At 65.1% G+C, this 56,181-nt stretch carries 53 protein-coding genes and 1 pseudogene (1 of these 54 cut by a window edge); 23 read left to right on the plus strand and 31 right to left on the minus strand.

Features of this window, described 5'->3' with window-relative positions; all coding sequences use genetic code 11:
* Window positions 1-279: 279 nt before the first annotated feature.
* Both def and fmt read left to right on the plus strand, forming a co-directional pair.
* Entirely contained in the window at window positions 280-822 is a 543-nt protein-coding gene (gene def / locus ACP7DD_RS04620) for a peptide deformylase (protein ID WP_426173528.1), read from the plus strand.
* Window positions 823-845: 23 nt separating this feature from the next.
* Window positions 846-1,802, plus strand: a complete 957-nt coding sequence (fmt, locus tag ACP7DD_RS04625; protein WP_426173529.1) for a methionyl-tRNA formyltransferase — start codon at window positions 846-848, stop codon at window positions 1,800-1,802.
* 185 nt (window positions 1,803-1,987) lie between these two features.
* Here the strand turns inward: fmt and ACP7DD_RS04630 are convergent, their stop codons facing one another.
* On the minus strand, window positions 1,988-2,218 hold the full coding sequence (locus tag ACP7DD_RS04630; RefSeq protein WP_426173530.1) for a BrnA antitoxin family protein: 231 nt from the start codon (window positions 2,216-2,218) through the stop codon (window positions 1,988-1,990).
* A gap of 283 nt (window positions 2,219-2,501) precedes the next feature.
* Between ACP7DD_RS04630 and metH the strand changes: the two genes are divergently transcribed.
* Window positions 2,502-6,266 carry a methionine synthase gene (gene metH / locus ACP7DD_RS04635; protein ID WP_426173532.1) on the plus strand — a complete coding sequence of 1,255 codons (3,765 nt, stop codon included), beginning with the start codon at window positions 2,502-2,504 and terminating at the stop codon, window positions 6,264-6,266.
* Between the two features lie 89 nt (window positions 6,267-6,355).
* Here metH and yiaA read toward each other — a convergent pair.
* The 9 genes and pseudogenes from yiaA to rsmB form a co-directional block, all read right to left on the minus strand.
* Window positions 6,356-6,757 (minus strand): annotated as a pseudogene (gene yiaA, locus ACP7DD_RS04640) (inner membrane protein YiaA); the annotation flags it as partial.
* 47 nt (window positions 6,758-6,804) lie between these two features.
* Window positions 6,805-8,082 (minus strand): EAL and HDOD domain-containing protein, encoded by a 1,278-nt coding sequence (locus ACP7DD_RS04645; RefSeq protein WP_426173533.1) that lies wholly within the window; start codon window positions 8,080-8,082, stop codon window positions 6,805-6,807.
* Window positions 8,083-8,181: 99 nt separating this feature from the next.
* A complete protein-coding gene (locus ACP7DD_RS04650; RefSeq protein WP_426173534.1) occupies window positions 8,182-8,949 on the minus strand; it encodes a class II glutamine amidotransferase in 768 nt (255 codons plus the stop codon).
* 62 nt (window positions 8,950-9,011) lie between these two features.
* Entirely contained in the window at window positions 9,012-9,269 is a 258-nt protein-coding gene (locus ACP7DD_RS04655; RefSeq protein WP_133115224.1) for a BTH_I0359 family protein, read from the minus strand.
* Window positions 9,270-9,351: 82 nt separating this feature from the next.
* Window positions 9,352-9,738 carry a GTPase gene (locus tag ACP7DD_RS04660; RefSeq protein WP_426173535.1) on the minus strand — a complete coding sequence of 129 codons (387 nt, stop codon included), beginning with the start codon at window positions 9,736-9,738 and terminating at the stop codon, window positions 9,352-9,354.
* Window positions 9,735-10,457 carry a response regulator gene (locus tag ACP7DD_RS04665; RefSeq protein WP_426173536.1) on the minus strand — a complete coding sequence of 241 codons (723 nt, stop codon included), beginning with the start codon at window positions 10,455-10,457 and terminating at the stop codon, window positions 9,735-9,737. Before ACP7DD_RS04665 ends, ACP7DD_RS04660 begins: the two co-directional genes overlap by 4 nt.
* A 100-nt stretch (window positions 10,458-10,557) precedes the next feature.
* Window positions 10,558-12,846: an ATP-binding protein gene (locus tag ACP7DD_RS04670; RefSeq protein ID WP_426173537.1), complete on the minus strand. Its 2,289-nt coding sequence runs from the start codon at window positions 12,844-12,846 to the stop codon at window positions 10,558-10,560.
* A 1-nt stretch (window position 12,847) separates the two neighbouring features.
* Window positions 12,848-13,411 (minus strand): DUF4390 domain-containing protein, encoded by a 564-nt coding sequence (locus tag ACP7DD_RS04675; RefSeq protein ID WP_426173538.1) that lies wholly within the window; start codon window positions 13,409-13,411, stop codon window positions 12,848-12,850.
* Between the two features lie 45 nt (window positions 13,412-13,456).
* Window positions 13,457-14,875: a 16S rRNA (cytosine(967)-C(5))-methyltransferase RsmB gene (gene rsmB, locus ACP7DD_RS04680; protein ID WP_426173540.1), complete on the minus strand. Its 1,419-nt coding sequence runs from the start codon at window positions 14,873-14,875 to the stop codon at window positions 13,457-13,459.
* Between the two features lie 255 nt (window positions 14,876-15,130).
* Between rsmB and argS the strand changes: the two genes are divergently transcribed.
* The 7 genes from argS to ACP7DD_RS04715 are packed head-to-tail and all read left to right on the plus strand — an operon-like array spanning window position 15,131 to window position 21,187.
* Window positions 15,131-16,840, plus strand: a complete 1,710-nt coding sequence (gene argS / locus ACP7DD_RS04685; protein WP_426173541.1) for an arginine--tRNA ligase — start codon at window positions 15,131-15,133, stop codon at window positions 16,838-16,840.
* Between the two features lie 32 nt (window positions 16,841-16,872).
* Entirely contained in the window at window positions 16,873-17,541 is a 669-nt protein-coding gene (locus ACP7DD_RS04690) for an SPOR domain-containing protein (RefSeq protein ID WP_426173542.1), read from the plus strand.
* A gap of 11 nt (window positions 17,542-17,552) precedes the next feature.
* Window positions 17,553-18,221, plus strand: coding sequence for a thiol:disulfide interchange protein DsbA/DsbL (locus ACP7DD_RS04695; RefSeq protein ID WP_426173543.1), 669 nt, complete (start codon window positions 17,553-17,555; stop codon window positions 18,219-18,221).
* Window positions 18,222-18,243: 22 nt separating this feature from the next.
* On the plus strand, window positions 18,244-19,014 hold the full coding sequence (locus tag ACP7DD_RS04700; RefSeq protein WP_426173544.1) for an SDR family oxidoreductase: 771 nt from the start codon (window positions 18,244-18,246) through the stop codon (window positions 19,012-19,014).
* A complete protein-coding gene (locus ACP7DD_RS04705; protein WP_426173545.1) occupies window positions 19,011-19,775 on the plus strand; it encodes a biotin--[acetyl-CoA-carboxylase] ligase in 765 nt (254 codons plus the stop codon). Before ACP7DD_RS04700 ends, ACP7DD_RS04705 begins: the two co-directional genes overlap by 4 nt.
* Window positions 19,775-20,512, plus strand: a complete 738-nt coding sequence (locus ACP7DD_RS04710; RefSeq protein ID WP_426173546.1) for a type III pantothenate kinase — start codon at window positions 19,775-19,777, stop codon at window positions 20,510-20,512. Before ACP7DD_RS04705 ends, ACP7DD_RS04710 begins: the two co-directional genes overlap by 1 nt.
* Before the next feature lie 3 nt (window positions 20,513-20,515).
* Window positions 20,516-21,187, plus strand: a complete 672-nt coding sequence (locus ACP7DD_RS04715) for an SPOR domain-containing protein (protein ID WP_426173547.1) — start codon at window positions 20,516-20,518, stop codon at window positions 21,185-21,187.
* An 82-nt stretch (window positions 21,188-21,269) separates the two neighbouring features.
* Here ACP7DD_RS04715 and ACP7DD_RS04720 read toward each other — a convergent pair whose 3' ends face one another.
* From ACP7DD_RS04720 to ACP7DD_RS04745, 6 genes are all read right to left on the minus strand, one after another.
* The gene (locus tag ACP7DD_RS04720; protein ID WP_426173548.1) at window positions 21,270-22,250 is read right to left on the minus strand and encodes a septal ring lytic transglycosylase RlpA family protein; all 981 of its coding nucleotides are present in this window, start codon (window positions 22,248-22,250) and stop codon (window positions 21,270-21,272) included.
* 26 nt (window positions 22,251-22,276) lie between these two features.
* Window positions 22,277-23,389, minus strand: coding sequence for a rod shape-determining protein RodA (rodA, locus tag ACP7DD_RS04725; protein WP_426173549.1), 1,113 nt, complete (start codon window positions 23,387-23,389; stop codon window positions 22,277-22,279).
* 3 nt (window positions 23,390-23,392) lie between these two features.
* Window positions 23,393-25,354, minus strand: coding sequence for a penicillin-binding protein 2 (gene mrdA / locus ACP7DD_RS04730; RefSeq protein WP_426173550.1), 1,962 nt, complete (start codon window positions 25,352-25,354; stop codon window positions 23,393-23,395).
* Window positions 25,354-25,866, minus strand: coding sequence for a rod shape-determining protein MreD (gene mreD / locus ACP7DD_RS04735; RefSeq protein ID WP_426173551.1), 513 nt, complete (start codon window positions 25,864-25,866; stop codon window positions 25,354-25,356). Before mreD ends, mrdA begins: the two co-directional genes overlap by 1 nt.
* A complete protein-coding gene (mreC, locus tag ACP7DD_RS04740; protein WP_426173552.1) occupies window positions 25,863-26,927 on the minus strand; it encodes a rod shape-determining protein MreC in 1,065 nt (354 codons plus the stop codon). Before mreC ends, mreD begins: the two co-directional genes overlap by 4 nt.
* A gap of 85 nt (window positions 26,928-27,012) precedes the next feature.
* Window positions 27,013-28,056, minus strand: a complete 1,044-nt coding sequence (locus ACP7DD_RS04745; RefSeq protein ID WP_133115206.1) for a rod shape-determining protein MreB — start codon at window positions 28,054-28,056, stop codon at window positions 27,013-27,015.
* Window positions 28,057-28,375: 319 nt separating this feature from the next.
* Between ACP7DD_RS04745 and gatC the strand changes: the two genes are divergently transcribed.
* From gatC to gatB, 3 genes are read left to right on the plus strand one after another with little or no spacing between them, the layout of a single operon-like run.
* Entirely contained in the window at window positions 28,376-28,678 is a 303-nt protein-coding gene (gene gatC, locus ACP7DD_RS04750) for an Asp-tRNA(Asn)/Glu-tRNA(Gln) amidotransferase subunit GatC (RefSeq protein WP_426173553.1), read from the plus strand.
* 43 nt (window positions 28,679-28,721) lie between these two features.
* The gene (gatA, locus tag ACP7DD_RS04755; protein WP_426173554.1) at window positions 28,722-30,194 is read left to right on the plus strand and encodes an Asp-tRNA(Asn)/Glu-tRNA(Gln) amidotransferase subunit GatA; all 1,473 of its coding nucleotides are present in this window, start codon (window positions 28,722-28,724) and stop codon (window positions 30,192-30,194) included.
* Window positions 30,195-30,212: 18 nt separating this feature from the next.
* Complete coding sequence (gene gatB / locus ACP7DD_RS04760) at window positions 30,213-31,673, plus strand: Asp-tRNA(Asn)/Glu-tRNA(Gln) amidotransferase subunit GatB (protein WP_426173555.1); 1,461 nt, start codon at window positions 30,213-30,215, stop codon at window positions 31,671-31,673.
* Between the two features lie 138 nt (window positions 31,674-31,811).
* Here gatB and ACP7DD_RS04765 read toward each other — a convergent pair whose 3' ends face one another.
* The 3 genes from ACP7DD_RS04765 to pyrE all read right to left on the minus strand — a co-directional run bounded on the left by ACP7DD_RS04765 (window position 31,812) and on the right by pyrE (window position 35,670).
* The gene (locus ACP7DD_RS04765) at window positions 31,812-34,031 is read right to left on the minus strand and encodes a putative bifunctional diguanylate cyclase/phosphodiesterase (RefSeq protein ID WP_426173556.1); all 2,220 of its coding nucleotides are present in this window, start codon (window positions 34,029-34,031) and stop codon (window positions 31,812-31,814) included.
* Between the two features lie 8 nt (window positions 34,032-34,039).
* The gene (locus tag ACP7DD_RS04770) at window positions 34,040-34,879 is read right to left on the minus strand and encodes a substrate-binding domain-containing protein (protein ID WP_426173557.1); all 840 of its coding nucleotides are present in this window, start codon (window positions 34,877-34,879) and stop codon (window positions 34,040-34,042) included.
* A 128-nt stretch (window positions 34,880-35,007) separates the two neighbouring features.
* Entirely contained in the window at window positions 35,008-35,670 is a 663-nt protein-coding gene (gene pyrE, locus ACP7DD_RS04775; RefSeq protein ID WP_426173558.1) for an orotate phosphoribosyltransferase, read from the minus strand.
* 89 nt (window positions 35,671-35,759) lie between these two features.
* Between pyrE and ACP7DD_RS04780 the strand changes: the two genes are divergently transcribed.
* Window positions 35,760-36,530, plus strand: coding sequence for an exodeoxyribonuclease III (locus ACP7DD_RS04780; RefSeq protein WP_426173559.1), 771 nt, complete (start codon window positions 35,760-35,762; stop codon window positions 36,528-36,530).
* On the opposite strand, the gene ACP7DD_RS04785 is transcribed toward ACP7DD_RS04780, so the two are convergent.
* The 12 genes from ACP7DD_RS04785 to ACP7DD_RS04840 form a co-directional block, all read right to left on the minus strand.
* On the minus strand, window positions 36,518-37,441 hold the full coding sequence (locus ACP7DD_RS04785) for a pseudouridine synthase (RefSeq protein WP_426173560.1): 924 nt from the start codon (window positions 37,439-37,441) through the stop codon (window positions 36,518-36,520). The two genes, ACP7DD_RS04780 and ACP7DD_RS04785, sit on opposite strands and share 13 nt — an antisense overlap.
* Before the next feature lie 2 nt (window positions 37,442-37,443).
* Entirely contained in the window at window positions 37,444-38,358 is a 915-nt protein-coding gene (locus ACP7DD_RS04790; protein WP_426173561.1) for a M48 family metallopeptidase, read from the minus strand.
* Between the two features lie 68 nt (window positions 38,359-38,426).
* Window positions 38,427-39,047: a methionine biosynthesis protein MetW gene (metW, locus tag ACP7DD_RS04795; protein WP_426173562.1), complete on the minus strand. Its 621-nt coding sequence runs from the start codon at window positions 39,045-39,047 to the stop codon at window positions 38,427-38,429.
* The gene (metX, locus tag ACP7DD_RS04800; protein ID WP_426173563.1) at window positions 39,044-40,207 is read right to left on the minus strand and encodes a homoserine O-succinyltransferase MetX; all 1,164 of its coding nucleotides are present in this window, start codon (window positions 40,205-40,207) and stop codon (window positions 39,044-39,046) included. Before metX ends, metW begins: the two co-directional genes overlap by 4 nt.
* 78 nt (window positions 40,208-40,285) lie before the next feature.
* Window positions 40,286-42,031 carry a phosphoenolpyruvate--protein phosphotransferase gene (ptsP, locus tag ACP7DD_RS04805; RefSeq protein WP_426173564.1) on the minus strand — a complete coding sequence of 582 codons (1,746 nt, stop codon included), beginning with the start codon at window positions 42,029-42,031 and terminating at the stop codon, window positions 40,286-40,288.
* Window positions 42,032-42,072: 41 nt separating this feature from the next.
* Window positions 42,073-42,342, minus strand: a complete 270-nt coding sequence (locus tag ACP7DD_RS04810) for an HPr family phosphocarrier protein (protein ID WP_426173565.1) — start codon at window positions 42,340-42,342, stop codon at window positions 42,073-42,075.
* A gap of 65 nt (window positions 42,343-42,407) precedes the next feature.
* Complete coding sequence (locus ACP7DD_RS04815; protein ID WP_426173566.1) at window positions 42,408-42,815, minus strand: PTS sugar transporter subunit IIA; 408 nt, start codon at window positions 42,813-42,815, stop codon at window positions 42,408-42,410.
* A gap of 1 nt (window position 42,816) precedes the next feature.
* Window positions 42,817-43,776: a glutathione synthase gene (gene gshB / locus ACP7DD_RS04820; protein ID WP_426173567.1), complete on the minus strand. Its 960-nt coding sequence runs from the start codon at window positions 43,774-43,776 to the stop codon at window positions 42,817-42,819.
* 164 nt (window positions 43,777-43,940) lie between these two features.
* Window positions 43,941-45,242, minus strand: coding sequence for a glutamate--cysteine ligase (gene gshA / locus ACP7DD_RS04825; protein ID WP_426173568.1), 1,302 nt, complete (start codon window positions 45,240-45,242; stop codon window positions 43,941-43,943).
* Window positions 45,243-45,382: 140 nt separating this feature from the next.
* Window positions 45,383-46,981: an ammonium transporter gene (locus ACP7DD_RS04830; protein WP_426173569.1), complete on the minus strand. Its 1,599-nt coding sequence runs from the start codon at window positions 46,979-46,981 to the stop codon at window positions 45,383-45,385.
* A gap of 11 nt (window positions 46,982-46,992) precedes the next feature.
* Window positions 46,993-47,331: a P-II family nitrogen regulator gene (locus tag ACP7DD_RS04835; RefSeq protein ID WP_099788297.1), complete on the minus strand. Its 339-nt coding sequence runs from the start codon at window positions 47,329-47,331 to the stop codon at window positions 46,993-46,995.
* Window positions 47,332-47,341: 10 nt separating this feature from the next.
* A complete protein-coding gene (locus tag ACP7DD_RS04840; RefSeq protein ID WP_426173570.1) occupies window positions 47,342-48,088 on the minus strand; it encodes a TorF family putative porin in 747 nt (248 codons plus the stop codon).
* A gap of 266 nt (window positions 48,089-48,354) precedes the next feature.
* Here ACP7DD_RS04840 and ACP7DD_RS04845 point away from each other — a divergent pair, with 266 nt between their 5' ends.
* From ACP7DD_RS04845 to ACP7DD_RS04885, 9 genes are all read left to right on the plus strand, one after another.
* Entirely contained in the window at window positions 48,355-48,639 is a 285-nt protein-coding gene (locus ACP7DD_RS04845) for an accessory factor UbiK family protein (RefSeq protein ID WP_426173571.1), read from the plus strand.
* Window positions 48,640-48,774: 135 nt separating this feature from the next.
* The gene (locus tag ACP7DD_RS04850; protein ID WP_426173572.1) at window positions 48,775-49,239 is read left to right on the plus strand and encodes a nuclear transport factor 2 family protein; all 465 of its coding nucleotides are present in this window, start codon (window positions 48,775-48,777) and stop codon (window positions 49,237-49,239) included.
* Between the two features lie 101 nt (window positions 49,240-49,340).
* Window positions 49,341-50,858, plus strand: coding sequence for a YifB family Mg chelatase-like AAA ATPase (locus tag ACP7DD_RS04855; RefSeq protein ID WP_426173573.1), 1,518 nt, complete (start codon window positions 49,341-49,343; stop codon window positions 50,856-50,858).
* A gap of 256 nt (window positions 50,859-51,114) precedes the next feature.
* Window positions 51,115-51,915, plus strand: coding sequence for a hypothetical protein (locus ACP7DD_RS04860; protein WP_426173574.1), 801 nt, complete (start codon window positions 51,115-51,117; stop codon window positions 51,913-51,915).
* Window positions 51,916-52,102: 187 nt separating this feature from the next.
* Complete coding sequence (locus ACP7DD_RS04865) at window positions 52,103-52,618, plus strand: hypothetical protein (RefSeq protein ID WP_426173575.1); 516 nt, start codon at window positions 52,103-52,105, stop codon at window positions 52,616-52,618.
* 65 nt (window positions 52,619-52,683) lie between these two features.
* Window positions 52,684-53,421, plus strand: a complete 738-nt coding sequence (locus ACP7DD_RS04870; protein ID WP_426173576.1) for an ABC transporter ATP-binding protein — start codon at window positions 52,684-52,686, stop codon at window positions 53,419-53,421.
* Window positions 53,418-54,980, plus strand: a complete 1,563-nt coding sequence (locus ACP7DD_RS04875) for a putative ABC transporter permease subunit (protein ID WP_426173577.1) — start codon at window positions 53,418-53,420, stop codon at window positions 54,978-54,980. The genes ACP7DD_RS04870 and ACP7DD_RS04875 overlap by 4 nt, the downstream gene beginning before the upstream one ends.
* Before the next feature lie 80 nt (window positions 54,981-55,060).
* Window positions 55,061-55,405 carry a DUF1840 domain-containing protein gene (locus ACP7DD_RS04880; protein WP_426173578.1) on the plus strand — a complete coding sequence of 115 codons (345 nt, stop codon included), beginning with the start codon at window positions 55,061-55,063 and terminating at the stop codon, window positions 55,403-55,405.
* Window positions 55,405-56,181: the 5' portion of a lysophospholipase gene (locus tag ACP7DD_RS04885; protein ID WP_426173579.1), read on the plus strand. Its footprint extends 81 nt past the window's final position; 777 of the gene's 858 nt are visible here — the first part of the coding sequence; it begins with the start codon at window positions 55,405-55,407; the stop codon falls past the right edge of the window. The genes ACP7DD_RS04880 and ACP7DD_RS04885 overlap by 1 nt, the downstream gene beginning before the upstream one ends.

A 56,181-nucleotide genomic window follows, 5' to 3' on the forward strand; every position in this document is an offset into this window, starting at 1 on the left:
CGGCCTGAAGTACGCCTGAAAGCGGCATTGCTGGCGCACACATCTCCCGTCCATCACGGCGCGGAAGTCGATGCAAGCCAGCGTCCTCCACCCGCCAGACGGATGAAAAGGTTGCCGAACTGGATCAAATTCTGCACATAAATCCTTGAACTGGCAAGACAAACCACGTCGGGTTACCCCACCCATCTGTTGCGTTTTTGTTGATTTGGGGCATTATTTTACGGACTTGCGTCAAACCCGCGTTTTATCGTTAATCAAATATTACTGAGTTGTCCCTCAATGGCCTTACTGAACATCCTGCGCTACCCCGATCCCCGCCTGCACAAGGTGGCCAAGCCTGTCACCGAATTTGGCGAGCGCCTGCGTACGCTGGTCGACGACATGGCCGAAACCATGTACGACGCGCCCGGCGTGGGCCTGGCCGCCAGCCAGGTCGACGTCCACGAGCAGCTGATCCTGGTCGACACGTCCGACACCAAGGACGACCTGAAGGTATTCATCAATCCCGAGATCACCTGGTCGAGCGATGAGAAGCAGGTCTACGACGAAGGCTGCCTGTCGGTGCCTGGCATCTACGACGGCGTCGAACGGCCGTCGCGCGTCAAGGTGCGCGCGCTCGGCCTCGACGGCAAGCCGTTCGAGCTCGAAGCCGACGGCCTGCTGGCCGTGTGCATCCAGCACGAGATGGACCACCTGCTCGGCAAGGTGTTCGTCGAATACCTGTCGCCGCTCAAGCGCAACCGCATCAAGGCCAAGATGGTCAAGGAAGTGCGCGGACTCGAGCGCGACGCGGCGCTGAAGGCCGCCGGCCGCCGCTACTGACCTGTGCTGTTTCGAAGGAATCGATGAAAGTCATATTTGCCGGCACGCCGGAATTCGCAGCGCTCGCGTTGGCCAGCCTGCACGCGGCCGGATTCGACATTCCACTCGTGCTGACCCAGCCCGACCGCCCCGCCGGCCGCGGCCTGCAGCTGCATGCGTCAGCCGTCAAGGAGTATGCGCTGGCGCACGGCATCGAAGTGCTGCAGCCGCTGTCGCTGCGGATCGACAGTGCCGATCCGGTGCGCGCCGAGCAGGCCCGCGCCGCCCATGAACGCCTGCTGGCCACCGATTACGATGTGATGGTGGTGGCCGCCTACGGCCTGATCCTGCCGCGCAGCACGCTCGACATCAAACCCTGCATCAACATCCACGGCTCGCTGTTGCCGCGCTGGCGCGGCGCCGCGCCGATCCACCGCGCGATCGAAGCGGGCGACGAAGAAACCGGCGTCACCATCATGCAGATGGAAGAAGGGCTCGATACCGGCCCGATGTTGATGATCGAGCGCGTCGCCATCGATGCGGCCGACACCACCGCCACGCTGCACGACACCCTCGCCGCCCTGGGCGCTCGGTTGATTGTTGCCACACTGCGCAAGATGGACGCCGGCCCGCTCGAAGCTGTGGTCCAGCCGGAAGTTGGCGTCACCTACGCGGCCAAGATAAGCAAGGAAGAAGCGCGCCTCGACTTCAGCGATTCGGCGCAAGTGTTGGGCCGCAGGATCCGCGCCTTCAACCCGTTTCCTGGCGCGCAGGCGCTGGTGAACGGCGTGACGATCAAGATCTGGGGCGCCGAGGCGATCGGCGCCGACTCGCGCGCGCTACCGGGCCAGGTGCTGGCCGCCGACGCCACCCACGGCATCGTGGTCGCCTGCAAGAGCGGCACCTTGCGCCTGACCGAACTGCAAAAGCCCGGCGGCAAGCGCCTGCCCGCGGCGGAGTTCCTCAAAGGTTTCCCGCTCGCCGAGCAGTGCTTCGACTAATCGTTGGGCGCCAGCGCCGACTACTGCACCTACACCGGGGTCAGTGCCGACATTCGGACACGACCTCGACCCTAACGCCGGGGTCAGTGCCGACAATTGGACACGACCTCGACGCTAGGGGCGCCGCTACAGACGGGCCCGTGTCCGAATGTCGGCACTGACCCCGGGGGTAAAAACAAGCCCGATTAGCGGTTGGCCGCGCCGTCGTCGCGATGGTCGGCCATGTACTGGCGCAGGATCTGGTTGATGCGCGTCTGGTAGCCAGGACCGTTACCCTTGAACCAATCGAGCATGTCGGTATCGAGGCGGATCGTGACAATCTGCTTGAGCGCGACGACGTTGCTCTTCGTCGCCGGTGCCGCTGCGGTCTCGACGGCGCTTGGCGCGTCCCACTCTTGTGCATATTCTTTGTTCATTGACTGTCCATTCTTACATGTGATGAGAGTCAGGCGGCACCCGCGGCAGCCCGGTAAGGTAGGAGTTTGTAACGTCCTTGTAACGACAAGATTGCGGAAAAGTTGCTAATTGTATCGTTATGTAACAACTGTCAAATTGAAACACAATGATACAAACACTGAATGACGATTTGCGCCCAGTGCAACCGGCCTGGCCGTAAACCAAACTAGCCCGATGACGTATAATTTTAGACCGCCCGCCCGCGCCCGCGGATCCGCCGCTTCGCCCATAGAAAGAACCACGATGACCATCGCCGCCAATGCCTCCCAGACCGATATCCAACTGCGCCAGATCCTGGCGCGCCGGATCATGATCCTGGACGGCGCGATGGGCACCATCATCCAGCAGTACAAGCTGGGCGAGCAGGAATACCGCGGCGAGCGCTTCGCCGATTTCGCCGCGCCCGTCGGCAGCGGCGCGCGCGAGCTCTTCGTCAAGGGCAACAACGAACTGCTGACGTTGACGCAGCCGCACATCATCCAGGAAATCCACGAGCGCTACCTCGCCGCCGGCGCCGACCTGCTCGAGACGAACACCTTCGGCGCCACCTCGATCGCCCAGGACGACTACCACATGGGCCACCTGGCCTACGAGATGAACGTCGCCGCCGCCAGGCTGGCGCGCGCCGCCTGCGACAAATTCAGCAGCGCCGACAAGCCGCGCTTCGTCGCCGGTGCGCTCGGGCCGACGCCGAAGACGGCGTCGATTTCGCCCGACGTCAACGACCCGGCCGCGCGCAACGTCAGCTTCGACCAGCTCGTCGCGGCCTACCACGAACAGGTGCGCGGGCTGGTCGACGGCGGCGCCGACGTGCTGCTCGTCGAGACCATCTTCGACACCCTCAACTGCAAGGCCGCGCTGTTTGCCATCGACCTGTATTACGAAGACAATCCGGCCGTGGTGCGCCTGCCGCTGATGATCTCCGGCACCGTCACCGACGCGTCAGGGCGCATCCTGTCCGGCCAGACCGTGCCGGCATTCTGGAACTCGGTGCGCCACGCCAAGCCACTGACCATCGGCCTCAATTGCGCGCTGGGCGCGGCCTTGATGCGCCCTTACGCCGAAGAGCTGGCGCAGATCGCCGACACCTTTGTCTGCATCTACCCGAACGCCGGCCTGCCCAACCCGATGAGCGATACGGGCTTTGACGAACTGCCGGCCGACACCTCGTCGCTGCTGCGCGAATTCGCCGACGCCGGTTTTGTCAACATCGCCGGCGGCTGCTGCGGCACCACGCCCGAGCACATCGCCGCGATTGCCGCCATGCTGGCCGATACCGCGCCGCGCGCGCTGCCGCAGTTGCCCACCGCGCTGCGCCTGTCGGGACTCGAGCCGTTCACGGTCGATGCCGATTCGCTGTTCGTCAACGTCGGCGAGCGCACCAACGTCACCGGCTCGAAGGCGTTCGCCCGCATGATTCTCAACGAGCAGTTCGACGAGGCGCTGTCGGTGGCGCGCCAGCAGGTCGAGAACGGCGCCCAGGTCATCGACATCAACATGGACGAAGCGATGCTCGACTCGGTCGCGGCGATGACGCGCTTTCTCAACCTGATCGCCTCCGAGCCGGACATCTCGCGCGTGCCGATCATGATCGACTCGTCGAAATGGTCGGTGATCGAGGCGGGCCTGAAGTGCGTGCAGGGAAAGGCGATCGTCAACTCGATCTCGATGAAGGAAGGCGAGGAAGAATTCATCCGCCAGGCGCGCTTGTGCCGCCGCTACGGCGCCGCCGTCATCGTCATGGCGTTCGATGAAAAGGGCCAGGCCGACACCTTCGAGCGCAAGACCGAGATCTGCAGGCGCGCCTACGATGTGCTGACGCAGCAAGTGGGCTTTCCGCCCGAGGACATCATCTTCGACCCGAACATCTTCGCCATCGCCACCGGCATCGAAGAGCACAACAACTACGCGGTCGACTTCATCAACGCGACCCGCTGGATCAAGGAAAATCTGCCGCATGCAAGCGTGTCGGGCGGCGTGTCGAACGTCTCGTTCTCGTTCCGCGGCAACGACCCGGCGCGCGAAGCGATCCACACCGTGTTCCTGTATCACGCGATCAAGGCCGGCTTGACGATGGGGATCGTCAACGCCGGCATGATGGGCGTGTACGACGATATCGCGCCGGAGCTGCGTGAGCGCGTCGAGGACGTGGTGCTGAACCGGCGTGACGACGCCACCGAGCGCATGATCGAAATCGCCGGCACGCTCAAGGCCGGCGACAGGCAGGACGCCCAGACGCTCGAGTGGCGCGAAGGAACGGTGCAAAAGCGCCTGTCGCACGCGCTGGTGCACGGCATCACCCAGTGGATCGTTGAAGACACCGAAGAGGCGCGCCAGGAGCTGCTGGCCTCCGGCGGCCGGCCGATTCACGTCATCGAAGGACCGCTGATGGACGGCATGAACGTCGTCGGCGACCTGTTCGGCCAGGGCAAAATGTTCCTGCCGCAGGTGGTCAAGTCGGCGCGCGTGATGAAGCAGGCCGTCGCGCACCTGATTCCGTACATCGAAGAAGAAAAACAGCTCGAGGAAAAGCGCACCGGCATCGTCGCCAAGCCGAAGGGCAAAATCGTCATCGCCACAGTCAAGGGCGACGTCCACGACATCGGCAAGAACATCGTATCGGTTGTCCTGCAATGCAATAACTTTGAAGTGGTGAACATGGGCGTGATGGTGCCCTGCTCCGAGATCCTGGCACGGGCCAAGGTCGAAAACGCCGACATGGTCGGCCTGTCGGGCCTGATCACGCCGTCGCTCGAAGAGATGGCGCATGTGGCGCGCGAAATGCAGCGTGACCCGCACTTCCGCATGCTGAAGATTCCGCTGCTGATCGGCGGCGCCACCACGTCGCGCGCCCACACCGCCGTCAAGATCGCCCACAACTACGACGGCCCGGTGGTGTACGTGCCGGACGCTTCGCGCTCGGTATCGGTGGCGCAGTCGCTGCTCACGCCCGAATCGCGCGACCAGTACATCGACGACATCGCCCAGGACTACGTGCGCATCCGCGAGCAGCACGCCAATAAGAAGGCGCTGCCGATCCTGCCGCTGGCCGCGGCGCGTGCCAACAAGACGGTGGTGCCGTTCGCGCCGGTCAAGCCGAAGTTCATCGGCCGGCGCGTCATCAAGAACGTCGACCTGGCCGCGCTGGTGCAGTACATCGACTGGGGCCCGTTCTTCCAGACCTGGGACCTGGCCGGCCCGTTCCCTGCCATCCTGACCGACCCGGTGGTCGGCGAAGCGGCTTCCAAGGTGTTCGAGGAAGGACAGGCGCTGCTCAAGCGGGTCATCGACGGGCGCTGGCTGACCGCCAATGGCGTCATCGCGCTGCTGCCGGCCAACAGCGTCAACGACGACGACATCGAGGTCTACACCGACGACGCGCGCGGCGACGTCGCGCTGACGTGGTACGGCCTGCGCCAGCAGGGCGTCAAGCCGCTGGTCGACGGCGTGCAGCGGCCGAACCAGTGCCTGGCCGATTTTGTAGCGCCAAAGGCGTCCGCCGTGGCCGACTACATCGGCATGTTCGCGGTCACCGCCGGCCTGGGCATCGAGAAATACGAAAAGCGCTTCGAGGACGCGCACGACGATTATTCGTCGATCCTGCTCAAGTCGCTGGCCGACCGCCTGGCCGAAGCGTTCGCCGAGTACTTGCACGAGCGCGTGCGCACTGACCTGTGGGGCTATGCGGCCGGCGAAAACCTCGGCAGCGCGGAGCTGATCGCCGAATCGTATTCGGGCATCCGGCCGGCGCCAGGCTACCCGGCGTGCCCGGAGCACACCGTCAAGGCCGACATGTGGAAGGTGCTGCAGCCGGAAGAAATCGGCATGACGCTGACCGAGTCGTACGCGATGTTCCCGGGCGCGGCGGTGTCGGGCTTCTACCTGGCGCACCCGGACTCGAAGTATTTCGTCGTCGGTAAAATCGGCGCCGACCAGGTGGCCGACATGGCCAAGCGGCGCGGCGTCGCCACCGAGCAGCTCGAAAGCTGGCTGGCGCCGAACCTGTAAAAACGGCCTGAAACGGCCAGTAGATCAAGCACCGTCGTTCCCGCGCAGGCGGGAACGACATGTGAAGGCTCTGTCTTACGGCCTGCGGCTCACTGGGCCAGCGCCGCAGCGGCGCCGGCGCCTGCCACATCGCGCACGTTCTTCTGCACGGTCACCGCGGCAAACAGGCTCAATACGAACGACATCGCATAGAAGCCTTTCTCGCTGCTGGCCATCGTCGCATTCCACAGGCCGACGGCGACCAGCACCGCCACCGCGATGATCGACACCCAGCACAAGCCGTAATACATGCTCGTCACCGGCGTGCCCTCCATCCGGTCGCGCACCGATTTTTGCAGCGACACCGCGGCGAACAAGCCGTTCATCGGCAGCGTCAGGCAGTAGCCCTTCGCGTTGAGCGCCATGCTGGCATTCCACAGGCCGATCAGGTACATCAGCACGCCGACCATCAAGGCGAGCCAGGAGGCGCCGACGAAGGCGGATGACGGCGATAACCCGCTGCGGTTAGCGCTGGTCGCGCCTGAGTATCACGATGGCGCTACAGCGCGTAGCGCACCACCGAGTCGCTCCACGCGAAGGCGGCCACTTCGAACTGCACCAGTTCGTCGCTGGAGATGGCCAGCTGCTTCAGCGCCGGCATCACCATGTCTTCGGTGCCGTCCATCTGCTCGATCGATTCGGCCAGCCGCAGCAGCTCGCCGAAGAACCCGGTGCGGTGCGTCAGCGCGCCCGACACTTCGTCGCTGACCGGGATCTGGACGACGATCTCGGACATCGGGATGCCGAACAGCGCGTCCATCAGCGACATGATGCCGACCGTGAAAGCGATGTCGGCGACGTTGCGCTGGCTCGGGCGCAGGCGCTTGGCCAGCAGTTCGAGCAGGCGACCGCGCGTGGTGGCGAGCATCAGCAGCGGCGAGGCACTGTGGCCGCGCTGCGCGGGATCGGCGTACAACAAAATCTGCAGCCAGCGCTGCAGCTGGCGCCGGCCCAGCACGATCAGCGCCTGGCTGACCGAGTCGATCTGCTGGCGCATGCCGACGGCCGGCGTGTTCACCAGCCGCAGCAGGTTCAGCGCCAGCGTGACGTCGCGCTTGACCGCGCGCTCGATCTCGATGTTTTCGGCGTCCGACGTCACCAGCTTCATCAGCTCCATGACAGCCAGCTGCGACGGCGTCAGCTTGCGCCCGCTGATCACCACCGGCTGCGCAAAATAAAATCCCTGGAAGTAGTCCAAGCCGAGAGCGCGGCATTCATCATGTTGAACGCTCGATTCGACCCGTTCGGCGATCAGCTTCTTGCCGCCGCGTTGCAGCACCCGCGCCATCCCCAGCAGCTTTGTCGCCGCGATGCCGCGCATGTCGAACTTGACGAAGTCGATCATCGGCAGCAGCCGTTCGACGTTCGGCGTGATGTCGCTCACGCCATTGAGGGCGAAGCGGAACCCATGGCCGGCCAGTTCCGCCATCCGCGCCAGCAGCGGCGAGCTCGCCTCGACCGACTGGTGCACTTCGAGCACCATCTTCTCGCGCGGCAGGAACACGAAGATGTCGCTCATGATGACGGCGGCGTCGACGTTGAGGAAGCCCTGCGCGTCGCCGATCGCCTTGTCGAGGCCGAGCTGGCCGGCGTGGGCGATTACCGCCGCGGTGGCCGACAGCCCGTTATCGAAATCGGCTGCGCCGGCCGGCGCGTTACGAAACAGCAGCTCGTAGCCGAACAGCGCCTGGTTGCGGTCGAGGATGGGCTGGCGCCCCAGGTAGAAATCGCGTACGCCAAAGTCTTTCAGCGCAGCGTGCGGGGCGGTGTCGTTCATCGCTAGGTAGTTCCGGGGACGGGAGAATGTCCGTACTGTACCGCATTCTCTTGCAACAGTGAACTTTTTGTCAATGGCCAGCGCCTTGCCGGCATGACATCACGGCAACGGCGTGCCGTCGACGAACACTTTCATTTCCCCCGGCAGGAATTCGGTCCAGCGCTCGTTGCTCGTCAGCGGCTCGGTGACGATCACCGCCACCCGGTCTTGCGGCGTGGTCACCTGCGAAAAATCGACGCTGACGTCTTCGTCCGACAGCTGCGCGGTGGCGAACGGGTACTCGCGCACGACATAGCACAGCCTGGTCGAGCAGTGAGCGAACAGCGCCGAGCCGTCCGACAGCATCATGTTGAAGGTGCCGTGCGCGGCGATCGACTGCGCCAGCTCGCCGAGCGCGCAGCGCAGCTCGTCCAGCGGCGGCGCGTTGTCGCCAAAGCGGGCGCGCAATTGCTGCAGCAGGTAGCAAAATGCCCGTTCGCTGTCGGTGCTGCCGACCGGGCGGAAGGCGCCACCGAGCACCGGCGCGAACTCCTTCAGGTCGCCGTTATGGGCAAATACCCAGTAACGGCCCCACAGTTCGCGCACGAACGGATGGCAGTTCTCCAGCGCGACCTTGCCCTGCGTGGCCTTGCGGATGTGCGCGATGACATTGCGCGACTTGATCGGGTAACTTTTGATGAGCGCGGCGACGGGCGAGGCAATGGCGGCCTGGTGGTCGACGAACAGGCGCACGCCGGCGCCTTCGAAAAACGCGATGCCCCAGCCGTCATGGTGGGTATCGGTGTGGCCGCCACGCATGGCGAAGCCGGTAAAGCTGAAAACGATGTCCGTGGGGACGTTGCAGTTCATTCCGAGGAGTTGGCACATGGTGGTGAGCTTGGGTCTGGCCCGATGATGGGTCAGACCCAGGTGTGCCAGTATGCCACCAATTAGTGCAGCAGCACCGGCTGGCTCATCAGCGAATCGTAGGAGCCGAGAAAGTCGTCGATCTCCTCCATCGTCGGTTCGCTGGCGATCAGGTTATTGACGTCGCGTCGGAAAGACTGTGCGAGCTTGCCGCCAATAAACGCTTCGCGCCGGCCGGATTTGTCGACGATCTCATAGCCGCCGAAATGCAGCGCCTCGAGGTTGTGGTCGACGCCGAACTCGACGACGCTGTACTGCTCGCTGTTATAAATCATGTTCATGGTGAGTCCTCTCGATCAGACGGTTTTGCAGGCTGACTTGCCGCTGCGCCTCATGCCTGAGGTGGGGCTGGCCGGCTTGAATTCAAGAGTGCAGGTCCGGCGTCAGTTCCAACAGCTGATCGTATGGCGGCTGCCGCAGCCACGATCTCAACTGATCAAGGTGCTCCGTCGTTGCCAGCCCGATATACAGCCGTTCGGGTCGCCGCCGCAGGAGACGATTTAATGTTACACGCAAAACGAGATTGCCGGTGCAGCACAGGCAACCGGGCGCTATGCGCTCGATCAGCAGTGTGGACGATGCGATGAGGATGGTTTGCCCGTCGGGCAAGCCTTCGAGCAGCACCGCGCGGCAGGCGCCGCCGGGTACGTCCGGCGGCAGGTGCGCCGCAATCAAGCGTTCGCGCGCGCCGGCGGTCGCGCCGGTGACCAGGGTGGTGGTGGTGCGCGGCAGTGGAGGGATGCTGCTCACCCCCCCTTTTTGGCCAGCTTGCCCGGCTCGACGCCGAGCTGCTTGAGCTTGCGGTACAGGTGGGTGCGCTCCAGGCCCGTCTTTTCGGCCACCCGCGTCATCGAGCCGCCTTCGCGGCCGAGATGGTGTTCGAAATACATGCGCTCGAAGGCGTCGCGCGCCTCGCGCAGCGGCAGGTCGAACGACAGGTTGTAGCCCTGCGGCTCGCCGTTCGCCGCGGCGCCCATGCGCGGCGCGATCGCCGACGACTGCAGCGACTGCGAGGCGAACATCGCCGACGCGGCCGACACGTTTTCTTCCGGCTGCGGCGCCATCATCGGGCGCGCCGCGGCGACCGGCGCGCGCACCGTTTCCTGTGCCCGCGTCAGGCCCTGCTGCACCGCCTTCAGCAGTTTTTGCAGGGCGATCGGCTTTTCAAGGAAATTGAGCGCGCCGATGCGGGTCGCTTCGACCGCGGTGTCGATCGTCGCGTGGCCCGACATCATGATGACCGGCATCGTCAGCAGGCCATCGCGCTGCCATTCCTTGAGCAAGGTGACGCCGTCGGTGTCGGGCATCCAGATATCGAGCAGCACCAGGTCCGGCGCGCCGGCGGCGCGCGCGTCGCGCGCCTGCTGCGCATTTTCGGCCAGCTGGATCGCGTGGCCTTCATCGCCCAGGATCTCCGAGAGTAGCTCGCGGATGCCCATTTCATCATCAACTACGAGAATGTTTGCCATCTGTGTTTATGCTTTCTCTGATATCACTCGCTGACAAGAGCGTCACGCGCGCCTAACGTCATTGCGTATTCTAAGCGCGATTGTATGGTTGAACCGGCCGTTACGCCAAATTTGCGGCCTCAGGCGCTAACTTTAACAGCAAAATCAGGACCGACGCGCCTGTTCCGTCCTGGCGGTTCTGGATATCGATGCGGCCACCATGTTCATCGACGATTTTCTTGACCATCGGCAGCCCCAGACCGGTGCCGCGCGCCTTCGACGTGACGTACGGTTCGAACGCGCGCGACAGGATGCGCGGGGCAAACCCGGGACCGTTGTCGACGATCGCCAGGCGCACCGCGGTGCCCTCGCCGCCGACCGCGTTCTGGTAGTGGATCGCCTCCGTGGTGACGTCGATGCGCGCAGGCTCCATGCCGTCGGCGCGCTCGGTCATCGCGTCCTGCGCGTTGGCCAGCAGATTGTGGATCACCTGGCGCAGCTGGGTGGCGTCGCCCATCACCGCCGGCAGCGTCGGCGCCAGCGCCGCGTGGATGATGTCGGACTCGTCGCCGGCCAGGTACAGGTCGAGGATCTCGCGGATCAGGCTATTCAGGTCAAGCGGCTGCAGCACCGCCGGCGGCGCCTTGGCGTAATCGCGGAAGTCGTCGACCATGCGCTTCATGGCGTCGACCTGGTTGACGATGGTGCTGGTACTGCGGTTGAGCAGCGCCACGTCTTCCGGCGACAGCTTCGCTTCTAGCTTCATCTGCAGCCGCTCGGCCGACAGCTGGATCGGCGTCAGCGGGTTCTTGATTTCGTGCGCCAGCCGGCGCGCCACCTCGCCCCACGCCACCGAGCGCTGCGCCGAGATGACGTCGGAGATATCGTCGAACACCACGATGTAGCCGCTGCCGGCGCCGACCGGCAGGCGCGAGCCGCGCGCCAGCAAGGTGATGTCGTGGTCGTCGCTGGTGCCGATGCGGCGCGGGATTTCGATCTCCTGCTGCCAGTGGGTGCGCTGGCGCGCGCTGCCGGCGGCGGTCTGCGCGCTCTGGGTCGAAAAGGCGCGCGTGACGGCGCCGGCGAACACCTCGAGGCCCTCGATCTCGGCCAGCGCGCGGCCGACATGGCAGCTCACGTCGTTGAGCAGGATGCGGTCGACCGCGTCGTTCGAATTGACGACGTTGAACTCGGCGTCGAGCACGATCACGCCGGCCGACATGTTGCCCAGCACTGACTCGAGGTGGGCCTTGGCGCTTTGCAGCGCGGCGCGGTTGCGCTCGACGGCGCTGCGCGCCTCGAACAGCTGGCCCGTCATGGTGTTGAACGACTGCGTCAACGTGCCCAGTTCGTCGGTGGTGGTGACGATCGGGCGCGGCGACAGGTCGCCCTCGGCCACCGCGCGCGTGCCTTCGGCCAGCACCAGCAGCGGCTGCGCCAGGTTCGACGCGATCAGGAAGGCGCTGGCGACGGCGCCGAATATGGCCAGCAGCAAGGTCAACGTCAATGTCTCGATGTACATCTTGCGCAGGCCGCTGCGGGCCACGAAGCGCAGCCTGTATTCGTTCAGCGCCGCATGCAGCACCTCGGCGTTGGTGGCCAGGTTGACCGGCACCGACTGCACCAGCTGCAGGTAGCGCGGCGCCGCGCCGGGCGGCTCCGGCACCGCCATCACCACCCGCAGGCGCAGGCCGGTGGCCGCATCGAGCGCGTTTGACACCGCGGCGCCGGCGCTGTCCTTGGCATCCTGATCGACGCCGCTTTCGGACTGGGTGTACCCGCCCGGCATGGCGGCCGTTTTCAGCATCGACGGCGTCGGCAGGTCGGCCGCCAGGTTGGCCGGCGTGCCTTCCGAGGCGCCGGCGACCAGCTTGCCGTCGGCGTCGACCACCATCGCGCTGACCACGCCGTCCTGCTCGGCGACGATGCGGTTCAAGATCGCCTGGGTCTCGCGCTGCTGCTGGCCGGCCAGCGTGGCAGTCGACACCGTGGCCGAGGCGCCCAGTTCCGTCAGCGACTGGTCGAGCGCGGCGCGGCCCAGGTTCAGGCCGGACTGCAGCGCCGCCTCGATCTTGACGTCGAACCAGGAGTCGATCGAATGCGACACGAACTGCACCGACACCAGGAAGATCACCAGGCCGGGCAGGATGCCGATGCCGGCAAACAGCAGCACCAGGCGCGCCATCAGGCGCGAGCCGAACTTGCCGCTCTTGTAGCGTACGTACAGGCGCGCCAGCGCCACCACCACGAAGATCAAGAGGCCGGCGGCGACCGCCGCGTTCAGTCCGAGCAGCCACGAATAGTAGCGGTCGAAAAAGGAGGAGTTTTCGGATGCCGAGGCGAGCACGAACAGCAGGATGCTGACGATCGCACCGGCCACGATCACCCCGTACTTCAAGGCTTGCTTCACCTTACTCCGCCTTGTACAGGAAGGTTTTCTTGTTCGAGCCGAGCTGCCAGCCGGCGTCGTTCAACGCGTTCACCTGCAGTGGCTTGAGCAGCAGCTGGCGGTCCATGAACATGCGCATCGTGACGTTGTAGACCTCGCCCGGCTTGATCGCCCCCTTCGGCGCGATCATCCAGCGGCCCGGCCGGCGCACATTGGCCAGCGCCTCGTCGAGCGTCTGGAAGCTTTGCATGACGCTGCCGACGACCGCCACGTTGTACTGGCGGTGCAGTTCGTTGTAGGAGATGCGCAGTGTCTGGCGCGACGCCACCGCCTTTTCGTCGTACCACCACCAGCGCGGGCGCGTCAGTTCGATCTCGGTGGTGAAGTACAGCGCCACGCCGCGCGAGATCGCGTTTTCGAGGTCGTGACTGAGTTCGAACGCATAGCGCGCGTCGAGCCGGTAGCCATCTTCGGTCGCCTCGATCTGGGCCTTCGTGATCTCCACGCCGTCGGCCGCCTGCGCCTGCGCGCAAGCGAACAACAGCAGCAGCTGGCAGGCGAGCAGTCGGAGAAATCGGGTTGTCACGAGTGGGCCAAAGCCTTAAAAAACCATTGCATTGTCAAAGACCCGTCACGCCGCATTCTTTTGGAACAGGGCGTAAAACAAACCATCATGATCCTCGAGCGCGCCGCCGGTGGGAAGCAACTGGCCCGGCGCCGGCAGGCGCGTGGCGCCGTGGCGAACGCCGAAAGCTGCCGCTTGCGCCTCCGATTCCTGGGGCCAAAGTGAACAAGTCACGAACAGCAATTTACCATTGGGCCGCAGCATCTGCCAAAGGTTGTCGAGAATTTTGGCCGAAAGTGTTGCAAGTTGGAGCGCGTCGCCCTTGCGCCGCAGCCAGCGGATGTCCGGGTGGCGCCGGACGATGCCCGATGCGGTGCACGGCACGTCGGCCAGGATGCGGTCGAACTGCTGGCCGTCCCACCACACCGCCGTCTGCGCGTCGAACGCCTTCAGGCTCGCCGATAAACCGAGGCGCTGCAGGTTTTCCTCGATCCGCACCAGCCGCTTCGGGTCCGAGTCGACCGCGGTCAGCTCGACGTTGGCCAGTTCGAGCAGGTGGCCGGTCTTGCCGCCGGGCGCCGCGCAGGCGTCGAGCACCCGCATGCCGTCGGCGATGCCCAGCAGCGGCGCGGCCAGCTGGGCGCCGGCGTCCTGCACCGAGCACAGGCCCGCATCGAAGCCGGGGATCGAGGTCACGCCGATCGGCTTGTCGAGCCGCACCGCCGATGGGCCGATGCGCGCGGCGCCGATGCCGGCGTCGGCCAGCAGCTGTAAATACGCTTCGACGCTGGTCTTGCTGACGTTGACGCGCAAGGTCAGCGGCGGCTGCTCGTTGCCGGCCGCGAGGATCGCCTGCCAGTCGCGCGGATAGGCCGCTTTGGCCGTGTCGATCCACCACTGTGGGTAGTTCCACTGCGCCACCGGGTCCTGCAGCGCCGTCTTGAGCAGCTGCTCGCGCTCGCGCAGGAAGCGCCGCAGCACCGCGTTGACCATGCCTTTGGCGTGCGCCATGTCGGGGTGCGAAGTGGCCACCGTGACGGCCTGGTCGACGACGGTGAATTCTTCATACGGCGGCGTGGCGCCGGCCGCTGTGTCGATCAGCGCCAGCGCGCAGCACAGCAGGCTGGCCAGCATCGGCGGCTCCGGCGCCTTCGACGTCATCAGGCTTAGCAGCACTTCGCTGCGGCCGAGCTGGCGCATGGTGCGGTAGGCGATGTCCTGGATCGCGCCGCGCGCCTGCGGCGACGCCTGCGTCACGCCGAACGCGGTGACCAGCGCCTGCGGCAGCGCGGCGCCGCCGCGCACCTGCGACACCGCGTTGGCCGCGCCCAGCAGGCACAGTGCCAGCGAATCGGGCTTCAGGCGCGGCAGGTAGCCCGGCTGCAGCACCGGCTTGACTTCGTAGCTGGCGCGCAGCGGCGGCGCCGGCCTGGCCGACTTCGGCGCGGCAGGTTTGATGGAGAGCGTGGGGCGCTTGGCGGTCATGGTGATCTCTGCTGGTGGTGCTTGCGGTGGCGGGCGCGGCCGGCGCGCACGCAAATGCGCGCAGCGGGCCGCGCTGTAAAGGCGCCAATTGTAACGGCTAAGCCTCCAGGCACGCCAAAACGGGGCGTTTTGACAACAAAATCGACTGGACTTGTGGCAACGGCGGCGTATTCCCTGCAGCGCCAAACCAGTATAATTGGCGATGTTTGCCCGTGGCCCGGCCACCGCTTTTTCACTCTGACAGAATACCCGCACATGCTCGCCCAACAAAAACTTGAAATCGTTGCCCTGTTCCAGGCCGCCCTCGCCCCACTGACGGCCGGCACCGATCTCGCCCCCGTCGTTGTGCTCGAGCGTCCGCGCGACCCGGCGCACGGCGACATTGCCTGCAACATCGCGATGCAGTTGGCCAAGCAGTTCAAGACCAATCCGCGCGAACTGGCCAACAAGCTGGTCGCCGCGCTGCTGGCCGATCCGGCCGCCAAAGGCATCATCGAGTCGGCCGACGTCGCCGGTCCCGGCTTCATCAACCTGCGCGTGGCCGCCGGCGCCAAGCAGTCGGTGGTGCGCACCATCTTGCAGTCGGGCGCGCAGTATGGCCGCAGCGACGCCGGCGCCGGCAAGAAAGTCGTCATCGAATTCGTCTCGGCCAATCCGACCGGCCCGCTGCACGTCGGCCACGGCCGCCAGGCCGCGCTCGGCGACGCGCTGTCGTCGCTGTTCGAGTCGCAGGGCTACGCGGTCACCCGCGAGTTTTATTACAACGACGCCGGCGTGCAGATCGCCACCTTGGCCAACTCGGTGCAGGCGCGCCTGAAAGGCTGGCGTCCGGGCGACGCGCAGTGGCCCGAGTCGGCCTACAACGGCGACTACATCGCCGACATCGCCGACGACTTCAAGGCCGGCAAGACGGTCGAAGCGAGCGACGGCCTGCCGGCCACCGCCAGCACCGACGTCGACGACATCGAATCGATCCGCGCCTTTGCCGTGACGTACCTGCGCAACGAGCAGGACATCGACATGCAGTCGTTCGGCGTCAAGTTCGACAACTACTTCCTCGAGTCGTCGCTGTACAAGGACAACAAGGTGCACGCCGCGGTCGACGCGCTGATCGCTTCGGGCCACACGTACGAGGAAGGCGGCGCGCTGTGGCTGCGCACCACCGAGTACGGCGACGACAAGGACCGCGTGATGAAAAAATCCGACGGCACCTATACCTACTTCGTGCCGGACGTGGCGTACCACCTCGTCAAGTGGCAGCGCGGCTTCGTCCAGGCCATCAACATCCAGGGCAGCGACCACCACGGCACCATCGCGCGCGTGCGCGGCGGCCTGCAGGCGCTCGGCCTGGGTATCCCGCAGGGCTATCCCGACTACGTGCTGCACAAGATGGTCACCGTCATGAAGGACGGCGAAGAGGTCAAGATCTCCAAGCGCGCCGGCTCCTACGTCACGGTGCGCGACCTGATCGAATGGTCCGGCAACGGCGACATCAATCGCGGGCGCGACGCCGTGCGCTTCTTCCTCATATCGCGCAAGGCCGACACCGAATTCGTCTTCGACGTCGACGTCGCGCTGGCCACCAGCGACGAAAACCCGGTCTACTACGTGCAGTACGCCCATGCGCGCATCTGCTCGGCGCTGGCCAACTGGGGCGGCGATGAAGCGCAACTGGCCAACGTGGATCTGTCGCTGCTGACCACGCCGCACGAGGCGAGGCTGCTGGCCAAGCTGGCCGAGTATCCCGAGATGGTGCAGCGCGCCCAGGCCGAACTGAGCCCGCACCAGGTTGCGTTCTACCTGCGCGAGCTGGCCGGCGAACTGCACAGCTACTACTTCGCCCACAAGTGGCTGCTCGACGACGAAGCGCTGAAGCTGGCGCGCCTGGCGCTGGCGAGCGCCACCCGCCAGGTGCTGCGCAATGGCCTGGCGCTGATCGGCGTGTCGGCGCCGAACAAGATGTAAGCGTTTTGAAGCAGACAACCCTGAAGGCACCAATGCACTCCACACCTCGTTTCTCACCCGCCCGGCGCCAGCGCGGCAACACCATCACCGGCGTGATCATCGGCCTGATCATCGGCCTCGGCATCGCCGTCGCCGTGGCGCTGGCGATCACCAAGGGCGCCACGCCGTTCACCGAGAAGTCGGGCAAGGTCGGCAAGATGGCCGAGCCGACCGCCGGCCAGGCCGCCGATCCGAACAAGCCGCTCTACAGCAGCAAGGAAGCGGCGCGCGAAGCGAACCGCCAGATCGCCGACAAGCCGAAGGCGCCGGCCGCCGATCCGCTGGCCCAGGTCATCGCCAACATGAAGGAACCGGCCGACGTCAAGGCCGAGGTGAAGGCGGCGGCCCCGGTAGTCGCCACCGCGCCGGTGCCGCATGAAATGGCGCGCGTGGTCAACGCCAGGGCCGATGGGGCGGCCGACGACAAGGTCATCTACTTCCTGCAGGCCGGCGCGTTCCGCGAAATGACCGACGCCGAAAGCACCCGCGCCAAGCTGGCCCTGCTCGGCTACGAGGCCACCATCAGCGACCGCGCCAGCGACGCCGGCGTGCTGCACCGCGTGCGCATCGGACCGTTCGGCCAGGTCGAATCGATGAACAAGGCACGCGCAAAGCTGATCGACAGCGGCATCGACGTCGCCATCGTGCGCAACCAGAAATAAGAGAACACCTCATGCGACTGATCCGAACCTTGCTGTGCGCCGCCGCCATCGGCCTGTCCGCCGCCGTGGCGGCCTCCCCGGCCGAACCGAAGAACGGCGTCGAGTACCTGACCTTGCCCGAGGCGCAAAACACCGACGCCGCCGGCAAGGTCGAGGTCACCGAGTTCTTCGCCTATTACTGCCCGCACTGCCAGCGCTTCGAGCCGCTGCTCGCCGAATGGGTCCGCAAGCAGGGCAATAACATCGTCTTCAGGCGCGTCCACGTGCCGGCCGGACCGAGCGTGATGGCGCAGCAGCGCCTGTTCTACACGCTCGAAGCGCTCGGCCTGCTCGGCACCCACCACCAGAAGGTGTTCGACGCCATGCACGTCGAGCGCGTGCGCCTCGCCTCCGACGAGCAGGTGCTCGCCTGGGCCGGCAAGGCCGGCATCGACCAGGCCAAGTTCACCGAAGCGTGGAACTCGTTCGGCGTGCAGGCCAAGCTGCGCCGCGCCGACGCCATGATGGGCGCCTACCGCGTCGACTCGTGGCCGATGGTGGCCGTCGGCGGGCGCTACATGACGTCGCCCAGCCAGGCCGGCGAAGCGAGCAGCGCGCCGCTGACCGAGGCGCAGCAGGGCCAGGCGGCGCTGCAGGTGATGGACTTTCTGGTCGCGAAAGCGAAAGCGGAAAAGAAGTAGTGCGTACCAAGCCGCGCGCCCCATGAACCGCGTTTTCATCACCGGCGCGTCGAGCGGCATCGGCGAAGCGCTGGCGCGCGAATATGCGCTGCAAGGCGCCACCCTGGGCCTGCTGGCGCGCCGCGGCGACGCCTTGCGCCAGCTCGCCGCCAGCCTGCCCAATGCCGGCCTGCACAAGGTCTACGCGGTCGACGTCACCGACCGCGCTGCGCTGGCGGCGGCGGCGGCCGACTTCATCGCCGGCGGCGGCGCCGACATCGTCATTGCCAACGCCGGCGTCTCGCAAGGCACGCTGACCGAACAGGCCGAAGACCTCGCTGCCTTCGACGCCATCTTCGCCACCAACGTCAGCGCCACCGTCGCCACTTTCGCGCCGTTCATCGCCGCCATGAAAACGCGCCGCGGCTCGCCGACGCTGGTGGGCATCGGCAGCGTCGCCGGCATCCGCGGCCTGCCCGGCGCCGGCGCCTACAGCGCGTCGAAGGCGGCGGTGCTGGCCTACTGCGAATCGCTGCGGCTGGAAATGAAGCCGTACGGGATCCGCGTGGTGACAATCGCGCCCGGCTACATCGACACGCCGATGACACGCCACAATCCCTACCCGATGCCGTTCCTGATGCCGGCCGCGCGCTTTGCCGAAAAGGCGGCCATCGCCATCGCAGCCGGCGTCAGCTACCGCGTCATTCCGTGGCAGATGGGTGTCGTCGCCAAGCTGCTGCGCGCGCTGCCCAACGCCGTCTACGACCTGGCGTTTTCGCGCGCGCCGCGCAAGCCGCGGGCGGGCGCGCCATGAACGCGGCCGCCATCGCCGCGCTGTGCCGCGCCGCCGTCGACATCGAAGTAGTGGCCGAAACCGGCTCCACCAATGCCGACCTGATGGCGCGCGCCGCGCAGCTGGCGCGCCCCACCCTGCTGATCGCCGAACACCAGAATGCCGGCCGCGGGCGGGCCGGCCGCAGCTGGCTGTCGGCGCCGGGCGACTCGCTGACGTTTTCGCTGGCGTGGAAGTTCGACGGCTCGCCGCAACAGCTGCTTGGCCTGCCGTTGGCGGTCGGCGTCGCGCTGGCCGAGGCGCTGGCCGCGCTGGCCGTGCCGGTGCAGCTGAAGTGGCCGAACGACGTGCTCAAGGACGGCAGCAAGCTTGCCGGCATCCTGATCGAAACCCAAGGCGCGCCAGGCGGCACCTGGGCGGTGATCGGCATCGGTTTGAACCTGTCGATGCCGGACCGGCTGGAACAGCGCATCGGCCGCAGCATCGCCACCGCGCCCTGGCTGGCGCGGATGGAGCGCAATGCGCTGATGGCCGCGCTGACCGACGCGCTGGTGGCCGGCATGGATCAATTCGCGCGCGACGGTTTTGGCGCCTTTCGCGCGCGCTGGGACGCCCTGCACGCTTGGCGCGGCCAGCCGGTCGTGATCGTCGACCAGGGCGCCGTGCAGCAGCAGGGCGTGGCGGTGGGCGTCGACGACAGCGGCCGCCTGCTGCTCGACACCGACGACGGCCGTGTGGCGGTGCTGGCCGGCGACGTCTCGCTGCGGCTGGGAGGATCCTGATGCTGCTGCTGATCGACGCCGGCAACACCCGCGTCAAGTGGGCGCTGGCGATCGACGATGCTGCGCCCGGCCACTGGCTCGAGACCGGCGCCGTCGTCCACGCCGACCTGGGCCAGCTGCCGGCCAGCTGGCAGCACCACGCCATCACGCGCGCGGTCGTGTCGAACGTCGCCGGCGCCGCGGTGCGCGCCCAGCTGCAGCAGATGCTGCCGGCCACGCCGATCGAGTGGTTCGCTTCGGTTGACCAGCTGGCCGGCGTGCGCAACGGCTACCGCAAGCCGTCGCAGCTGGGCTGCGACCGCTTTGCCGCGGCGATCGGCGCGCGTGCGCTGGAGCCTGGCAAGGCGCTGGTGGTGGCCACCTGCGGCACCGCCACCACCATCGACGCGCTGTCTGCCGACGGCGTGTTCCTCGGCGGGATGATCCTGCCGGGGCTGGGCCTGATGGCCGCTTCGCTGGCGTGCAATACGGCGCAGCTGCCGCATATCGCCCCCGGCGGCAGCGATGCCGCCGGCTTTGCCGACAACACCGACGACGCCATCCTGTCGGGCTGCCTGTCGGCACAGGCCGGCGCGATCGAACGCGCCATCGGCCTGCTCGGCGCCAGCCTGTGCATGCTCTCCGGCGGCGCCGCGCCGTACATCGCGCCATTGCTGTCGGCGCATTCGTACACTGCGCGCATGGTCGACAACATTGTCCTGGTTGGCCTGCACGCCGCCGCAACTTCGAGGAACTAGCCCGTGCTGAAATTTATCTTCTGGTGCCTGTTGTGCCTGAACGGCGTGCTGCTCGCCTACGGCCAGGGCATGCTCGGCAACTTCAAGGGCAACGAGCGCGAACCGGCGCGCATCAAGAACCAGCTCAATATCGACAAGCTGGCGCCGCTGCCGGGCGCTCCCGCCGCGCTCGCAGCCGCGGCCGTGCCGGTGCTGGCCGCGCCGAGGGCGGAGGCGCTGGCCTGCTTCGAGCTCGGCAATTTCGCCGAGCCGCAGGCGCGCCGTTTCGAAGCCAGGCTCGCGCCGCTCGACCTCGGCGAGCGCGTGTCGCGCCAGGCGCTCGCCGAGGTCGACGTGACGAGCTACATGGTGATCATCCCGCCGCAGGGCAGCAGGGAGGCGGCCGACAAGAAGGCCGGCGAACTGAAGGCGCTCGGCGTGACCAATTTCTTCATCGTGTCCGACAATGCGCCGCTGAAGTGGGCGATATCGCTGGGCGTATTCAAGTCCGAGACGGCGGCGCAATCGCTGCTGGCGACGCTGACCAGGCAAGGCGTCAACAGTGCCCGCATCAATCCGCGCGGCGCGGCGCCCCGTCTGACATACCAGTTCCGCGGCATCGATGCGGCGGCCCGTGCGAAGATCGACGACATCGCCGAAGCCTTCCCGGCGCTCGAAACGCGCGGCTGCAAATAACCGACAAATGCCGGGGTCAGGTCTGACATTGAATGTCAGACCTGACCCCAGCAATTCTGACCCCGGCAATTCAGCGGCGATTTCAGTCGGCCGTGCGCCTGACGACAATTGGCTTGATCGCCAGCGCGGCCGGCAGTTCGCGCGCGGCCTCCAGCGCTTCCGCGCGGCTGTCGAATGGCCCGCCGAACAGGCGGTGCAAGGCGCCCGACTGCACCACCTCGACAATCGGCACCGCCCCCGACGCCAGCACTTTGCTGCGCACCTCGGCCGCCCGCTCGGCCAGGCTGAACGCGCCGAGCTGCAGGTAGTAGCCGTCGGTCGGCGCGCGCACTGGCGCGGCGGCGCCTTCATCGGCCAGCCGTGCATCGCTCTGCAGCACAAAACTCTGCTCGGCCACTAGCGCGGCGACCTGCGGCGCCGGCGCCGGCGCCACCGCGCCGCCCGGCAGCAACCGTTCAAGCTGCACTTCGTGACTTCCCTTGCCGAGCAGGCCCAGTTTCAGCGCCGCGGTGTACGACACGTCGACGATGCGACTCGAATGAAACGGGCCGCGGTCGTTGATGCGCACCACCACCTGGGCGCCGGACGACGCGCTGGTAATGCGCGCATACGAAGGAATCGGCAGCGTCGGATGGGCCGCCGTCATCTTGTACATGTCATAGACTTCGCCCGACGAGGTGCGCTGGCCATGGAATTTTTTACCGTACCACGACGCCACGCCGCGCTGCGCGAATTGCGCGTCGCCGTTCATCGGTACATAGGTCTTGCCGAACACCGCGTACGGCCGGTTGGCATATCTGGACAGCGGTTCGGCCTTGACCACCGCATCGGGCACCTGGCGCAAGCCGGCCGGCGGATTGTCGCCCGGACCGTCGTCCATGTAGTAGCCGCCGCGCCCGGAACCGGCGGCCGGCATCGCCGGCAGGTCGCTCACTTTCGGATGGATGACGCCCGCGGTGGCAGGCTGCGGCGGTGCCGTCTTCTGCACCGCGCTGCCGCAGCCGGCGAGCAGCGCGGCGCCGGCCAGCGCCATGGCCGCCGCACGCTTGTTCGAGTCGGCCATCGGCGCCTCCGTGGTGAACAGGGTGATCAGGTTTGCACCAGCTTGCGGTGCAGCGAAATACTCATCAGTATACCCGCGCCCAAACCGAGCGTGACGAAGGCGGTGCCGCCATAGCTCATGAACGGCAGCGGCACGCCGACCACCGGCAAAATGCCGCTGACCATGCCCATGTTGACGAACGCGTAGGTGAAGAAGGCCATCGTGATGGCGCCGGCCAGCAGGCGCGCGAACAGCGTCGGCGCGTTGGCGGCGATCATCAGGCCACGCCCGATCAGCAGCAGGTAAATCAGGATCAGGCCGAGAATGCCGATCAGGCCGAACTCCTCCGAGTAAATCGAGAAGATGAAGTCGGTCGTGTGCTCGGGCACAAACTCGAGGTGCGACTGGGTCCCCTTCAGCAGCCCCTTGCCGGCGATGCCGCCCGAGCCGATCGCGATGACCGACTGGATGATGTGAAAGCCCTTGCCCAGCGGATCCTTGGTGGGATCGATCAGCGTCAGCACGCGGTCGCGCTGGTAGTCGTGCATCAGCGACCAGGCCACCGGCAGCGCCGCCGCGCCGGCGATGAACAGGCCAAACAGCGCCTTCCACGACAGCCCGGCCAGGAAGATCACGTACAGGCCGGCCGACAAAACCAGCAGCGACGTGCCCAGGTCCGGCTGCAGCTGGATCAGGCCAACCGGCACCGCCAGCAGCATAGCGGCGACGATGAACGAATGCCAGCGCACCATGCCCGCTTTCTGATGGAAGTACCAGGCCAGCATCAGCGGCATGGCGATCTTCATGATTTCGGACGGCTGGATGTCGAAGCCGATATACAGCCAGCGGCGCGCGCCCTTCTTGACGATCCCGAACAGGAACACCGCCACCAGCAAGGTCACGCCGACCGTGTAGATCGGCACCGCCAGGCGCATCAGGGTCTGCGGCGGCACCAGCGCGGCAGCCCACATGACGACGAAGGCGACCATCGTATTGCGGATCTGCCCCTCCAGCCGGCCCGGGTATTCGATGCCGGCCGAGTACATCGTGATCATGCTGGTAGCCAGCAGCAGGAACAGGATCATCGCCAGCGGCGCGTCGAATACCAGCAGGTGCGGCTTCATGCGCCGCCACAGGGAACGTCTCTCGTTGATGCGCATGGGTCAGTCCTTCGCCGGCGGCTCGGCGCCCGGCTGGAATGGCGCCGGTACGACCGGCACCTCTTCGACTTCGACTTCGACCGGCACCGCCTTGGCGCCATCCTTCGGCGTCGGCCGCTTGCCGGTCAGGTAGTAGTCGAGCGCCTTGCGCGCGATGGGCGCGGCGTACGCGGCGCCGAAGCCGGCGTTTTCGACGATCAGCGCCAGCGCGATCTTCGGCTTGTCGGCCGGCGCAAAGGCGACATACAGCGAGTTGTCGCGCAGGCGCTCGCCCATCGTCTTGGCGTTGTATTTTTCGCCGCGCTTGAGGCCCACCGTTTGCGACGTGCCAGTCTTGCCGCCGGCGCTGTAGGCAGCATTTGCGAACGCCAGCCGGCCGGTGCCTTCCTGCGTCACGCCGACCATTGCGCGCTTGATGAAGTCGATGTTTTCCTGCTTGAGCGGAATGCGGAAGCTCTCCTTGGCGACCGTCTTGGTGCGCGCGCGGGTGCGCCCGTCTTCGATCGACTGCACCAGGTGCGGCCGCATCACCACGCCGTTGTTGGCCAGCGTCGACACGGCGTGCGCCAGTTGCAGGATGGTGTAGCTGTTGTAGCCCTGGCCGATGCCGATGTTGACGGTGTCGCCCTTCTGCCAGGCCTGCGCCGCCTTGCTCTTCGAGAAGCGCTGGCGCTTCCAGTCCTTCGACGGCAGCACGCCGATCTTCTCGTGATCGAGGTCGATGCCGGTCAGGCGGCCGAAGCCGAACGGCTCCATGAAGTCATGGATATGGTCGATCCCCATGTCGTTGCCGAGCTGGTAATAGTAGGTATTGCACGAGATGACGATCGATTTGTACATGTCGACCGTACCGTGCCCGCCGAGCTTGTCGTCCATCCAGCGGTAGCTGCCAAGGCTGAACGAGCCGGCGTCGTGGATCGCCTGCGACGGCGTGCGAAAACCCTTCTCCAGCGCCGCCAGCGCCATGAACGGCTTGAAGGTCGAACCGGGCGGATAGGTGCCCTGCAGCGGACGGTTCAGCATCGGCCGGTCGAGCGAGGTATTGAGTTCGTTCCAGCTCTGGCTGTCGATGCCGTCGACGAACAGGTTCGGGTCGAATCCAGGGCGCGACACGTACGCCAGGATGTCGCCCGTCTCAGGCTCGATCGCCACCAGCGCGCCGCGGAAGTCGTCGAATGCCTCTTCCAGGATCTTCTGCAGCTCGATGTCGATCGACAGCACCAGGTTGCTGCCTGGCGTCGCTTCCGTGCGCGACAGCGTGCTGACGGCGCGCCCGCCGGCCGTCTTGATGACCTTCTCGTAACCGGTCACGCCGTGCAGCAACTTCTCGTAGCTCTTCTCGACGCCTTCCTTGCCGATATGGTCGGTGCCGCGGTAATTGGTGGCGTCCTCGCCGTCCTCCAGCGCGCGCGCCTCTTTCTGGTTGATGCGGCCGATGAAGCCGATCACGTGCGCCGCCGTCTCGCCCAGCGGGTACTGGCGGAACAGGCGCGCCTGCACGTCGACGCCGGGAAAACGGAAGCGCTGCGCGGTGAAGCGGGCCACTTCGTCGTCGGTCAGGCGGGTGCGCAGCGGCACGCTCTCGAAGTTCTTCGATTCGGCCATCAGGGTGCGAAAACGCTTGCGGTCTTTCGGCTCGATCACCACCAGCGTGGCCAGTTCGTCGATCACCGAGTCGAGCGAGTGGTGAAGCTTCGACGGCGTGATCTCCAGCGTGTAGGCCGAGAAGTTACGCGCCAGGACGACGCCGTTGCGGTCGAGGATCAGGCCGCGGTTCGGCACGATCGGCACGATCGCCAGACGGTTGTCTTCGGCCAGCGCGGCGTAGTCATCGTGCTTGATCACCTGCAGCCAGACCACGCGCGCCACCAGGATGGCGAAGCAGACGAACACCAGCGTAAACAAGGCGGTGACGCGGACCCGGAACAGGTGGATCTCGCGGTCGTTATTCTGTAATTCAGTCATCAGATCGGGCGGGTGTGGTCGCGGTCGACGGCGCGACGCTGCGGCGCCAGCAGCATCCAGGTGATCACCGGCCACAGCGCGATGGCGACGACGCTTTCGACAAAGATCAGCCAGCCCTGGAATTTGCCGGTGATGATGAAGCGCACCAGCACCTGCAGCAACTGCGTCAGCAGCAGCAGCGGGAACACGTGCAGCGCCTGCGTCATGGTCGGGAACCACAATATGCGCCGGTGGATCATGATGGCCAGGTAGGACAGCAAGGTGTACGCCAGCGCATTTTCGCCGAGCAGCGTCGAGTCGTGCACGTCCATCATCAGGCCCATGAAAAAAGCCATGCCGATGCCGACCTTGCGCGGCTGGTGAATACCCCAGAACACCAGCACCAGCGCGACGAAATCGGGGGCGCCGATCCAGTGGCCCCATGGCAGCAGGTTGAGCATGAACGCCGCCGTCAGGCTGAGCGCGATGAACAGCGGGCTGACGGGGAGCAGGATGTAATGCGGACGGCTCATTGCCCGGCTCCTTTATTGACAGCCGGCGGCGCCGTGGCCGGCGTGCTAGCTGGTGGCGTCGCTGCCTTCGGCGCCGGCGGCGTCGCCGCCTTCGGCTGCGCGGCGGCGGGCGCCCTCGGCTGGACGATGGCGCTCGCCAGCGGCGGCGCATTCGACGGCGCCATCTTCGTCAGGCTCGACTTCTTGCCGATGGCCTTGACCGGCTCCGGCGCGGGGCGCGGCAGCAGGTCCGGCTGCGACATCAGGATCAACAGCTGGCGGTTGCGGTCGATGCCGGCCAGCGGCTGGCACACCACGCGGCCGAACGCGCCGGCGGCGCTGCTTTCGACCTGCATCACCTTCGCCACCGCCAGCCCGGGCGGGTAGACGCCGTCCATGCCGGACGTGATCAGGACGTCGCCGACCACGATGTCCGCATTCGGTGCCATGAAGCGCAAATCGAGCAGGCCCGATTGGCCGCGGCCGTAGGCGACGCTGCGCAGGCCGTTGCGCAGCACCTGCACCGGGATGGCCTGCTCCTTGTCGGTCAGCAGCGTCACCTCGGAGGTGAACGGGAATACGCGCGTGACCTGGCCGACCACGCCGGCGCTGTCGATCACCGGCAGGCCACGCTGCACGCCCTGGCGGATGCCGCGGTCGAGCACCACCTTGCGGGTCGACGGGTCGCGCGCGTCGTACAGGATCTCGCTCATCATCGATTTGACCGGCAGGTGCTCGCGCGCGCCCATCAGGCGGCGCAGGTGGACGTTCTCGGCGATCTGGTGCTGCGCTTCCTGCAGCGACCTGGAGGCAGCGATCTGCTGGCTCTTGAGGGTGTCGACTTCCTTCTGCAGGGTCGACACGGAGGAGAAGTAGTTGCCCATGCTGGCGAGCGCATCGCGCGGCATCAGTGCAGCCATCTGCAGCGGGTACAGCACCGTGCCGGCGACCTGGCGCACCGTCGCCAGCAGGCCTACCCGCGCATCCATCATCAGCAGGGCGATCGAAATGAATGCGAAAAACGCCACCTTGACCCGGGCCGGGGCGCCTTGCTTGAAGAGTGGCGGAGGACTGTATTCCATGACTTCCAATGTAACGGCGCCGACCTGGCAGAACCAGAGTCACAACCGGGGCCGACCCTTGGGGGTCAGACCCCAGGCCCGCATATTACTCGTACGAGAACATCGACCCGAGCTTGTCCATGCGCTCGAGCGCCATGCCAGAGCCGCGCACCACGCACGTCAGCGGATCTTCGGCCACCAGCACCGGCAGGCCGGTTTCTTCCATCAGCAGGCGATCGAGGTCGCGCAGCAGCGCGCCGCCGCCAGTGAGCATCATGCCTTTTTCGGCGATGTCGGCGCCCAGTTCCGGCGGGGTCTGTTCGAGCGCGTTCTTCACCGCCGAGACGATGTTGTTGAGCGGGTCGGTCAGCGCTTCGAGGATCTCGTTCGACGAAATCGTAAACGAGCGCGGAATGCCTTCGGACAGGTTGCGGCCCTTGACTTCCATCTCCTTCACTTCCGAGCCAGGGAATGCCGAGCCGATGGCCTTCTTGATCGCTTCGGCGGTCTGCTCGCCGATCAGCATGCCGTAGTTGCGGCGGATGTAGTTGACAATGGCTTCGTCGAACTTGTCGCCGCCGACGCGGATCGAGCCTTTGTAGACCATGCCGCCGAGCGAGATGATGCCCACCTCGGTGGTGCCGCCGCCGATGTCGACGACCATCGAGCCGGTCGCTTCCGACACCGGCAGGCCGGCGCCGATGGCCGCGGCCATCGGCTCTTCGATCAGGTACACTTGCGAGGCGCCGGCGCCGAGCGCCGATTCGCGGATCGCGCGGCGCTCGACCTGGGTCGAGCCGCACGGCACGCAGATGATGATGCGCGGCGAAGGACGGAAGAACTTCGAGTCGTGCACCATGCGGATGAACTGCTTGAGCATCTGCTCGGTGACGGTGAAGTCGGCGATGACGCCATCCTTCATCGGCCGGATCGCCTCGATATTGCCGGGCACTTTGCCCAGCATCTGCTTGGCTTCCTTGCCGACCGCCTGGATCGTCTTCTTGCCGTTCGGGCCGCCCTCCTGGCGGATCGCCACGACCGATGGCTCGTCGAGGACGATGCCCAGGCCGCGCACGTAGATCAGCGTGTTCGCGGTGCCGAGATCGATTGCCAGGTCATTTGAAAAATAGCTGCGTAAAAAACCAAACATGTGTGTCCTGATGCGCAACGGAGTGCGCCTAAGCATTAATAAGGAACCGCGCAAGCTTTGCCGCGACACCGTTCTTGCAAAATGCGGCGCGGTCTTTTATATGCGGCGGCAGCCCGTTTTCAGCGCCAGCTACGCATTAGCCCGCCATTCTACCTTATAATTTGCCCGTTAAATGCCGAAAAGCCTCTCAATTGCAGGCCGTTACGCTATGCCGGATCGGCGGCATTGCCAAGGTTTTACGATCTTTTAGCGCGCCGTTATGTAAATTTCTTCACCTTTCCTCAACTTATCGAACGCGGCGTTTGCCGCGCTATTTGCCATGTCCCTGACACTCTCAGACGTAAAACGCATCGCCAACCTGGCCCAACTCGACATGGACGACGCGCACGCCGAGATCGCGCTCGGTGAACTCAATGGCATCTTCGCGCTGGCCGAGCAGATGCAGGCGATCGATACCGACGGCGTGGCGCCATTGTCACAGCCGCTCGCCGCCGTCCTCGGTACCCTGCCGCTGCGCCTGCGCGACGACGTCGTCACCGAGCAAAACCGACGCGACGCCTACCAGGCGCCGGCGCCGAAGACCCAGGACGGCCTGTACCTGGTGCCGAAAGTGATCGAATAAGCCGTCGCCGCCCGCCGCCCTCCCCGAATCGGACCCCCGAGCCATGCATACAAAAACCATCAAACAGCTGTCCGCCCTGCTGCACGCGAAACAGGTTTCCGCCACTGAGCTCACGCAGCACTACCTGCAGCGCGCCGCCGCGAGCGACCTGAACGCCTTCCTGCACATCGATCCGGCGCTGTCGCTGGCGCAGGCCGGCGCCGCCGACGCGCGCTTTGCCGCCGGCAGCGCCGGCCCGCTGACCGGCATCCCGATCGCCCACAAGGACATTTTCGTGACCGAAGGCTGGCGCTCGACCGCCGGCTCGAAGATGCTGGCCAATTACGTCAGCCCGTTCAACGCCACCGTCGTCGAGCGCTTCGGACGAGCCGGCATGGTCACCCTCGGCAAGCTCAATTGCGACGAATTCGCGATGGGTTCGTCGAACCAGAATTCGGCCTTCGGCGCGGTACTGAACCCGTGGGACAAGCTGGCCGTGCCAGGCGGCTCCTCGGGCGGCTCGGCCGCGGCGGTCGCCGCGCGCATCGCGCCGGCGGCCACTGCCACCGACACCGGCGGCTCGATCCGCCAGCCGGCCTCGTTTTGCGGCGTCACCGGCATCAAGCCGACCTACGGGCGCGTGTCGCGCTTCGGCATGATCGCGTTTGCCTCCTCGCTCGACCAGGGCGGCCCGATGGCGCAGACGGCCGAAGACTGCGCCATGCTGCTGAACGAAATGGTCGGCTTCGACGAGCGCGACTCGACCAGCCTGACTGCCGCCCAGGGCAACGTGCGCGAAGACTTCATGCGCGACCTGGCCGAGCCGCTCGCCGGCCTGCGCATCGGCGTGCCGAAAGAGTATTTCGGCGAAGGCCTGGCGCTTGACGTCGAGGCGGCGGTGCGCGCCGCGCTCGAACAGTTCGTCAAGCTTGGCGCCACCTTGGTCGACATCTCGCTGCCGAAAACGTCGCAGTCGATCCCGGTCTACTACATCATCGCGCCGGCCGAAGCGTCGTCGAACCTGTCGCGTTTCGACGGCGTGCGCTACGGCCACCGCGCCAGCGAGTACAAGGACCTGGCCGACATGTACAAGAAGAGCCGCGCCGAGGGTTTTGGCCGCGAAGTCCAGCGCCGCATCATGGTCGGCACCTATGTGCTGTGCCACGGCTACTACGACGCCTACTATCTGAAGGCGCAGAAGATCCGCCGCCTGATCGCCGACGACTTCCAGGCCGCGCTGGCCAGCTGCGACGTCATCATGGGCCCGGTCGCGCCGACCGTGGCGTGGGACCTGGGCGAGAAGACCGACGATCCGGTCGCCGCCTACCTGGCCGACATCTACACGCTGTCGACCAGCCTGGCCGGCCTGCCCGGCATGTCGATCCCGTGCGGCTTCGGCCAGGGCGACAAGAACGGCCAGCGCCCGGTCGGGCTGCAAATCATCGGCAACTACTTTGCCGAAGCGAAGCTGCTGGGCATCGCCCACCAGTACCAGCAGGTCACAGACTGGCACACCCGCGCGCCTGCCGGCGTCTGAGAAGAAAGAGAGAACACTATGCAATGGGAAGTCGTCATCGGTCTTGAGAACCACGTGCAGCTCACGACTAACTCGAAGATTTTCAGCGGCAGCGCGATCCGTTTTGGCGCCGAGCCAAACACCCAGGCCAGCCCGGTCGACCTGGCGCTGCCGGGCGTGCTGCCGGTGATGAACCGCGGCGCCGTCGAGCGCGCGATCCGCTTTGGCCTGGCCGTCAACGCGAACATCTCGCCGCACTCGATCTTCGCGCGCAAGAACTACTTCTATCCGGACCTGCCGAAGGGCTACCAGATCAGCCAGTTCGAAGACCCGGTCGTCATCGGCGGCCAGGTCAGCTTCGGCTTCGAAAAAGACGGCAAGGTCGAAACGCGCACCATCAACCTGACCCGCGCCCACCTCGAGGAAGACGCCGGCAAGTCGCTGCACGAAGACTACGCCGGCATGACCGGCATCGACCTCAATCGCGCCGGCACGCCGCTGCTCGAAATCGTTTCCGAGCCGGAGATGCGCAGCGGCGCCGAAGCGGTCGCCTACGCCAAGGCGCTGCACTCGCTGGTGGTGTGGCTGGGCGTCTGCGACGGCAACATGCAAGAGGGCTCGTTCCGCTGCGACGTCAACGTGTCGGTGCGCCCGCTCGGCACCACCGAATTGGGCACTCGCTGCGAGATCAAGAACCTCAATTCGTTCCGCTTCATCGAGGAGGCAGTCCAGTACGAGGTGCGGCGCCAGATCGAACTGATCGAAGACGGCGGCAAGGTCGTGCAGGCGACGCGCCTGTGGGACCCGGACCGCAAGGAAACGCGCGCGATGCGCACCAAGGAAGACGCGCAGGATTACCGCTACTTCCCCGATCCGGATTTGCCGCCACTGGAGATTTCGCCCGAGTGGATCGAGCGCATTCGCGCCGACATGCCGGAGCTGCCGGCGGCGATGCGCCTGCGCTTCGTGGCCGACTACGGCCTGACCGAATACGATGCGCTGATCCTCACCTCGTCGCACCAGCTGGCGGCGTATTTCGAGGCCGTGGTGGCGGTCGCCGGCAAGACGAACGCGAAGGCAGCGGCCAACTGGCTGATGGGCGACGTCGCCTCGACCTTGAACCGCGAGAACGTCGAGATTGCTGATTCGCCCGTCGAAGCGTCGCAACTGGCGCAGCTGCTGTTGCGCATCGCCGACGGCACCATCTCGAACAAGATCGCCAAGGAAGTGTTTGCGGCGATGTGGGAAGCGAAGTCGAACGACGAGAACCTGGCCGACCAGATCATCGACCGGAAAGGCCTGCGCCAGATTTCGGACAGCGGCGCTTTGGGCGCGATCGTCGACGAAGTGCTGGCGGCGAACGCCAAATCGGTCGAGCAGTACCGCGCCGGCAAGGAAGCTGCGATCAACGCGCTGATCGGCCAGGCGATGAAGGCGTCGAAAGGCAAGGCCAACCCGGCGCAGCTGACGGAGCTGCTCAAACGCAAGCTGGCCGCGTAAGCGGCCAGCGACACAACGGCGCCCTCGGGTCGCCGCTTCTCAAAATGACTATGTCATTTTGACCTCGCGCAGCACGACAAGGTTCGGCGCGCAACGCGTTTTTTTGCGGATGGCTTCAGGCTTTCCCGGCAGAGCGCGTCATACGCTGGCCGGCGCGTCGCATTGCAGCGCGGCGCGCTGGCGCGCATGCAGCCACGCGAGCGTCGTCTCGCCGCGCATCGGCCGGCTCAGCCAGTATCCCTGGATTACATCGCAGCCGATCTCGGCGAGCAGGCCGCATTGTTCGGCCGTCTCGACGCCTTCGGCCACGACGCGCATCTCGAGGGCGTGGCCGAGATCGACGATGGTCCTGGCGATGCGCAGCGAGCGCGCGTCGCAGGCCAGTTCGTCGACGAACGATTTGTCGATCTTCAGCACGTCGACCGGGAAACTGCGCAGGTAGCTGAGCGACGAATAGCCGGTGCCAAAGTCGTCGAGCGCGATGCCGATGCCGGCCGACTTCAGATGGCGCAGCGTCGCCTCGTGGCCATCGTTCTGCATGAGCAAGCTTTCGGTCACCTCGATCTCGAGCAGCGCGGCGGGTAACGCGGTGCCGCTCAAGATGGTGGCGACCTGCGCGGCGATGTCGGGCGATTCGAACTGGCGCGGCGAGAAATTGACGGCGATCGATATCGCAAAGCCGTGTTCGGCCCACTGGAGCGCCTGCGCCAGCGCGGTGCGCAGCACCCACTCGCCCACTTCAACGATCTGGCCGCTTTCTTCGAGCAAGGGGATGAAGTTGTCCGGCGCGACGACACCGCGCGTGTCGTGCTGCCAGCGCAGCAGCGCCTCCATGCCGGTCACCCGGCGCGTGGCGAGGTCGAGCTTGGGCTGATACTCGAGGAAGAATTCGCCGCGCCCGAGTGCGTTACGCAGCGCATTTTCGAATTGCAGGCGTTCGAGGATCGCGTCGTCGTCGCCGGCGGCATAGCGCCGGTAGCCATTACGCCCGCTGTCCTTGGCCTGGTACATCGCCACGTCGGCATGCTGGAGGAGCACGTCGATGCCGGCGCCATCGTCCGGATAGAAAGCGATGCCCACGCTGGTGGTCACGCAAATCTCGTGGCCGCCAATGGTAAACGGGCGCGCGATGGCGGCCAGGATCGTGTCGGCGATCCGGTAGGCGTCGTCAGGCGCGCCAATGGCGCCGAGGATGGCGGTAAATTCGTCGCCGCCCATGCGGGCGATGGTGTCGCTGGCGCGCACCGCCTTGCGCAGGCGGTTGCCGACCATGACCAGCAGCCGGTCGCCGATGTGATGGCCGAGGGTGTCGTTGATCCGCTTGAAGCGGTCCAGATCGAGAAACAACACCGCCAGCTTGGTCCGTTGTGCGCGCGCGCCGTAAAGCTCGGCCTCGAGCTTCTGGCGAAACAAGGTACGGTTCGGCAGGCCCGTGAGCGCGTCGTGGTGGGCGATGTGGTGCAGCTGGTTTTGCGCTTGTTTGCGTTCACTGACGTCGTGAAACACCAGCACGGCGCCGAGCACTTCTCCGGTTGCGCGCCGGATCGGCGCCGCCGAGTTTTCGATGTGGAACTCGCACTGGTCGGTATGGCGGATCAACACGGATTGCCGGTCCATCTCGACGATGGCATTGTTGAGCAGGCATTCGACGACCGGATTGATGGTGGGCTGCCGCGAGCCTTCCTGGACGATGCGCAACACCGCCTCGATCGGTTTGCCGCGCGCGTTCTCGTTGGTCCAGCCGGTCAACAGCTCGGCGATCGGGTTCAAGTACTGGACCCGGCGCTGCGTGTCGGTGGTGACCACCGCATCGCCGATCGAGCGCAAGGTGATCAGCGCGCGTTCGCGCTCGTCGTCCAGGTCGTCGAAGGCGCGCCGCAGCGCGCGCAGCGGCGCCGTCATGATCTTGAAGTAGAGCAATGCAGCCAGCGCTGCCGCAGCGAGGGCGGCGAACAGCGAGTCGACCAGCAGCGGGCGCAACGAGCGCGCAATGCGCAGCGCGCCGACCGGCCTGCCGGCGTCGAACAGCGGCGCGCTGGCCACCATCAGCGGCGCGGGCGCGGCATCGGCGCTGCGCGCGATCATGGTCCCCGAAAGAGCAACGATTTCCCGAATTTCATTGACCCTGTGTGCGCCGGCCGGACGATTTCCCAGCAAATCTTCCAGGCGCAGCTGCTCGAACTGCCACAGCTCCGGGTTTCGGTTGATCATTTCGGTGGCGAGGCGCGCGTTGATGTGGGCGGCGGCGGCGATCTCGCCGCTCTGGTAGCGATATTGCAACGCAAACAGCGCCAGCGGCGGTAATACACCGATCAATACCGACACCAGCAGCGCCAGCGTCGACAGGCGCAGGGGCACCGGCAGCCTCATGGCGGCGCTGTTGCCTCGCGCGGCCAATAGGTCTGATGACCGAGAGCGCGCAGGATATCGCGCCCTTGGGTCGACAGCATGAATTGCAGGAACTGCCGGGTGGCCGGCGAGGCATTCGACGCCACTACCACGTGCAGATGCTTGACATACGGATAGCTGCCGTTGACGAGCGCTTCGACCGACGGTGCGATGCCGTCGATGGCGAGCAGCTTGATCTGGCGCTGCTCTGAGCTGACCAGGGCGAGCGTGGTGCTGCCCAGCGAATGCGGATACTTTTCCAGTTGGTCGGCCGAGTCCGTATCGGTGACCGCCACGACCATGCCGCGCCGCGCCAGTGCTTGGTCGACAGCGAGATCCATCGCCGGCGAGATGGTGCGCAGCAGCGCCGTATCGCCTTCGGTGCGGGGGCGTATTACCAGCCGAATCGGCTGGCCATTCGGCCATGTCAGCTGACGGCCGGCATAGATGTCGGCCAGGCGCGCCTTCGACAGCGCGATGTCGGGCGTACCGGGGTGGGCAGCGAAGGCGAACGGCGTGCTGCCGTAGCGCACCGACTGCAGGCCCGCCTGCGTCTCTTGCGCCGTCAGCTCGCGTCCGGATACGGCCAACGCGATGGCGCCGACGGCGAGCGCCTTGAGGCCGCCACTGCTGCCCAGGCTGGGCACTTCGACGATCCGGTGCTCGGGATGCAGGCGCTCGAAGGCGTCGCCCAGGCGGTGCAGCGTGCCCAGCGCGGCGCCGGTGCCGCCCACTTTGATCGTTTCGGCGCGCGCGGGATTGGCAAGCGCGAGAGCAAGGAGGCCGATCACGGCAAGACAGTTTGGCGAATTCAGCATACTTCCAGTCGCCTCGTTCAAAAAACCCATTGTCACACAAAACCACCGCAACAATGCGTGCCTCTAGGAAACTTGTGACCGTACGCCAACACTTCGCGTGCGCGCCGCCGCGGCGCTCAGGGCCGCGCCTACACGCCGTAGCGCGCCTTGTAGTGCGCCACGGCCGCGCGGTAGTGCGCCAGCTGCGGATCGACGGCGCCAGCGGACAGGTAGCCAAACAAATCGTCGAGGTTGCCGATCGAAATCACCGGGATGCCGAACTCGCGGCGCACTTCCTGCACCGCCGAACTGGCCGACAGCGCGCCGTCCTTGCCGCTGCGCTCCATGCGGTCGAGCGCAATCAGCACCGCGGCCGGCTCGGCGCCGGCGGCGCGGATCATGGCGACCGATTCGCGCACCGACGTGCCGGCCGAGATGACGTCGTCGATGATGACGACCTTGCCCTGCAGCTTGGCGCCGACGATGGTGCCGCCCTCGCCGTGATCCTTGGCTTCCTTGCGGTTGAAGGCGAAACTTGTGTTGCGGCCCTTGCCGGCCAGCGCGACGGCGGTGGCCGAGGCGAGCGTGATGCCCTTGTAGGCCGGGCCGAACAGCATGTCGAACTCGACGCCGGAGTCGAGCAGCGTCTGGGCGTAGAATTGTGCCAGCTGCGCCAGTGTCCGGCCTTCGTGGAACAGGCCGGCGTTGAAGAAATACGGCGACAGGCGTCCTGCCTTGGTCGTAAACTCGCCGAAGCGCAATACGCCCGCGGCGACTGAAAACGCGATAAACTGTTGCCGCAAATTGTCCACGATGATCCCTGTCGATTGAAAGTGGCTGTATTTTAATCCCGGGACACATTGCGCGCCACCGCCCTGCCCTTTTCTTCGCGTCTGGAACCATGCCTAAAATTATCTCCGCCAACCTCAACGGAATCCGCTCCGCCCACAAAAAAGGCTTTTTCACCTGGATGGCGGCGCAACAAGCCGACTTTATCTGCGTGCAGGAACTGAAGGCGCAGCACGGCGACATGACAGAGGAATTCCTCATGCCCGGCGGCTACCATGGACACTTCCACTATGCCGAGAAGAAGGGCTACTCCGGCACAGGCGTCTACAGCAAGACCAAGCCAGATGCGATGCGTACCGGCTTTGGCTGCGCCGAATTCGACGCCGAAGGGCGCTACACGCGCTGCGATTTCGGCAACCTGACGATCATCTCCGTCTACTGCCCGTCCGGCTCGTCGTCGCCGGAGCGCCAGGTCGCCAAGTTCCGTTTCATGGAGACGTTCCTGCCGCATCTGCTGGAACTGAAGGCAGAGGGGCGCGAAGTCGTCATCTGCGGCGACTGGAACATCGCCCACAACGAGATCGACCTGAAGAACTGGAAGGGTAACAAGAAGAACTCGGGCTTCTTGCCGGAAGAGCGCGCGTGGCTGACCCGCGTGTTCGACGAGTGCGGTTTCGTCGACGTCCATCGCGGCATCGACAAGCGCGATGAACAGTACACCTGGTGGAGCAACCGCGGCCAGGCCTGGGCCAAGAATGTCGGCTGGCGCATCGATTACCACGTCGCCACGCCGGGCATCGCGTCGCAGGCGCATACGGTATCGATCTACAAGGACGAGCGCTTCTCGGACCACGCGCCGCTGATCATCGACTACACCTTGTAATCACCAAGCGTGCGTTCGCTGGCGAAGCGGCGCGCCGCGCCGCTGAGCGGATCGAGGAATTCGAGCGAACGCGCCAGCAGCTGCAGCGGGCGCGTGAAGTCGTCGCCGCGGCACGGCTGCGCTACCGGATAGAAGGCGTCGTTGTGAATCGGCGCTCCCAGCGCCGCCATGTGGACACGCAGCTGGTGCTTGCGGCCGGTGTGCGGGCGCAAGCGGTACAGCGCCAGCTCGCCGCGCATGCCGATCATGTCGACGATGGTCTCCGAGTTCGGTTCCCCTTTCACTTCCTGCATGCGGAAAAACGGCGTGCCCTCGACCATCAGGCTGCGCCGCGTGTGCGGATAGGCCAGGCCGTCGATCGGCGCGGCCAGCGCTTCATATTCCTTCGACACGCCGCGCTGCTGGAACAGCGACTGGTAGGCGCCGCGGCTGCCGACGTTCGGCGAAAACAGCACCACGCCGGCGGTCTCGCGGTCGAGCCGGTGGATCGGCACCAGGTCGGGGATGCCGAGTTTGAGCTTGAGGCGCACCAGCAGCGTCTCGTGCAGGAAGCGGCCGGCCGGCGCCATCGGCAGGAAGTGCGGCTTGTCGACCACCACCAGGTGCTCGTCCTGGAAAAGCACCCGCTCGTAGAACGGGATCGGGGTTTCGGCATCGAGCTCGCGGTAATACCATATGCGCGAGCCGGCGCGCACGGGACTGGCCGGCGCGAGCGGCAAGCCGTCGCCGTCGACGACGTGGCCGCGCGCCATGCGCGAGCGCCAGGCGTCGGCACCAATGTCGGGAAAGCGCGTTACCAGGAAATCGAGCATCAGGCCAGCGCTGCCCTGCGGCAGCCACAGGTAGCTCGGGGCCACGCCTTGCATGATCGGCAGCGGCACCAGCGCATTGATCGCGGCCTGGCGTCCCATCTTCAATTCGACAGCGCGGCGGTGCGGTACGGCGGCAGCTTGTCGACGCTGACGCCTTGCGCGCGCGCGTACAGCGGCAGCAGCACGTTCATGTGCCGTTCCATCTCGACGATGCGCTCCTCGCCACCCGGGTGGGTCGAGAGGATCTGGACCGGCGCGCGCTTGTTGAGCGCGCCCATCTTGCGCCACAGGGCGATGCCGGCGCGCGGGTCGAAGCCGGCGCGCGCGGCCAGGTCGAGGCCGATCAGGTCCGCCTCGCGTTCCTCGTCGCGGGAAAATTTGAGCACCACCAGCTGGCCCGCGCTGCTGGCGACAGTATCTGTCAGGCGCGGATCGACGCCGAGCCAGGCCGACAGGCCAAAGCCGATGATGCGGCTGGCGACACCGGTGGCGGTGGCCTTGGCGGCGCGTTCGCGGCCATGCTCGCGCAGCGCGTGGGCGATTTCGTGACCCATCACGGCGGCCGCCTCGTCGTCGGTCAGTTTGAGTTGCGTCAGGATGCCGGTGAAGAAGGCGATGCGCCCGCCGGGCATGCAGAAGGCATTGACCTGTTCCGAATTGAGCAGGTTGACCTGCCACTTCCATTGCGCCGCTTGCGGATTCCAGCGTTCGGTAAACGGGATGATGCGCTTGGCGATGCCGCGCAGGCGGCCCACCTGCGGATGCTCGTCCGGGATCAGCGCGCCGGCCTGGCGCGCCTGGGCGATCAGGCCGGCGTACTGCTGCGAGGCCTGCTGGTCGACCGCTTTTTCCGGCTCGAGGTGGCGCCACTTCGACAGCGGCTTGACGGCGATGCCGTCCTGGACCTGGGTTTGCTCCGTGGCGGCCGGGCCGGACTCCGGCGCTTCCTTGGCGCGGTCACAGGCAGCCAGGGCGCACAGCGCGGCAACGGCGGCGAAGCGCTTGAGTTTGATCATTGCTGGTTCCATGGTGCTATTTTTGACAACGCATCATCGCAGAAATCGGGCGGAGGCAGCACACGCGATCACGCCAGGCGGCGCTCCTTCTTGCGCAGCCTGAAGACGGCCAGGCTGCCGCGCAGGTTGGGCAGGAACGAGACCGGGCGCCCGCCTTCGGCCAGGGCGACGCGCTCGAGCACTTCGAGTCCGCATTCGGCGGCCAGTTCCTCGAAGTCGTAGATGGTGGCGCAGCGCACGTTGGGCGTGTCGTACCACTGGTACGGCAGTGCTTTCGACACCGGCATGCGCCCGCGCGCGAGCGCCACGCGGTGCGGCCAGTAGGCGAAATTGGGAAACGAGACGATCGCCTCGGCGCCAACGCGCACGATATCGCGCAGCAGCGCTTCGACGTGCTGCATCATCTGCAGCGACGACAGGCACAGCACGGTGTCGAACGAATTGTCGCCGAAGATGGCCAGGCCCTTCTCCATGTCCTGCTGGATGACGTTGATGCCGCGCCGGGCCGATTCGAGCAGCTTGTCGTCGGCGATCTCGATGCCGTAACCGGTGCAGCCCTTGTCGCTCTGCAGGTAGCTCAGCATGGCGCCGTCGCCGCAGCCGACGTCGAGCACGTGGGCGCCGCCCGGCACCCAGTGGGCGATGAAGGCGAGGTCCGGACGCGCGCTGGACAGTTCCTGGAAATTCATGCGTGCTCCGTCGTCGTCGATTGGTTGGTCACGTCCCAGATGCGCTGGTACCACGCGCGCACCATGTTCAGGTAGCGCGGGTCGTCGAGCAGGAAAGCGTCGTGGCCGTGCGGCGCGTCGATCTCGGCGTAGGTCACGCGGCGGCGGTTGCACACCAGCGCCTGCACGATCTCGCGCGAGCGTTCCGGGGAAAAGCGCCAGTCGGTGGTAAACGAGGCGACGAAGAACTCCGCTTCGGTGTCCTCCAGCGCGCGCGTCAGGTCGCCATTGAAGCCGCGTGCCGGATCGAAGTAGTCGAGCGCCTTGGTGATCAGCAGGTAGGTATTGGCGTCGAAGTATTCGGAGAACTTGTCGCCCTGGTAGCGCAGGTAGGATTCGATCTCGAAGTCGATGCCGAAGTCGAATTTGTAATCGTTGCTTTCGGCGGCGTTGCGCAGCTTGCGGCCGAATTTTTCCGCCATGTCGTCGTCGGACAGGTAGGTGATGTGGCCAACCATGCGCGCCACCCGCAGGCCGTTTTTCGGCACCACGCCGTGGGCGTAGAAGTCGCCGCCGCGGTAGTCGGGGTCGGAAAGGATAGCCTGGCGGGCGACGTCGTTGAAGGCGATGTTCTGCGCCGACAGCTTCGGCGTCGAGGCGATGACGACGCAATGGCGCAGGCGCTTCGGGTACATGATCGACCAGGCCAGCGCCTGCATGCCGCCGAGCGAACCGCCCATCACGGCGGCAAACTGCTCGATGCCAAGGACGTCGGCCAGGCGCGCCTGCGCGGCGACCCAGTCTTCCACCGTCACCACCGGGAACGACGCGCCGTAGGGCTTGCCGGTGGCGGGATTGTCGTGCATCGGGCCGGTCGAGCCGAAGCAGGAGCCGAGGTTGTTGACGCCGATGACGAAGAAGCGGTCGGTGTCGAGCGGCTTGCCGGGGCCGACCATGTTGTCCCACCAGCCGACTTTTTTGGGGTCGTCGGCGTACACGCCGGCGACGTGATGCGAAGCGTTGAGGGCGTGGCACACCAGCACCGCGTTCGACTTGTCGGCATTGAGGCTGCCGTAGGTTTCGTACATGAGCGTGTAGCCGGCCAGCTGCGCACCGCTTTGCAGGCGCAGTGGTTCGGCGAAGTGCATCGCTAGCGGGGAGACTATTCCAATGGATGCCATGAGACTCTACAGAAGTTAAATTGGGGCGCCGACTGACACCGGGGTCAGACCCCTAACTGAAAAACCGGGGTCTGACCCCTACCCTAGCCGTTCGACGGCTTCGGCGATTTCGGCAGGCTCCATGCAGCGCAGGATCTTGCGGGTCTGCGGCGTGATCCTGGTCAGGTCGCTGCCGAGGATCTCCTGCTTGACCGCCAGCAGCTGCGCCGGGTGCATCGAGAATTCGCGCAGGCCCATGCCCAGCAGCAGGCGAGTGAGCTTGACGTCGCCGGCCATCTCGCCGCACACGGCAACGTCGATGCCGGCCTTCTGGCCGGCGGCAATCGTCATCGCGATCAGCTGCAGGATCGCCGGATGCAGCGGATTGTACAGGTGCGCCACCTCGTAATCGACGCGGTCGATCGCCAGCGTGTACTGGATCAGGTCATTGGTACCGATCGACAGGAAATTCATGCGCCGCACGAACATCGGCAGCGCCAGCGCGGCGGCCGGGATTTCGATCATGGCGCCGACGTCGACCTTGTCGTCGAACTTGTGGCCGGCTTCGCGCAGCTGCGCCTTGGCCTGCTCGATCATCGCCAGCGACTGGTCGATCTCGAACGCGTGCGCCAGCATCGGGATCAGCAGGCGCACCTTGCCGTAGGCGGAGGCGCGCAGGATCGCGCGCAGCTGGGTGAGGAACAGCTGCGGCTCGGCCAGGCAGTAGCGGATCGCGCGCAGGCCGAGCGCCGGATTGAGTGCGGTGTGCTCGGTCTGGTCGAGCGGCTTGTCGGCGCCGATGTCGAGGGTGCGGATAGTGACCGGCCGGCCCTTCATCGCCACCACCGCCTTGCGGTACTGCTCGAACTGTTCGTCCTCGCTCGGAATCCGGTGCGCATGGCCGGCGCGGCCCATGAACAGGAACTCGGAGCGGAACAGGCCAACGCCGGCGGCGCCCTGTTCGAGCGCGCCGGGGCAGTCGTCGGGCAGCTCGATGTTGGCCAGCAGCGTGATCGGCGTGCCGTCAAGCGTGATGGCCGGCGTTTTCTTCAGCTTGAGGAGCTTCTTGCGCGCCTTTTGCAAGCTGACCTGGCGCGCACGGTACTGCTCGAGCACCAGCGGACTCGGATTGGCGATGACGACGCCGGCGTCGCCGTCGATGATGACCCAGTCGTCCAGCTCGATCAGCTGCGACGCCTGCGACATGCCGACGACGGCCGGGATGTCGAGGCTGCGGGCGACGATCGCGGTGTGCGAGTTCTGGCCGCCGACGTCGGTGACGAAGCCGATGAAGGAGCGGTCGCGGAACTGCAGCATGTCGGCCGGCGAGATGTCGTGGGCGACGACGATCATCTGCGGCTGGTAGGCGTCGGTCGTCACCGGCGCCGGCTGCAGCTGGGCGGTCCCCATCAGCACCTTCAGCACGCGCTCGGCGACCTGCTGAATATCGGCCTTGCGCTCGCGCAGGTACTCGTCTTCGATCTCGTCGAACTGCGCCGACAGCTCGTCGATCTGGGTCACCAGCGCCCACTCGGCGTTGTAATGGCGCGAGCGGATGATGTCGAGCGGCGCTTCGGAGATCAAGGGGTCCGACAGGATCAGCGCATGGACGTCGATGAAGGCGCCCAGTTCGGTAGGGGCGTCGCGCGGCAGGTCGGTCCACAGCGCCTGCAGCCCGCGGTGCACTTCGGCGATCGCATCCTGCAGCCGCTTGACTTCGGCTTCGAGCTGCTCCTCCGGTACCAGGTAGTGCTTGACGTCGAGCGCGGCGGGCGTGAGCAGGTGAGCGCGGCCGATCGCGATGCCGCGGGAGACAGGAATTCCGTGAAGCGTAAACGATGCCATCGATGGTCCTGAATTGGAATGGCGCGCGCTATACACCTGGCTTACTCGCCTTCGCCGAACTTGTCGGCGATCAGGCCAGTGAGCGCGGCCAGCGCGGCCGCCTGGTCGGCCCCGTCGGCTTCCAGGGTGACCTTGGCGCCCTTGCCGGCGGCGAGCATCATGACGCCCATGATCGACTTGGCGTTGATGCGCCGGCCGTTACGGGTGAGCCAGATCTCGCTCTGGAACTTGGCGGCGAGCTGGGTGAATTTGGCGGAGGCGCGCGCGTGCAGACCCAGCTTGTTGATAATTTCTAGTTCTTGTTGAATCATGTTTTATCGTCTCAATCACACAGAACTACACTCACAAAGGAAGGAAGGCCGCGCGGCGGCCGTCCCTATTCCGGGCCGACGCGGATCCGGTTGTCGACCCTGACTGCGCCGCTCTGGGCGCCGGCCAGCGCCATCTCGACCACCACGTCGAGCGTGTCGCGGCGGTAGGTGATCGCGCGCAGCAGCATCGGCAGGCTGATGCCGGCGATGACTTCGACCTGGCCGGGCAGCGCCAGCGAATTGCAGCAGTTCGACGGCGTGCCGCCCTTGATGTCGGTGATGACCAGCACGCCGCTGCCGTCGTCGATGCGGGCGACGGCTTCGCGCGCCAGCTCGTGCACCTCGGCGGTGTCCTGGTCGGCCGCCACGTCGATCGCCTCGAAGCGCTCGGTGGGGCCGCGAAACACGTGGGCGACCGCCTCGATGAACGCCTTGCCGAGCGGCGCGTGGGTTAACAACAAAATGCCGACCATATCAACCTTGTCCTGCTGCTTGTCCGACGCGGCGCTCGAGCGCCTCGATGAACATCGCCGCCACGTCGAAGCCGGCCTGGTCGGTGATTTCCTGGAAACAGGTCGGGCTCGTTACGTTCACTTCCGTCAAGAATTCCCCAATAACATCTAATCCTACCAGCAACAGGCCACGGGCGGCCAGCAAAGGGCCGAGCGCCTCGGCGATTTCGCGGTCGCGCCCGGTCAGTGGCTGGGCGCGGCCGATGCCGCCGGCGGCCAGGTTGCCGCGCACTTCGTCGCCCTGCGGGATGCGCGCCAGCGCGAACGGCACCGGTTTGCCGTCGATGACGAGGATGCGCTTGTCGCCGTGCACGATGGCGGGAATGAACTTCTGGGCCATGATGGTGCGCGTGCCCAGCTCGGTGAGCGTTTCGATGACCGAGCCCAAATTCATGCCGTCGTCCTTGATGCGGAAGATGCCGGCGCCGCCCATGCCGTCGAGCGGCTTGAAGATGACGTCGCCATGCTGGGCATGGAATGCGCGCAGGCGCGCCAGGTCGGACGACACCAGGGTCGGGGAAGTGAACTGGGGGAACTGCAGGATAGCCAGCTTTTCGTTGTGGTCGCGGATGGCGGACGGCTTGTTGAACACGCGTGCGCCCTGCGCTTCGGCGATGTCGAGCAGCTGGGTGCCGTAGACGTATTCCATGTCGAACGGCGGGTCCTTGCGCTCGAGGACGGCGTCGAATTCGGACAGGCGCGTCGTTTGCTGGGCGCCAAGGCGGTACCACTCGTCAGGCTCGCCCGTGAGGGTGACTTCGGTGACGTCGGCGGTGACGATGCCGTCTTCGAGCGCCATGTGGCGCTGTTCGAAGGCGAAAATGCGATGGCCGCGCCTGACCGCTTCGCGCATCATGGCGAAGGTGGAATCCTTGTAGATCTTGAATCCGGACAGCGGATCGGCGAGGAATGCGATTTTCATGGGAAATTCCGATCAGGCTAATGGTTCGATTTTAGCCGGAAACGGGGATTTCCGCCGGGGATGGCAGAGATGGCAGGGTCCGACCCCGGTGTTGCCGGCGCCACCTACACCGGGGACTCGGCGTCTCCGTCAGAGCCTTTAAAAGAAAAATCGGGTCTGCCCCCTTAATACACTTCCGGGTTGGGGTCGGTGCGCTCCATCTCGAGCGAGGCGGCCAGCAGCCCCAGCCGGGCTACCACGCCGTAGACGTAGAAACGGTTCGGCGCGGCCGTGCCGGGCTTGGCCTTCAGGTCCGGCACCGCGTGCTGCTGGGCAAACGCGAGCGGCACGAACTGCGAGCCGGGGGCATTCAGGTTCTGGTCGACGCCGCGCTCGGCATGCACGCGGTAAAAGCCGCCGACGACGTAGCGGTCGATCATGTAGACCACCGGCTCGGCCACCGCGCCGTTGATGCTCTCGAACGTCGGCACGCCTTCCTGGATGATGACGTCGCTGACGGCCACGCCGTCCTTGATGACCGACATGCGCGCGCGCTGGTTGCGGTTCAGGTCCTTCAGCTCGTTGGCGTCCTTTACCGTCAGGATGCCCATGCCGTAGGTGCCGGCGTCGGGCTTGACGATGACGAACGGCTTCTGGTCCTTGATGCCGTATTCCTTGTATTTCTTGCGGATCTTGGCCAGCAACATGCTGACGTTGTCGGCCAGGCACTCGGAGCCGTTGTCGTCCTCGAAGTTCACTTCGCCGCACTTGGCGTGGAACGGGTTGACCATCCACGGATCGAAATCGATCAGCTTGCCGAACTTCTTGGCCACTTCGTCATAGGCGGCCAGGTGGTTGCTCTTGCGACGGATGGCCCAGCCGGCATGCACAGGCGGCAGCAGCGACTGCTCGTGAATGTTTTCCAGGATAGACGGGATGCCGGCCGACAGGTCGTTGTTGAGCAAGATGGTGCAAGGATCGAAGTCGACCAGGCCGACGCGGCGGCCGTTGGCCGAGCGCACCAGCGGCTCGACGACCAGCATGTTCCCGTCGGGAAGCGCCAGCGGCGTCGGCTGGGTGATTTCCGGCGACAGCGAACCGAGCCGCACGTGCAGGCCGGTCTGGCGGAAGATCTGCATCAGGCGCTGGACGTTTTGCAGGTAGTGCGGGTTGCGCGTGTTGGTTTCGGGGATCAGCAGCAGGTTGCGGGCGTCGGGACAATACTTGTCGATCGCGGCCATGGCGGCCTGCACCGACAGCGGCAACATCTCGGTAGCAAGATTGTTGAAACCACCAGGGAACAGGTTGGTGTCGACCGGCGCCAGCTTGTAGCCGGCGTTGCGCAGGTCGACCGAGCAGTAGAACGGCGGCGTGTGCTCCTGCCATTCCATGCGGAACCAGCGTTCGATGGCCGGCGTGGCCTCGAGGATTTTCTTCTCTAGGTCGAGCAGCGGGCCAGTCAGGGCCGTGACGAGGTGGGGAACCATGAATGACGTCCTTCAGACTTCTGAGTATGGTGAAAACCGTAAATCGGGGCGAAACGAGCAATTTAAAGGAGCGCCAATGCAAAAAGCGCCCCACAGGGCGCCTGAAGGCCCGCTTGCGCGGCCCAGAAAGCTCAGATGGATCAGGCGTGGTAGGCGGATTCGCCGTGACTCGTGATGTCGAGCCCTTCCCGTTCCTCTTCTTCCGGTACGCGCAGGCCGACCACCAGGTCAACGAGCTTATAGGCAATCACCGACACGACTGCCGACCAGATGATGGTGGTGCCGACCGCCTGCACCTGGATCCATACCTGGTTGCCAATCGAATAAGCATCGGCCGACATCTTGTTGGTGGTGTAGTCGAAAATGCCCTGACCACCCAGTTGTGGCGCAGCGAACACGCCCGTCAGCAGCGCACCGAGAATACCACCAACACCGTGCACGCCGAACACATCGAGCGAGTCGTCGGCGCCGATCATGCGCTTCAGGCCATTCACGCCCCACAGGCAGATGATACCAGCGAGCAGGCCAATGACCAAGGCGCCCATCGGACCGACGAAGCCGCAGGCCGGGGTGACGGCCACCAGGCCTGCAACCGCGCCTGACGCGCCGCCCAGCATCGACGGCTTGCCTTTGGTGATCCATTCGCCAAATACCCACGAGATGGTGGCGCAGGCGGTAGCGAGCAAGGTGTTGATGAAGGCCAGCGCGGCGACGTCGCCCGCTTCCAGTGCCGAGCCGGCGTTGAAGCCGAACCAGCCCACCCACAGCAGCGAGGCGCCGATCATCGTCATCGTCAGGGAGTGCGGCGCCATCGATTCACGGCCGTAGCCGACGCGCTTGCCGATCATGATGGCGCCGACCAGGCCAGCGACAGCGGCGTTGATGTGGACCACGGTGCCGCCGGCAAAGTCGAGCGCGCCCTTCTGCCACAGCCAGCCGGCCTTGGCCGATTCGGTTGCCAGGGTTGCGGCGTCCTTGATGGCATCCGGACCGGTCCAGAACCAGACCATGTGGGCGACCGGCAAGTAACCGAAGGTAAACCACAGCACGATGAACAACAGCACGGCGGTGAACTTGGCCCGCTCGGCGAAGGCGCCGACGATCAGCGCGCAGGTAATTGCCGCAAAGGTGCCCTGGAAGGCGACGAAGACGAACTCGGGAATGACGACGCCCTTGCTGAAGGTGGCCGCCGAGGAGAACGTTGCCGTCGCCGGATTCCAGATGCCGGACAGGAATGCGCGGTCGAACTTGCCGATGAAGGCGCTGCCTTCGGTAAAGGCGAGCGAGTAACCGTACAGGCACCACAGGACGATGATGACGGAGAAGATCATGAATACCTGCAGCAGCACCGACAGCATGTTCTTCGAACGCACGAGGCCGCCGTAGAACAGCGCCAGGCCAGGGATCGACATCATGATGACGAGGATGGTGGCGATGAACATCCAGCTCACGTCACCCTTGTTGGCGACGGGCGCGGCCGGCGCGGCGGCCGGTGCGGCTTCGGCGGCGACGACCGGCACTGCCACTGGCGCGGCCGCAGGCGGCGCGTCAACCGGCGTGACAGCGACGGCAGGCGCGGCGGCGGTGGCGGGCTGGGTGTCGGCCTGCGCCAGTATGGTCGGCGCTGCATGGTCGGCGCCCTGGTGACTGGCCGCCTCATGCGCGCTGGCACTGATGGCGCCGCTCATGGCGACGACCACGGCTACCCCGGACAACCACTTTGTTATATTTTTATGCATCTGGATTCCCCCTAAAGTGCTTCGTTGCCGGTCTCGCCGGTACGAATGCGGACGACCTGCTCGAGGTTGTACACGAAGATTTTGCCGTCGCCGATCTTGCCGGTGCGGGCCGCTTTTTCAATCGTTTCGATCGCCTGCTCGACGATGGCGTCGTCGACGGCGGCCTCGATCTTGGTCTTCGGCAGGAAGTCGACGACATACTCGGCGCCGCGGTACAGCTCGGTGTGCCCCTTCTGGCGGCCGAAGCCCTTGACCTCGGTGACGGTGATGCCCTGCACGTTAATTGCCGACAGCGCTTCGCGCACCTCGTCGAGCTTGAACGGTTTGATGATGGCGGTGATCAGTTTCATACTAGTCCCCTTAGAAAGTTTTCGACACGGTCAGCACGGCAGCGGTCTTGCCGAGGTTCTTGCCGGCCGGGCTGACGTAGGCGCGGGTGTCGGCGTTGATGAGCGCCAGCGACACGGAAGCGAAGCCGACGTCCTTGGTCAGGCCGATCTTGTAGTCGGTGTACGAATAGACGCCGTTGTTCTTGACGTTCTGGCGCCCGGCGTGCAGGTTCAGCACCAGGCCGGTGGCCACTTCGAAGTTGGCGCCGATGTCGAGGTAGCCGCTGTTCTTGCTGTTGGAGGTGCCGAACAGGTTCGTCGTCGAGTGCGAATACTTGATGTAGCCGGGACCGTAGCCGACCTGGCCGTACAGTTCGAAGGTATTGGCGCTGGTTGGCAGGCCGTTCGACGGGTAGGCGTAGTAGAGGCCGCCGACGTCGTAGCTGATGCCCGGCGCGATCTCGCCGCGCTTGCCGCCGTAGATATCCCATTCGATATCGCCGTCGCCGCCGGCATCCTTGGTCCACTTGATGGTCGACGCCCAGGTGCCAAGGTAAAAGCCGGTCGGGTTGTTGACGTAGTCGGCGCCGGCGGACACGGCCGGCTTGAGGCGCGACTGCGATACACCGCGATAGCGGTAATCGGAAGTGATGGCGGCGTTGAACGTCACTTCGTCGGCCGGCTTGGCATCCTCGGCGTGGGCGTTGGCGGCAGCCAGCGAGGCCAGGGCAAGAGTGATCGCTGCGGCAAATTTCGACTGGTTCATCAAGTTTTTCATGGCGATTCCCTATTAATTGAACGGATATGGCGGATGCGGTTTAGAATTTGGCTTGCATAACTGCGATGGTCACCTTTCCATTAGCAGAATGCGTGCCAGCGTAAATTTGCCCGACGGCGCTTGATTTTTTGCTGTGCCGACCCAATTTCGTTACAAATCAACAGTAGTAATTGTGCAGTGCACGATCCGCGCAGGCGTGCGCACCGAATTAAGGCTGCGACGCACTAAGACGGTGCATGCACCAGCGCTCTCACCAGGAACAGACCATGGACATGAACACCTTCTTCAACGACTTGCAGAGCAAGATCAACCAGGCGATCGAAAAATCGCCGGCCAAGGACATCGAAAAGAACGTCAAGGCGATGATGACCCAGGGCTTTTCCAAGCTTGATCTGGTGACGCGCGAGGAGTTCGACATCCAGGCGCAGGTGCTGGCGAAGACGCGCGCGAAGCTCGAGGAGCTGGAGACGCGCATGACGTTGCTGGAAGCGCGGGTTGCGTCGCAGCCGATCATCATGAAATCGAGCGCGGCGGGTGACGCACCAGTTTGATCCAATGATTGCACCACTGCTCGCCTGAACGCCGTTCAGCGCTTCCCGACGCGTGCTACTTTGCGCCAATCGGGTGGCAGTCGGCCTGCGCGAACGAGAATAGAAGATCTATCGTCCTGTTATAAGGAGAAGATCATGAGCGAGCAGGAAAACATTCAGCTGGTACAGCAGTGCTACGACGCATTCGTCAACGGCGACATCGACAAGCTGCTGTCGATGATGGCGCAAGACATCGCCTGGGAATTGCCACAGGTCGATGGAGTTCCGTTCACTGGCAAGCGGCGCGGCCGCCAGGCCGTCGCCGAGTTCTTCGGCATCATGAGCGCTCTGCAGGAAGCGCGCGAATTTCGTCCGATGGAGTTCACCGCGCAAGAGGACCGTGTTGTGGTGACTGGGCACTATAAGTGGGCCATCAAGGCCACGCAAGAGTACCTGCGTTCCGACTTCTGCCACATCTTCCATATCGCCAACGGCGAAGTCCTCAAGTTCACCGAGTTCAACGACACGCACAAGGCGGCGGTGGCCTACCAGCTCTGCTTTGGCGCGATGCAAAGCGTGCCGGGCGCCACTGCCGATAACGCCACTCCAGGATTGCGCTAGGCATCGCCGTACCGCCGGCGCGCACGTATGTCCTCTCTCAAGCGCCGGCCCTTCAGTCCCCCTACACTTTGGCAACCCCCGACGATCAGCCAGAGGAATCCATGAGTTTAGCCGTCCTGAGAAGTCGCGCCCTGGCGGGCATGGATGCGCCGGCCGTCAGCGTCGAGGTGCATCTTGCCAACGGCCTGCCGAAATTCTTGATGGTTGGGTTGCCGGAGACTGAGGTGCGCGAGTCGCAGGAACGCGTGCGCGCCGCGCTGCATAATGCCGGCTTCGATATTCCCAACCGGCGCGTCACGATCAACCTTGCGCCGGCCGACTTGCCGAAGGAGTCGGGACGCTTCGACCTGCCGATCGCGCTCGGCATCCTGGCCGCGTCCGGTCAGATTCCCGGCCTCGACCTCGACAAGTACGAGTTTGCCGGTGAGCTGTCGCTGTCGGGTCTGCTGCGACCCATCCGCGGCGCCCTGGCGATGACGTTCGCGATGCACCGCTCGCGCGACCGCGCCGCCCGTGCCTTCATCCTGCCGCTGTCCAATGCCGAGGAAGCCGCACTGATGGGCGAAGCGGAGATCTATCCGGCGGAGACGCTATTGCAAGTGTGCGCTCACTTTGCCGCCGCGGACCCAGCGAGCCGGCTGCAGCGGCATCGCAACAAGCCGCTTGGCGAGCCGCCCTGTTACCTCGACTTTTCCGACGTAAAGGGACAGCAGCACGCCAAACGTGCGATGGAAGTGGCCGCCGCCGGCTCGCACAGCTTGCTGCTGGTCGGTCCGCCCGGCGCCGGCAAGACGATGCTCGCGTCGCGCTTCGTCGGCCTGTTGCCGCCGATGACAGACGAGGAGGCGCTGGAGTCGGCGGCGGTGCAGTCGCTGACGCGCGGCTTCAGCGCGGCCAACTGGAAAGTGCGGCCATACCGCAGTCCGCATCACACCTCGTCCGGGGTGGCGCTGGTGGGCGGAGGCAATCTGCCGCGGCCGGGCGAAATTTCGCTGGCACACTGCGGCGTGCTGTTCCTCGACGAACTGCCGGAATTCGACCGGCGCGTGCTGGAGGTGCTGCGCCAGCCGATGGAGTCGGGCAACATCACCATTTCGCGCGCGGCGCATCAGGCTGACTTTCCGGCGCGGTTCCAGCTGATCGCGGCGATGAACCCGTGTCCATGCGGCTATCTCGGCCACCCGTCGGGCAAGTGCCATTGCAGCAGCGAGGCGATCGCGCGCTACCAGGACCGGATCTCGGGGCCGCTGCTCGACCGCATCGACATGCAGATCGAAGTGGGAGCGATGGCGCCGGACACGATGAGCGCCGGCGCCGACGGCGAGCCGAGCGCCACCATCGCGGCGCGCGTGGCGCATGCCTTCGTGTTGCAGCAGCAGCGCCAGGACAAGTCGAACCAGCGCCTGACGACGCGCGAGATCGATCAGCATTGCAAGCTCGACGGCGAAGGCGACAAGCTGCTGCGCACCACGATGCTGCATCTGCACTGGTCGGCGCGGGCGTATCACCGCGTGCTGAAGGTGGCGCGCACCATTGCGGACCTGGCCGGCACGCAGCGCATCTCGGCGGCGCACGTGGCTGAGGCGATTCAGTACCGGCGCAGCTTGCGGGAGCGGTAAGGACCTACGGCAATGCCTCGACCGATCGAAGCTACTTTATCTGAACTGGCGGCTGCTTGTTGTCGGCATAGCTGGTCGCAGGATCCCTGCCTGACGGTCGTTTCTAGAATACAATTCGAAAAACCCTTTCTTGTTGTGTTGCCCGAAAGTCCTTTGCCGACGCCAGACACTTCCGTAGGTCGACAACGCTCCTACGCGCCGCTTTGAAACCGTCTAGTCCATTCATGAGATCGGACTACTTCGTCGAAAGAAATCCATGAGTGCTACTCCGATCAATCTCTCCACCCTTGCACAACTGATTGCAAGTAATGCCTCGGCCGACAACTATAGGTTCTATATCGTTCTCGCAGCACTATTACTTATCTGCATGGCGGCGGGCGCTGTTGTGTCGAGCTTTTTTAAGGAGCAAGGAAAACAGATTGCGACTAATGCCGCTTTTCAAACGACGTTATGCCAGCTTCTTGAAGTAACCGCAGAAACTGAAAATGTCAAGGTGCGAATCGCGCATAGCGACTGGACAGAAAAGGAACTGAGGACACTGCGCAGGACGAAGCTGGAAGAGATGGTCACGGCACTTTTCACAGTTTCACGCACAATCGAAACGTATCTATCATCCGCTGAGATTGTCGGCGATATCGACCGCCGCTCGAAAGAGCCGATGTCCATCGTGGAGCAAATTAACACGCTATACTTTCCAGAGTTTGCCAACGAGATGAATGCGCTGGATCAGACTTATTCGGCATTCCAAATGTGGCGCAGGGAGCATCACCACGCCATTAGTATGGCCAATCGTGAGTGGGCGCACGCAGCCGACATGGCGAAGCTAATGACGGCTGCGGTGCCGTTTGTTCAGGCAAGATACGATTCCGCACTTGCCGAATCCCAGCGACTGGTGGATGCATTGAAAGAAAAGCAGCAAGCCATGCCAGCCGAATTTTCGCCGATGTATAAGCCGCTCCATCAAGCTATCGTGCAGCTAACCGCTGTCGCTGCCACATTAATGGCTGAATTAATCAAGCCGGTCCAATACAATCACGAAGCCCGGTGCCCCCTGTGAGTTTCGGTAGCGAGAACTCCGACTGTTCACCTAATTGCAGCGGGAAACGATGAATGCTTTTCGTACGCCACCTTGCAGGCAGCGACGTTCGCTAGCGGCCTCGCCAAAAGGCAGCCGTGAGGTAGCGCGGCAACACCGCTCCTGCTACCATCTGGCCATGCGACTTTCCCTGATCAAATCAATACTGATGCCCGTGCTCGCCGCCAGCCTGCTGGCCGCCTGCTCCCCTACCTACAACTGGCGCGATTACAGCAGCCAGGACGCGCCGTTTCGCGCGATGTTCCCCGACAAGCCCGACCTCCACAAGCGCAAGATCGACATCAACGGCCTGCCCGTCGAGATGACCATGACGGCGGTCGATATCGACGGCACGACGTTCGCCGTCGGCAGCGCGCAAGCACCGGACGCGGCCAAGGCGCAGGCAGCACTCGATGCGATGAAGACTGCGCTGGTGCGCAATATTGGCGCCACCATCACCAAGGAAAAAGTGTCGACAGCGGCGTCCGCGGGACCGGCCGGCAACTCGCAGCGCGCATCGATCGATATCGAGGCAACCGGCATCCGCAACGGCACGCCGATGAAGCTGGTCGGCCATTTCGAGGCGCGCGACAATCGCTTTTACCAGGTGATCGTGATGGGCAAGGAAAAGGCCATGTCGCCCGAACATGTCGACCAGTTCATGTCGTCGTTCAAGTTGCTCTGAACCTCGGCGACGTCGCCGCCACTCGCGCGGCGCCGTGCTTCCCTCTTTTCGAATCGGATCTCCTGATGACCAATGAAGTCCGCGCCGCGCTGCAGCTGACTGCGCTTACCAAGCACTTCGGCCGGCCCGCCGTCGACCAGCTCAACCTGACGGTGCGGCGCGGCGAACTGTATGCGCTGCTGGGGCCGAACGGCGCCGGCAAGACCACCACCTTGCGCATGGTCGCGGGCCTGCTCGCGCCGGACGCGGGCAAGGTCGAAGTATTCGGCATTGACCTGGCGGCCAATCCTGCCGGCGCCAAGCAGGCCATGGCGTACCTGCCGGACGACCTGATGCTGTATGCCAAACTCAAGCCGACCGAGTACCTCGAGTTCATCGCCGGCCTGTGGGGCATTGGCGCGGCGGAGGCCGAACCGCGCGCGCGCAAGCTGCTCGATTGGCTCGACCTGACCAAGCACGCCCATGAGCTGACCGAAGGGTTTTCGCGCGGAATGAAGCAAAAGCTCGCGCTGGCCGGCGCCCTGATCCACGAACCGCAGCTGCTGATCCTCGACGAGCCGCTCACCGGCCTCGACGCCGCGGCCGCGCGCCAGGTCAAGGACTTGCTGGTCGATCACGTCAACGGCGGCGGCACCGTGATCCTGACTACCCACATCCTTGAAGTGGCGGAGCGGCTGGCGCAGCGCATCGGCATCATCGAGCACGGCCGCCTGATCGCCGAAGGAACGCTGGACGAACTGCGCAGCCAGGCCGGCGGGGCAACGTTGGAGGATGTCTTCCTGCAACTGACGGGGCAGTCTTGAAGGCGCCCGCCGGCAGCGCGCTCTGGCTGCTCAAGCATGAAGTGCGCATGCTGTTTTTCAATTCCGGCTACGGCTCCAAAAAAGGCGCGGCCACGCGCGGCCTGAGCAAGAAGGCGATCGCATTGTGGGCGGTCATCACGCTGGCGATCCACGCGGCCGCTTACTTCATGCTGAGCAAACTGCCGGACGGCACGATGCAGATTCCGCACCTGCTGATCATGGGCCTCACCGGCGTGTACGCAGCGCTGGCGAGCCTGATGCTGGCGCAAGGCCTGAAGGCAAGCGTCGAGGTGTTGTTCGAACGCGGCGACATGGATCTGCTGCTGTCGTCGCCGTTGTCGTCGCGCGGCATCTTGATCGTGCGGCTGGCCGGCATCGTCATCGGCATTGCCGGCGTGTTCCTGTTTTTCCTGACGCCGTTCGCGCACATCGGGCTGCTGCTGGGCCACTACCGCTGGCTCGGCATCTACCCGGTCGTGCTCGCTACCGCAACGGTGGCGGCCTCGCTGTCGATGCTGGGGACGCTAGGCTTGGTACGGCTGTTCGGCGTGCGCCGCACGCGCGTTGTTGCGCAGGTGCTCGGTGCGTTGTCGGGCGCGATGTTCTTTTTGTTGTCGCAGGTGTTCGCCAACAGCTCGGGGGGCTTTCGCGCCAAGGTCGGCGCCTGGTTTGCGCCGATGCTCGCGCCAGGCGCCACCTTCGGCCCTGACAGCCAGGTCTGGTTGCCGGGCCAGGCAGTCCTCGGTGACCCGCGCGCACTGCTGGCGTTCAGCCTCGTCGCCATCGCCATGTTCGCACTGACGGTGCGCTTCACGCATCGCTTCTTCGTGCACGGGGTGCAGCAGGCAGTGAGCCTGGTGCGTGCGGCGGCGGCGCCGGCCGGCGGCCAGCGGTACCAGTTCGGCCGCAGCTTGACGCACGTCATCATTGTCAAGGAATGGCGCCTGATCGCGCGCGACCCGCAACTGATCTCGCAGGTGATGCTGCAGCTGCTGTACATGCTGCCGCTATTTTTCGTGCTGATATTTAAGGGCGGCACGCAGGTGGCCGGTATCGCCGCGGGACTGACCTTCCTGGCCGGCTCGCTGACGGCGGCGCTGGCCTGGGTCATCATGTCGGCCGAGGATGCGCCGGACCTGCTGCACGCGTCACCGTCGAGCATGCACACGATCCGGCGTGCCAAGCTTGCGGCCGTCACCATGCCGGCGCTCGCGCTGGTGAGCGTGCCGATGCTGTGGGTGCTGGCGCGCGATCCGCGCGCGGCCATGCTGATGTGCGCCACCGTGGTCGCTTCGGTGACAACATCGGCGCTGATCGCCATGTGGTGCGGCCGGCCGGCAGCGCGGGGCGACTTCAAGAAGCGCTCCAAGGGAAATTTGCTGAGCAACACGCTCGAGACGCTCAACGGCTTTGCCTGGTCCGGACTGACCTACCTGTTGCTGATGGCCGGCGGCGAAACACGCTTCCCCGGTTGGATGCTGCTGGTCGCCGCTTTGCTGTTTGCCGCAACGATCGCCCTCTTGCTGGCAGCCTGGATCTTGCGCCGGCGTGAAGACTGAGCGTCGCACGCGTGTAAGGTGACCAGAATAGGAAGACGTGTTATCGTTTCGTCATTGCAGCGCACAATCAGAAAGTATCTATGTTAATCACGTTTACCTCCAAAGCAGCAGCCGAAGTCACCATGTACAAAGAGCACGCCAAGCGCATGCTCGACCTGCTCGGCAAGGACGCCAGCCGCGGTGTCATCACAGCCGCAGAAGCGGCTCGCGCCGTCGAAGTGCTGGAGAAAGAGATCGCCGAATCGCGCAAGCATCGGGCGTCCGACGATGTGCAGCGCGACGTCCACGCGCATCATGGCGACCTCAACGAGGACAAAGATCACGAGGGCATGGAAGTGGTCAGTTTCGCGACCCGCGCATACCCATTGCTGGAAATGCTGCGCGCGGCGCGCAACGGCGGTCACGACGTCCTCTGGGGCGTGTAATGACGCAGCTGGTGGCCCTGAAGAGCCACCAGCTCAGTGCAGCCGACGGCACCAGGCTGTTCGTCACTGACTACCTGCTGCCGGCATCGCAGGCGCGCGGCAGTGTCGTGCTGATGCATGGGCTGGGCGAACACGGCGGCCGATACCGGCATCTCGCCGGCTTCTTCAACGAGTGCGGTTTATCGGTGCGTTGCTACGACCACCGGGGGCACGGACGATCGCAAGGCAAGCGCGGCGACGTCATCAATGGCAATCCGATGTTGCAGGATGCCGAAATCATCATCGACGATTTTGCGGCGCGCTTTGCGCAGCCGCCGTTTCTGTTCGGCCATAGCATGGGTGGGCTGTTCGCCGCTCACTTCGCGCTGGCGCACAAGTCGCCACTGCGCGGCCTGATCCTGTCGTCGCCGGCGCTGGCGCTGCGAGTGTCATCGCTGGATTTGAAAATGCTGGCGGTGCTTGAGAAACTGGCGCCCACACTGGCGGTGCCGAGCGGTTTGAAGACTGCATTTCTCTCGCACGACGCTAAAATCGCCGCCGCCTACAAAGCAGATCCGCTGGTGCATGGCAGGATCAGCGCGCGACTGCTGCGCTCGATGCTGTTCTCGGCCGAGTATTGCGCTTTGCATGCCGCAGCGCTGGCGATTCCCACACTGATGCTGGTCGCCGGCGACGATCGCCTCGTCGACCCGGCGGGAAGCAGACGCTTCTTCGCCAAGCTGCCACCAGGCTTGGCGCAGATGCATGTCTACGACGCCATGTACCACGAGATTTTC

The organism is Massilia sp. TWR1-2-2, from assembly GCF_049897565.1.
Taxonomy (GTDB): Bacteria; Pseudomonadota; Gammaproteobacteria; order Burkholderiales; family Burkholderiaceae_D; genus JAFCUW01.

Coding starts and splice junctions, on each gene's coding strand:
- def (WP_426173528.1), top strand. CDS start 280: ATGGCCTTACTGAACATCCTGCGCTACCCCGATCCCCGCCTGCACAAG.
- fmt (WP_426173529.1), top strand. CDS start 846: ATGAAAGTCATATTTGCCGGCACGCCGGAATTCGCAGCGCTCGCGTTG.
- ACP7DD_RS04630 (WP_426173530.1), bottom strand. CDS start 2,218: ATGAACAAAGAATATGCACAAGAGTGGGACGCGCCAAGCGCCGTCGAG.
- metH (WP_426173532.1), top strand. CDS start 2,502: ATGACCATCGCCGCCAATGCCTCCCAGACCGATATCCAACTGCGCCAG.
- ACP7DD_RS04645 (WP_426173533.1), bottom strand. CDS start 8,082: ATGAACGACACCGCCCCGCACGCTGCGCTGAAAGACTTTGGCGTACGC.
- ACP7DD_RS04650 (WP_426173534.1), bottom strand. CDS start 8,949: ATGTGCCAACTCCTCGGAATGAACTGCAACGTCCCCACGGACATCGTT.
- ACP7DD_RS04655 (WP_133115224.1), bottom strand. CDS start 9,269: ATGAACATGATTTATAACAGCGAGCAGTACAGCGTCGTCGAGTTCGGC.
- ACP7DD_RS04665 (WP_426173536.1), bottom strand. CDS start 10,457: ATGGCAAACATTCTCGTAGTTGATGATGAAATGGGCATCCGCGAGCTA.
- rsmB (WP_426173540.1), bottom strand. CDS start 14,875: ATGACCGCCAAGCGCCCCACGCTCTCCATCAAACCTGCCGCGCCGAAG.
- argS (WP_426173541.1), top strand. CDS start 15,131: ATGCTCGCCCAACAAAAACTTGAAATCGTTGCCCTGTTCCAGGCCGCC.
- ACP7DD_RS04690 (WP_426173542.1), top strand. CDS start 16,873: ATGCACTCCACACCTCGTTTCTCACCCGCCCGGCGCCAGCGCGGCAAC.
- ACP7DD_RS04695 (WP_426173543.1), top strand. CDS start 17,553: ATGCGACTGATCCGAACCTTGCTGTGCGCCGCCGCCATCGGCCTGTCC.
- ACP7DD_RS04700 (WP_426173544.1), top strand. CDS start 18,244: ATGAACCGCGTTTTCATCACCGGCGCGTCGAGCGGCATCGGCGAAGCG.
- ACP7DD_RS04705 (WP_426173545.1), top strand. CDS start 19,011: ATGAACGCGGCCGCCATCGCCGCGCTGTGCCGCGCCGCCGTCGACATC.
- ACP7DD_RS04710 (WP_426173546.1), top strand. CDS start 19,775: ATGCTGCTGCTGATCGACGCCGGCAACACCCGCGTCAAGTGGGCGCTG.
- ACP7DD_RS04720 (WP_426173548.1), bottom strand. CDS start 22,250: ATGGCCGACTCGAACAAGCGTGCGGCGGCCATGGCGCTGGCCGGCGCC.
- rodA (WP_426173549.1), bottom strand. CDS start 23,389: ATGCGCATCAACGAGAGACGTTCCCTGTGGCGGCGCATGAAGCCGCAC.
- mrdA (WP_426173550.1), bottom strand. CDS start 25,354: ATGACTGAATTACAGAATAACGACCGCGAGATCCACCTGTTCCGGGTC.
- mreD (WP_426173551.1), bottom strand. CDS start 25,866: ATGAGCCGTCCGCATTACATCCTGCTCCCCGTCAGCCCGCTGTTCATC.
- mreC (WP_426173552.1), bottom strand. CDS start 26,927: ATGGAATACAGTCCTCCGCCACTCTTCAAGCAAGGCGCCCCGGCCCGG.
- ACP7DD_RS04745 (WP_133115206.1), bottom strand. CDS start 28,056: ATGTTTGGTTTTTTACGCAGCTATTTTTCAAATGACCTGGCAATCGAT.
- gatC (WP_426173553.1), top strand. CDS start 28,376: ATGTCCCTGACACTCTCAGACGTAAAACGCATCGCCAACCTGGCCCAA.
- gatA (WP_426173554.1), top strand. CDS start 28,722: ATGCATACAAAAACCATCAAACAGCTGTCCGCCCTGCTGCACGCGAAA.
- gatB (WP_426173555.1), top strand. CDS start 30,213: ATGCAATGGGAAGTCGTCATCGGTCTTGAGAACCACGTGCAGCTCACG.
- ACP7DD_RS04770 (WP_426173557.1), bottom strand. CDS start 34,879: ATGCTGAATTCGCCAAACTGTCTTGCCGTGATCGGCCTCCTTGCTCTC.
- ACP7DD_RS04780 (WP_426173559.1), top strand. CDS start 35,760: ATGCCTAAAATTATCTCCGCCAACCTCAACGGAATCCGCTCCGCCCAC.
- ACP7DD_RS04785 (WP_426173560.1), bottom strand. CDS start 37,441: ATGGGACGCCAGGCCGCGATCAATGCGCTGGTGCCGCTGCCGATCATG.
- ACP7DD_RS04790 (WP_426173561.1), bottom strand. CDS start 38,358: ATGATCAAACTCAAGCGCTTCGCCGCCGTTGCCGCGCTGTGCGCCCTG.
- metW (WP_426173562.1), bottom strand. CDS start 39,047: ATGAATTTCCAGGAACTGTCCAGCGCGCGTCCGGACCTCGCCTTCATC.
- metX (WP_426173563.1), bottom strand. CDS start 40,207: ATGGCATCCATTGGAATAGTCTCCCCGCTAGCGATGCACTTCGCCGAA.
- ptsP (WP_426173564.1), bottom strand. CDS start 42,031: ATGGCATCGTTTACGCTTCACGGAATTCCTGTCTCCCGCGGCATCGCG.
- ACP7DD_RS04810 (WP_426173565.1), bottom strand. CDS start 42,342: ATGATTCAACAAGAACTAGAAATTATCAACAAGCTGGGTCTGCACGCG.
- ACP7DD_RS04815 (WP_426173566.1), bottom strand. CDS start 42,815: ATGGTCGGCATTTTGTTGTTAACCCACGCGCCGCTCGGCAAGGCGTTC.
- gshB (WP_426173567.1), bottom strand. CDS start 43,776: ATGAAAATCGCATTCCTCGCCGATCCGCTGTCCGGATTCAAGATCTAC.
- gshA (WP_426173568.1), bottom strand. CDS start 45,242: ATGGTTCCCCACCTCGTCACGGCCCTGACTGGCCCGCTGCTCGACCTA.
- ACP7DD_RS04830 (WP_426173569.1), bottom strand. CDS start 46,981: ATGCATAAAAATATAACAAAGTGGTTGTCCGGGGTAGCCGTGGTCGTC.
- ACP7DD_RS04835 (WP_099788297.1), bottom strand. CDS start 47,331: ATGAAACTGATCACCGCCATCATCAAACCGTTCAAGCTCGACGAGGTG.
- ACP7DD_RS04840 (WP_426173570.1), bottom strand. CDS start 48,088: ATGAAAAACTTGATGAACCAGTCGAAATTTGCCGCAGCGATCACTCTT.
- ACP7DD_RS04845 (WP_426173571.1), top strand. CDS start 48,355: ATGGACATGAACACCTTCTTCAACGACTTGCAGAGCAAGATCAACCAG.
- ACP7DD_RS04850 (WP_426173572.1), top strand. CDS start 48,775: ATGAGCGAGCAGGAAAACATTCAGCTGGTACAGCAGTGCTACGACGCA.
- ACP7DD_RS04855 (WP_426173573.1), top strand. CDS start 49,341: ATGAGTTTAGCCGTCCTGAGAAGTCGCGCCCTGGCGGGCATGGATGCG.
- ACP7DD_RS04860 (WP_426173574.1), top strand. CDS start 51,115: ATGAGTGCTACTCCGATCAATCTCTCCACCCTTGCACAACTGATTGCA.
- ACP7DD_RS04865 (WP_426173575.1), top strand. CDS start 52,103: ATGCCCGTGCTCGCCGCCAGCCTGCTGGCCGCCTGCTCCCCTACCTAC.
- ACP7DD_RS04870 (WP_426173576.1), top strand. CDS start 52,684: ATGACCAATGAAGTCCGCGCCGCGCTGCAGCTGACTGCGCTTACCAAG.
- ACP7DD_RS04880 (WP_426173578.1), top strand. CDS start 55,061: ATGTTAATCACGTTTACCTCCAAAGCAGCAGCCGAAGTCACCATGTAC.